This is a genomic window from Streptomyces sp. NPDC026575, from assembly GCF_055567415.1.
Genome location: NZ_JBVHQM010000045.1, coordinates 1 through 44,380 on the forward strand (window position 1 = coordinate 1; position 44,380 = coordinate 44,380).

The 44,380-nt window shown below is 70.5% G+C and carries 32 protein-coding genes; 26 read left to right on the forward strand and 6 right to left on the reverse strand.

The window, feature by feature from the left end; translation table 11 throughout:
• Nucleotides 1-626: 626 nt before the first annotated feature.
• Together ACZ4NB_RS36800 and ACZ4NB_RS36805 are read left to right on the forward strand one after the other, a co-directional pair.
• Entirely contained in the window at nt 627-929 is a 303-nt protein-coding gene (locus tag ACZ4NB_RS36800; protein ID WP_003982531.1) for a DUF4193 domain-containing protein, read from the forward strand.
• Between the two features lie 14 nt (nt 930-943).
• The gene (locus ACZ4NB_RS36805) at nt 944-1,750 is read left to right on the forward strand and encodes a hypothetical protein (RefSeq protein ID WP_467667406.1); all 807 of its coding nucleotides are present in this window, start codon (nt 944-946) and stop codon (nt 1,748-1,750) included.
• 21 nt (nt 1,751-1,771) lie between these two features.
• On the opposite strand, the gene ACZ4NB_RS36810 is transcribed toward ACZ4NB_RS36805, so the two are convergent.
• Entirely contained in the window at nt 1,772-2,215 is a 444-nt protein-coding gene (locus tag ACZ4NB_RS36810; RefSeq protein ID WP_467667407.1) for a DUF3093 domain-containing protein, read from the reverse strand.
• Nucleotides 2,216-2,273: 58 nt separating this feature from the next.
• On the opposite strand from ACZ4NB_RS36810, the gene ACZ4NB_RS36815 reads away from it, so the two are divergent.
• From ACZ4NB_RS36815 to ACZ4NB_RS36855, 9 genes are all read left to right on the forward strand, one after another.
• Complete coding sequence (locus ACZ4NB_RS36815; protein WP_467667408.1) at nt 2,274-2,876, forward strand: PaaI family thioesterase; 603 nt, start codon at nt 2,274-2,276, stop codon at nt 2,874-2,876.
• Nucleotides 2,873-3,394 (forward strand): dUTP diphosphatase, encoded by a 522-nt coding sequence (dut, locus tag ACZ4NB_RS36820; protein ID WP_451656751.1) that lies wholly within the window; start codon nt 2,873-2,875, stop codon nt 3,392-3,394. The genes ACZ4NB_RS36815 and dut overlap by 4 nt, the downstream gene beginning before the upstream one ends.
• 1 nt (nt 3,395) lies before the next feature.
• Complete coding sequence (locus ACZ4NB_RS36825) at nt 3,396-4,163, forward strand: DUF3710 domain-containing protein (RefSeq protein ID WP_467667409.1); 768 nt, start codon at nt 3,396-3,398, stop codon at nt 4,161-4,163.
• Between the two features lie 327 nt (nt 4,164-4,490).
• Nucleotides 4,491-4,580: a K(+)-transporting ATPase subunit F gene (kdpF, locus tag ACZ4NB_RS36830; protein ID WP_016575741.1), complete on the forward strand. Its 90-nt coding sequence runs from the start codon at nt 4,491-4,493 to the stop codon at nt 4,578-4,580.
• Between the two features lie 31 nt (nt 4,581-4,611).
• On the forward strand, nt 4,612-6,288 hold the full coding sequence (gene kdpA / locus ACZ4NB_RS36835; protein ID WP_467667430.1) for a potassium-transporting ATPase subunit KdpA: 1,677 nt from the start codon (nt 4,612-4,614) through the stop codon (nt 6,286-6,288).
• A 32-nt stretch (nt 6,289-6,320) separates the two neighbouring features.
• On the forward strand, nt 6,321-8,441 hold the full coding sequence (gene kdpB / locus ACZ4NB_RS36840) for a potassium-transporting ATPase subunit KdpB (protein WP_467667410.1): 2,121 nt from the start codon (nt 6,321-6,323) through the stop codon (nt 8,439-8,441).
• 19 nt (nt 8,442-8,460) lie between these two features.
• On the forward strand, nt 8,461-9,123 hold the full coding sequence (gene kdpC, locus ACZ4NB_RS36845; RefSeq protein WP_467667411.1) for a potassium-transporting ATPase subunit KdpC: 663 nt from the start codon (nt 8,461-8,463) through the stop codon (nt 9,121-9,123).
• Nucleotides 9,124-9,461: 338 nt separating this feature from the next.
• Entirely contained in the window at nt 9,462-10,640 is a 1,179-nt protein-coding gene (locus tag ACZ4NB_RS36850) for an alginate lyase family protein (RefSeq protein ID WP_467667412.1), read from the forward strand.
• Between the two features lie 211 nt (nt 10,641-10,851).
• Nucleotides 10,852-11,559, forward strand: a complete 708-nt coding sequence (locus tag ACZ4NB_RS36855; protein ID WP_467667413.1) for an ABC transporter ATP-binding protein — start codon at nt 10,852-10,854, stop codon at nt 11,557-11,559.
• Between the two features lie 471 nt (nt 11,560-12,030).
• Here the strand turns inward: ACZ4NB_RS36855 and ACZ4NB_RS36860 are convergent, their stop codons facing one another.
• Nucleotides 12,031-12,603, reverse strand: coding sequence for a GNAT family N-acetyltransferase (locus tag ACZ4NB_RS36860; protein WP_467667414.1), 573 nt, complete (start codon nt 12,601-12,603; stop codon nt 12,031-12,033).
• A 331-nt stretch (nt 12,604-12,934) separates the two neighbouring features.
• Between ACZ4NB_RS36860 and ACZ4NB_RS36865 the strand changes: the two genes are divergently transcribed.
• The 4 genes from ACZ4NB_RS36865 (at nt 12,935) to ACZ4NB_RS36880 (ending at nt 17,771) form a co-directional block, all read left to right on the forward strand.
• Nucleotides 12,935-15,487: a DUF4118 domain-containing protein gene (locus ACZ4NB_RS36865; protein ID WP_467667415.1), complete on the forward strand. Its 2,553-nt coding sequence runs from the start codon at nt 12,935-12,937 to the stop codon at nt 15,485-15,487.
• Between the two features lie 154 nt (nt 15,488-15,641).
• On the forward strand, nt 15,642-16,325 hold the full coding sequence (locus ACZ4NB_RS36870) for a response regulator (RefSeq protein WP_467667416.1): 684 nt from the start codon (nt 15,642-15,644) through the stop codon (nt 16,323-16,325).
• Between the two features lie 171 nt (nt 16,326-16,496).
• Complete coding sequence (locus ACZ4NB_RS36875; RefSeq protein ID WP_351274426.1) at nt 16,497-16,895, forward strand: OB-fold nucleic acid binding domain-containing protein; 399 nt, start codon at nt 16,497-16,499, stop codon at nt 16,893-16,895.
• Between the two features lie 3 nt (nt 16,896-16,898).
• Nucleotides 16,899-17,771, forward strand: a complete 873-nt coding sequence (locus ACZ4NB_RS36880) for a DUF3159 domain-containing protein (protein ID WP_467667417.1) — start codon at nt 16,899-16,901, stop codon at nt 17,769-17,771.
• A 125-nt stretch (nt 17,772-17,896) separates the two neighbouring features.
• Here ACZ4NB_RS36880 and ACZ4NB_RS36885 read toward each other — a convergent pair whose 3' ends face one another.
• Nucleotides 17,897-18,568: a potassium channel family protein gene (locus ACZ4NB_RS36885; protein WP_467667418.1), complete on the reverse strand. Its 672-nt coding sequence runs from the start codon at nt 18,566-18,568 to the stop codon at nt 17,897-17,899.
• Nucleotides 18,565-19,233 carry a potassium channel family protein gene (locus tag ACZ4NB_RS36890; RefSeq protein ID WP_467667419.1) on the reverse strand — a complete coding sequence of 223 codons (669 nt, stop codon included), beginning with the start codon at nt 19,231-19,233 and terminating at the stop codon, nt 18,565-18,567. Before ACZ4NB_RS36890 ends, ACZ4NB_RS36885 begins: the two co-directional genes overlap by 4 nt.
• A 328-nt stretch (nt 19,234-19,561) precedes the next feature.
• Here ACZ4NB_RS36890 and ACZ4NB_RS36895 point away from each other — a divergent pair, with 328 nt between their 5' ends.
• The 3 genes from ACZ4NB_RS36895 (at nt 19,562) to ACZ4NB_RS36905 (ending at nt 25,282) form a co-directional block, all read left to right on the forward strand.
• Entirely contained in the window at nt 19,562-21,562 is a 2,001-nt protein-coding gene (locus ACZ4NB_RS36895; RefSeq protein ID WP_467667431.1) for an NAD-binding protein, read from the forward strand.
• A 203-nt stretch (nt 21,563-21,765) separates the two neighbouring features.
• Nucleotides 21,766-23,817 (forward strand): APC family permease, encoded by a 2,052-nt coding sequence (locus tag ACZ4NB_RS36900; RefSeq protein WP_467667420.1) that lies wholly within the window; start codon nt 21,766-21,768, stop codon nt 23,815-23,817.
• A gap of 136 nt (nt 23,818-23,953) precedes the next feature.
• Nucleotides 23,954-25,282 (forward strand): class I SAM-dependent RNA methyltransferase, encoded by a 1,329-nt coding sequence (locus ACZ4NB_RS36905; protein WP_467667421.1) that lies wholly within the window; start codon nt 23,954-23,956, stop codon nt 25,280-25,282.
• A gap of 229 nt (nt 25,283-25,511) precedes the next feature.
• On the opposite strand, the gene ACZ4NB_RS36910 is transcribed toward ACZ4NB_RS36905, so the two are convergent.
• A complete protein-coding gene (locus ACZ4NB_RS36910; RefSeq protein ID WP_467667422.1) occupies nt 25,512-26,327 on the reverse strand; it encodes a hypothetical protein in 816 nt (271 codons plus the stop codon).
• 710 nt (nt 26,328-27,037) lie between these two features.
• On the opposite strand from ACZ4NB_RS36910, the gene ACZ4NB_RS36915 reads away from it, so the two are divergent.
• The 4 genes from ACZ4NB_RS36915 (at nt 27,038) to ACZ4NB_RS36930 (ending at nt 30,142) form a co-directional block, all read left to right on the forward strand.
• Nucleotides 27,038-27,574 carry an ATP-dependent nuclease gene (locus ACZ4NB_RS36915; protein WP_467667432.1) on the forward strand — a complete coding sequence of 179 codons (537 nt, stop codon included), beginning with the start codon at nt 27,038-27,040 and terminating at the stop codon, nt 27,572-27,574.
• A gap of 74 nt (nt 27,575-27,648) precedes the next feature.
• The gene (locus tag ACZ4NB_RS36920) at nt 27,649-28,917 is read left to right on the forward strand and encodes a sensor histidine kinase (protein WP_467667423.1); all 1,269 of its coding nucleotides are present in this window, start codon (nt 27,649-27,651) and stop codon (nt 28,915-28,917) included.
• A gap of 232 nt (nt 28,918-29,149) precedes the next feature.
• Entirely contained in the window at nt 29,150-29,566 is a 417-nt protein-coding gene (locus ACZ4NB_RS36925) for an SRPBCC family protein (RefSeq protein WP_467667424.1), read from the forward strand.
• A gap of 291 nt (nt 29,567-29,857) precedes the next feature.
• Nucleotides 29,858-30,142: a PqqD family protein gene (locus ACZ4NB_RS36930; protein WP_467667425.1), complete on the forward strand. Its 285-nt coding sequence runs from the start codon at nt 29,858-29,860 to the stop codon at nt 30,140-30,142.
• 47 nt (nt 30,143-30,189) lie between these two features.
• On the opposite strand, the gene ACZ4NB_RS36935 is transcribed toward ACZ4NB_RS36930, so the two are convergent.
• The gene (locus tag ACZ4NB_RS36935) at nt 30,190-32,910 is read right to left on the reverse strand and encodes a helix-turn-helix transcriptional regulator (RefSeq protein ID WP_467667426.1); all 2,721 of its coding nucleotides are present in this window, start codon (nt 32,908-32,910) and stop codon (nt 30,190-30,192) included.
• Between the two features lie 922 nt (nt 32,911-33,832).
• On the opposite strand from ACZ4NB_RS36935, the gene ACZ4NB_RS36940 reads away from it, so the two are divergent.
• From ACZ4NB_RS36940 to ACZ4NB_RS36955, 4 genes are all read left to right on the forward strand, one after another.
• Entirely contained in the window at nt 33,833-36,547 is a 2,715-nt protein-coding gene (locus ACZ4NB_RS36940; RefSeq protein ID WP_467667427.1) for an AAA family ATPase, read from the forward strand.
• 153 nt (nt 36,548-36,700) lie between these two features.
• Nucleotides 36,701-37,570, forward strand: a complete 870-nt coding sequence (locus ACZ4NB_RS36945) for a sugar phosphate isomerase/epimerase family protein (RefSeq protein ID WP_467667428.1) — start codon at nt 36,701-36,703, stop codon at nt 37,568-37,570.
• A gap of 102 nt (nt 37,571-37,672) precedes the next feature.
• On the forward strand, nt 37,673-42,550 hold the full coding sequence (locus ACZ4NB_RS36950; protein WP_467667433.1) for a type I polyketide synthase: 4,878 nt from the start codon (nt 37,673-37,675) through the stop codon (nt 42,548-42,550).
• Nucleotides 42,551-42,585: 35 nt separating this feature from the next.
• Nucleotides 42,586-44,380, forward strand: a 1,795-nt coding sequence (locus ACZ4NB_RS36955) for a type I polyketide synthase (protein WP_467667429.1), incomplete at its 3' end; no start/stop codon positions are given.

The following is a 44,380-nucleotide window of genomic DNA, read 5'->3' on the forward strand; positions in this document are numbered from 1 at the left end:
GTCCATCGTGCGCTCGGTGGTCCGCGCCCACGACGGCAGCATCACCGCCGAGCCCCGCGAGGGCGGCGGCCTGACCATGCGCGTCGTCCTGCCGCTCTGACGCAGGCCAGAGGGTGGTTGTACGGCCGCTGGAGCGGCGGGGCACCCCCGTGGGCGCCCGTCGGACATCAGTGCGTACGATCGCCCGTCTCGCGGCCGTACACCGTCTCGCCTCCCGGTTTGACGAAATGGGGGTCGGCCGGGGATCCTTCGCCAAGTTCGCTTTGCGCGGAATTGCACCGGTCCGACCGCCGGTCTACGCGTGTGTGATCGCTCACAGGCGCGAATTTCCAGCCATCTACGCTCCGTGATCGAAATGCACTGCGGAATGCCGGGGAAGTCCGGGTTTCCGGGGGGCTGGATTACGGGAAGTACAGGTGATGGGCTGCGCGAGGTGCGACATTCGGACCGTGTACGGTCCTGATCGCCATCCAAACCGATCACCTCTTCAGGGGTGCGGTTGGGTGTCGATTGAGTAACAGACCTTGATGTGAGGCAAAATCTCCGCCTCAGGTCGGGCACAAGTCCGGCCTCTCACGCGTTACGAGCGCTGAGACACCGCAGACACCCAGAGGGGGAGAGCGAAAATGGCTACGGATTACGACACTCCACGCAAGACCGATGACGACCTCAACGAGGACAGCATCGAGGAACTGAAGTCGCGGCGGAACGACAAGTCCGCCTCTGCCGTCGACGTCGACGAGTTCGAGCAGGCCGAGGGCCTGGAGCTGCCCGGCGCCGACCTGTCCAACGAAGAGCTCGCCGTGCGCGTGCTGCCCAAGCAGCAGGACGAGTTCACGTGCATGAGCTGCTTCCTGGTGCACCACCGCAGCCAGCTCGCCGCGGAGGACAAGAACGGGCAGCCGATCTGCCGCGACTGCGCGGCCTGAGACCGGCCTGCGCCGTGGCAGGCGTGAACCCGTTCCGTAAGGGTCCCAAGGGCGTCAGCGGCCCGGCGGCCGGCGCACGACCACGCGAGGAGACCGCGTCCGTGCCCGCCGATCCGACCGCCCTTCCCACGGAGCGGACGACCGGTGCACCGCGGGAGCGAGGCCGCAGGGCCTCGCTCGCGGCCCTGGCCGGCCCCGCGGGCCGAGCAGGCGGCCGGCTGCGGCTGGGGATCGCCGCGATCGCCGACCGCCTCATCGCCACCGCCCCGCGGATCCCGGTCCGCGACCTCGCCACGCTGCGCGCCCAGTTCCCCGGCCTGACCCCCGAGGAGCTGGCCGACAAGCTGGTCGCGGGCGCCTGCGCGGGCACCGCCGCCGTAGGAGCGGGCGTCGGCGCGGCGGCGATGCTGCCCGCTCCGCCCGCCATGCCGGCCGAGCTGGCCGCCGAGATCACCGGCGTGGCCTCGGTCGAGATCAAGCTGATCGCCGAGCTGCACGAGGTCTACGGCCTGCGCCCCGCGGGCAATTTCCGGCAGCGCGCGATGGCCTGCCTGACGTCCTGGTCCGAGGAACGGGGCATCGACATCGCCGCACCGGCCTCGCTGAACATCGCGCTCGGCGGGCAGATGAAGCGCGAACTGCGCCAGCAGATCATGAAGCGCACGCTGCGCAACCTGCCCAACCTCATGCCGTTCATGATCGGCGCCGCCGTCGGCGCGTTCATGAACCGCCGCGCCACCAGAAGGCTCGCCGACAAGATCCGCAAGGACCTGCGTGCGCACCAGGTCCCCTGGGACGCCCTCGCCACGCCCGAGGGCTGACGGGACGCCCCGCCGCGCCGGTCAGCCGCGTACGGCCGTCAGCGCCGCCACCAGGCGCTCCGGCTGCCGCGTGGAGAGGTACGCGTACGGCGTCGGGTCGTCCGGATCCGCGATCTCCACCCGCACCGCGGTGCGGACATAGCTGCGCAGCAGCATGAACGCGCGGGCGTCGGCCTTGTGCGTACGCCACGCCAGCGCCTCGTCCGCGTCCAGCGCCCTCGCCTCGCCCAGCGCCGCCGCCGGGATCTTCGCGTCGCCGGCGATCAGCGCGCCGCCCACCACCCGGATCCGCGCCGAGCCGTACGAGCTCACCGCCACCGCGGACAGCGCCGCACCGCCGATGAGCCCGCCGAGCATCGGGAGCGTCCCCAGGGGGAGGAGCATCAGGGCGCAGGCGACGCCGATCAGTGCGGCGATCACCCACCAGGACCGGGGCGCGGTGAGACGTTCTTCGTACGACTGCATGAACCCAGCTTGGCACGGCGGCGCGGGCCCCTTACGCGCGCGGGTAGGGTCTGCACTCGTGAGTGGAACTGACAGAACGAGCACGGAGTCGCCGCGGCTGACGCCACCGAAGGACGCCGTCGCGCCGGTCCGGCACCCCGACGGCCCGGCGCCCGGAGAACTCCTCGGCGCGCACTACGACCGGTGCTTCGGCTGCGGTACGGGCCAGTCGCACGGTCTGCACCTGGAGGCGCGGGCCGGGGACGGCGTGAGCGTGCAGGCCGAGTTCACCGTCAAGGAGGCCCACCAGGGCGCGCCCGGTCTGGCGCACGGCGGAGTGCTGGCCACCGCGCTGGACGAGACGCTCGGCTCGTTGAACTGGCTGCTGCGGGTGATCGCGGTGACCGGCCGGCTGGAGACCGACTTCCTGCGGCCGGTGCCGCTGGGCACGGTGCTGCATCTGGACGCCCGGGTCACCGCGGTGCACGGGCGGAAGATCTACTCGACGGCCGTGGGCCGGATAGGCGGCCCGGACGGCCCGGTCGCCGTGCGCGCCGAGGCCGTCTTCATCGAGGTGAAGGTCGACCACTTCATCGACAACGGAAGGACCGAGGAGATCCAGGCGGCGATGGCCGACCCGGACCAGGTCAAACGAGCACGTGCCTTTGAGGTGAACCCGTGAGTCAGGTACGGAATCCGGTGGATGTACTGCTGCGGCGGCTGGACCCGGAAGTGCCCGTTCCGTCGTACGGACATCCCGGCGACGCGGGCGTGGATCTGGTGACCACCGAGGCCGCCGAGCTGGCGCCGGGGGAGCGCGCCGTGCTGCCCACCGGGGTGTCGATCGCGCTGCCCGACGGGTACGCGGCGTTCGTGCACCCCCGGTCCGGGCTCGCAGCGCGCTGCGGACTGGCGCTGGTCAATGCCCCCGGGACGGTGGATGCCGGGTACCGTGGAGAGATCAAGGTGATCGTGGTCAATCTGGACCCGCGCGAGAGCGTGCGGTTCGAGAGGTTCGACCGGATCGCCCAACTGGTCGTCCAGCAGGTCGAGAAGGTGCGCTTCCACGAGGTGGCGGAACTTCCCGGCTCGGCGCGGGCCGAGGGGGGATTCGGTTCCACCGGCGGTCATGCGGCGGTGGGCGGCTCCACGGGCGGGAATGAATACGCATCGGTCGGTGCCGACCGGGAAGGACAGTGACGTGTTCGGACGTCGCAAGAAGAACGAGGCTTCTGAAGAGTCGGCCAAGGACACCACGCTCGCCGGCGAGCACGCGGTGACCGGTGCCGACGAGGGCGAGGCGGCGCCGGCGCGGCTCAACCTCCCGCCCGCGCCGCGCCCCGACGGTCCCTGGGACTCGTCGGAGGTCAAGGACCCCGGCGAGGGCCGGGTGGACCTCGGTGGCCTGTACGTGCCCGGTGTCGAGGGCATGGAGCTGCGGGTGGAGGTCGCCGGTGACGCGATCGTCGCCGCGACGGTGGTGCTGCAGGACAGCGCCGTACAGCTGCAGGCCTTCGCCGCTCCCAGGAACGAGGGCATCTGGGGCGAGGTGCGCGAGGAGATCGCCGCCGGCATCACCCAGCAGGGCGGGGTCATCGACGAGGTCGAGGGCCCGCTGGGCTGGGAGCTGCGTGCCCAGGTGCCCGTACAGCTGCCGGACGGCACCAACGGCGTGCAGGTCGTGCGCTTCGTCGGTGTCGACGGTCCCCGGTGGTTCCTGCGCGGGGTGATCTCCGGCCAGGGCGCGGTGCAGCCGCAGGCCGCGGGCGTGCTGGAGCACATCTTCCGGGACACCGTCATCGTCCGCGGTGACGGCCCGATGGCGCCGCGCGACCCGATCGTGCTGAAGCTGCCGGACGACGCCCAGATGGTGCCGGACGGCGTGCAGCAGGACGCGGCCGAGCAGTCCCGCTTCGGCGGTGGCGTGGAGCGTCTGGAACGCGGACCGGAGATCACCGAGATCCGCTGACCGGATCGCGCGGCCGAGCGGCGCGAAGACGTCCGCATCTCGGCCGGATCACGATGGTCGAAAGGGCCCGGACCCCCGTGAGGGGGCCCGGGCCCTTTCGCGTTTGCGCAGGTCACAAACGGGCGCGTATGGGTTCCGTCAACGGAGCGCTAATGGCCGTAAGGGAGGCGTCAACAGAGTTCGAGCCGCCCGGGAACGACGCTTTGCTGTGGAGGTCCTCATCTCCCCAGTCATCTAGGAGCACACGATGGCCGACGTGGCCTTCGTCGTCGTCACGATCGCGGTCTTCGCGCTGGTGGCCCTCGTCGCCAAGGGGGTGACGAAGCTGTGACCATCGAGAACATCGTCGGCTTGATCGTTGCCGTCGCCCTCCTCGGATACCTGGTCCTCGCGCTCGTCTTCCCGGAGAGGTTCTGACGTGTCCATAGCTGCTGCCGCAGCGGGCGACATGAGCCCCCTCCTCGCAGGCGTGCTCCAGCTGACAGCGCTCATCGCAGCGCTCGCCCTGGCGTACCGCCCCCTCGGCGACTACATGGCCGCCGTCTACAGCTCGCCCCGGCACCTCCGTATCGAGAAGGTCGTCTACCGCTGCATCGGCGCCAACGCGGACGCCGAGATGCGCTGGCCCGCCTATCTGCGCGGCGTCCTGGCGTTCTCCGCGGCCGGTGTGCTCCTGCTGTACCTGCTGCAGCGGGTACAGGGCGGTCTGCCGCTGTCCCTCGGGTTCGCGTCGATCAGCCCCGACCAGGCGTTCAACACCGCGGCGTCCTTCGTCGCCAACACCAACTGGCAGTCCTACAGCGGCGAGCAGGCCATGGGCCACGTCGTGCAGACCGCCGGCCTCGCGGTGCAGAACTTCGTCTCCGCCGCCACCGGCATGGCCGTCGCCGTCGCCCTGGTCCGCGGCTTCGCCCGGTCCCGCACCGGCGACCTCGGCAACTTCTGGGCCGACCTGGTCCGCGGCACCATCCGGGTGCTCGTCCCGATCGCCGTCGTCGGCGCCCTGGTCCTGGTCGCCTGCGGCGCCGTCCAGAACTTCTCCGGCATCCACGAGGTCGGCCAGTTCATGGGCGGCTCCCAGCAGACCAACGGCGGCGCGGTGGCCTCCCAGGAGGTCATCAAGGAACTGGGCACCAACGGGGGCGGCATCTTCAACGCCAACTCCGCCCACCCCTTCGAGAACCCCGACCCCTTCACCAACCTCTTCGAGATCTTCCTGATCCTCGTCATCCCGTTCGCGCTGACCCGCACCTTCGGCAGGCTCGTCGGGAACGTGAAGCAGGGCTACGCCGTCCTGGCCACGATGGGCGTCATCTGGCTCGGCTTCACCGCGCTGATGATGTGGACCGAGTTCGCCCACGGCGGCCCGGCCCTGCAGGCCGCGGGCGCCGCCATGGAAGGCAAGGAGACCCGCTTCGGCGTCGGCTCCTCGGCGATCTTCTCGGTGGCCACCACCCTGACCTCCACCGGAGCCGTGGACTCCTTCCACTCCTCCTTCACCGCGTTCGGCGGCGGCATCCAGCTGCTCGGCATGATGCTCGGCGAGATCGCACCCGGCGGAGTGGGCTCCGGCCTCTACGGCATGCTCGTGATGGCGATCATCGCGGTGTTCATCGCCGGCCTGATGGTGGGCCGCACGCCCGAGTACCTCGGCAAGAAGATCGGCACCCGCGAGATCAAGCTCGCCGCCTGCTACATCCTCATCACCCCGACGCTGGTCCTCGGCTTCACCGCCGCGTCGATGGTGCTGCCGGACGCGCTCGGCTCGATGCTCAACACCAAGGCGCTGGGCGCCGGTTCGCACGGCTTCTCCGAGGTGCTGTACGCGTTCACCTCCGGCGCCAACAACAACGGCTCCGCCTTCGGCGGCCTGAACGCCAACACGCCCTGGTACAACACCACGATCGGTCTGGCCATGCTGCTCGGCCGCTTCCTGCCGATGGTGTTCGTGCTCGCGCTGGCCGGCTCGCTCGCCGAGCAGAAGCCGGTCCCGGAGACCGCGGGCACTCTGCGTACCGAGAAGCCGCTCTTCGCCGGGCTGCTCGTCGGCACGATCCTGATCATCACCGGTCTGACCTACTTCCCGGCGCTGGCCCTCGGGCCGCTGGCGGAGGGCCTGTCATGACCGCCCCCGTGAAACCAGAGGAGCCGGGCTCCATGGCCTCCAGCTCGACAGCCACTCCGACCCGCGCTCCGCACCAGGACGTCCCCAGCGGGCACAAGCCCGGCGACGGCCGCGTGGGCGGCGGTCTCTTCGACCCCAAGCAGCTGGTCAAGTCCTTCCCGGACGCGATACGCAAACTCGACCCCCGGGTCATGGTCAAGTCCCCCGTGATGTTCGTGGTCGAGGTCGGCTCCGTCCTGACCACGGTCTTCGCTCTCAAATCGCCCTCGGACTGGTTCGGCTGGGCGATCGCCGCCTGGCTGTGGCTGACCGTCGTCTTCGCCAACCTGGCGGAGGCGGTCGCCGAGGGCCGCGGCAAGGCGCAGGCCGACACCCTGCGCAAGGCCAAGACCGACACCGTGGCGCGTCGCCTGAACGGCACGACCGAGGAACAGGTACCCGGCACCGAACTGCGCATCGGCGACCTCGTCGTCTGCGAGGCCGGCGACATCATTCCCGGTGACGGCGATGTCGTCGAAGGCGTCGCGTCGGTGGACGAGTCCGCCATCACCGGCGAGTCCGCCCCCGTCATCCGCGAATCCGGCGGCGACCGGTCGGCCGTGACCGGTGGCACGAAAGTGCTCTCCGACCGCATCGTCATCAAGATCACGACGAAGCCCGGCGAGACCTTCATCGACCGGATGATCAACCTCGTCGAGGGCGCCGCACGGCAGAAGACCCCCAACGAGATCGCGCTGAACATCCTGCTCGCGTCGCTCACCGTCGTCTTCCTGCTGGCGGTCGTCACCCTCCAGCCGTTCGCGATCTACGCGGGCGCCGAACAGCCCATGATCGTGCTGCTGGCGCTGCTGGTCTGCCTGATCCCGACGACGATCGGCGCGCTGCTCTCGGCCATCGGCATCGCCGGCATGGACCGGCTCGTCCAGCGCAACGTCCTGGCCATGTCCGGACGCGCCGTCGAAGCGGCAGGCGATGTATCGACATTGTTGCTCGACAAGACCGGCACCATCACCCTCGGCAACCGCCAGGCAGCCGAGTTCGTCCCCGTACGCGGCACCACCGAGGCCGAGGTCGCCGACGCGGCCCAGCTGTCCTCACTGGCTGACGAGACCCCCGAGGGCCGCTCCATCGTCGTCCTCGCCAAGGAGAGGTACGGACTGCGCGAGCGCCACCAGGGCGAGCTGACCGGCGCCGAGTGGGTACCGTTCACCGCCCAGACCCGGATGTCGGGTGTGGACGTCACCGAGGACGGCCAGCACCGCAAGATCCGCAAGGGCGCGACCGGTTCGGTCATCGCCTGGGTCCAGGAGCGCGGCGGCGAGGTCGCCGGCGACGCCCAGCAGCTCACCGACGCCATTTCGCAGGCCGGCGGCACCCCGCTGCTGGTCGCCCTGGAGGACGAGCGCGGCCCGCGCGTCCTGGGCGTCATCCACCTCAAGGACGTCGTCAAGGACGGCATGCGCGAACGCTTCGTCGAGCTGCGCAAGATGGGCATCAAGACCGTCATGATCACGGGTGACAACCCGCTGACGGCCAAGGCCATCGCCGACGAGGCGGGCGTGGACGACTTCCTCGCGGAGGCCACGCCCGAGGACAAGATGGCGCTCATCAAGCGCGAACAGGCCGGCGGCAAGCTGGTCGCCATGACCGGTGACGGCACCAACGACGCACCCGCGCTGGCCCAGGCGGACGTCGGTGTGGCCATGAACACCGGGACCTCGGCCGCCAAGGAGGCCGGGAACATGGTGGACCTGGACTCCAACCCGACCAAGCTCATCGAGATCGTCGAGATCGGCAAGCAGCTGCTGATCACGCGCGGTGCGCTGACGACCTTCTCGATCGCCAACGACGTCGCGAAGTACTTCGCGATCATCCCCGCGATGTTCGCGGTGGCCTACCCCGGCCTGGACACCCTCAACATCATGCGGCTGTCCAGCCCCAACTCCGCGATCCTCTCGGCCATCATCTTCAACGCGCTGATCATCGTCGCGCTGGTGCCGCTCGCCCTCAAGGGCGTGCAGTACCGCCCGGTCAGCGCCGACAAGATGCTGCGCCGCAACCTGGCCGTCTACGGACTCGGCGGCCTGATCGCCCCGTTCATCGGCATCAAACTCATCGACCTGCTCATCTCCCTCATCCCCGGGCTGCACTGACTTAGGAGCTGTGACCGACATGAACAACTCGGTACGCAACACCGCCCGGTTGCTGGGCGCGGGGCTGCGCGCGCTGCTCGTCCTGACCGTGGTCTGCGGGGTCGTCTACCCGCTGGTGGTCACCGGAGTGGCGCAGGCCGCCTTCCACGACAAGGCCAACGGGTCCGAGGTGCGCTCCCACGGCAAGGTCGTCGGCTCCGCGCTGCTCGGCCAGCGCTACGACAAGGGCAAGGACAAGGAAGGCAATCCGGTTCCGGACCTGGGGTTCTTCCAGCCGCGCCCCTCGGCGGGACTGGGCAGCAACAAGGCCAACGGCGTCAACACCCAGTACGACCTGCAGGTCTCCGGCGCCTCCAATCTGGGCGCCACCAACACCGACCTCGTCAAGGCGGTGCGGGAGCGCAAGAAGTGGGTCGCGGAGACCTACGGCGTCGCCGAGTCGAAGGTCCCGGCGGACGCCGTCACCTCCTCCGGCTCCGGTCTCGACCCGCACATCTCCCCGGAGTACGCCGAACTCCAGGCCGCCAGGGTCGCCAAGGAGAACCACCTGCCCGCGGACGAGGTGCGCCGGCTGGTCGAGGACCACGTCGACGGTCGGACTCTCGGCTTCATGGGTGAACCGCGGGTGAATGTTCTGGAGCTGAATATTGCCTTGAAGAACCTGGTGGAGGGGCGGGGGTAGAGGCGGGGCAGGTTCGAGGCCGGGCTGGAGCCCGGTTGGAGCCGGCCGGAGACAGGGGGGCGGCCCCGGGGAGAGGACTCTCCCCGGGGCCGCCCTTCGCTTGTCTTCCTGTTCCCTGTTTCCCCGTTTCCCTCTTTCCTTTTCCCTCTTCTTAGAAGGCTGAAGTGCCTGCTGGGAAAAGGTGGTTGATTCCGCATCGCTCCGGCGCCAGGTCTTGACGGCGCCATGGCTTCCCCTTACGTTCGCCAGCCATCAAAGGCGTTCATGTCAACGCTTGTCGTTCATGTACGAGAACAGCTCCCGTCCATCGAGCATCTCGACAGGAAGGCACACCCCCCATGCGCAGAAAGCTCACCCTCGTCGTCGGCGTCCTGCTCGGGGCCCTGACGGCGAGCCTCCTCATAGGTGCCCCGTCCACCGCGGCGCCGGCCGCCTTCACCCACCCCGGCGTCCTCGTCGGCACCGCCCAGCTCGACTTCACCCGAAGCAAGGTCAACTCCGGTGCCCAGCCCTGGAAGGACGCATTCGACGCGATGCTGGCGAGCAAATACGCCTCGCTGTCACGCACACCCAAGCCCCGTGCCATCGTCGAATGCGGCCCGTACTCCGACCCCAACTACGGTTGCACCGACGAACGCGAGGACGCCCTCGCCGCCTACGCCCTCTCGCTGGCCTGGTACATCACCCGCGACAGCAAGTACGCGGACAAGGCGATCCAGATCATGGACGCCTGGTCCGGCACCCTCAAGGACCACACCAACAGCAACGCGCCGCTGCAGACCGGCTGGGCCGGCTCCTCCTGGCCCCGCGCCGCCGAGATCATCCGCTACACCTACGACGCCTGGCCGAAGGGCCGCGTCGACCGCTTCGCCGGAATGCTGCGCGACGTCTACCTTCCCGAGGTCATCAACGGCTCCAACAGCAACGGGAACTGGGAGCTGAGCATGATGGAGGCGGCCGTCGGCATCTCCGTCTTCATCGAGGACAGGGCCTCCTACGACAAGGCCGTCGCCACGTTCCGCGCCCGGGTTCCCGCGTACATCTATCTGAAATCCGACGGTGATCTGCCCAAGACCACACCGGGCAGCGGCCTGAACACCCGCGACAAGATCATCAAGTACTGGCAGGGGCAGACCACCTTCGTCGACGGCCTCACCCAGGAAACCTGCCGCGACTTCACCCACACCGGATACGGCCTGTCGGCCATCTCGCACATCGCCGAGACCAGTCGCATCCAGGGCGACGACATCTACCCGGAGGTCGCCGACCGCCTGCGCCACGCACTCGGCTTCCACGCCACGTACGAGCTGGGTACGGCGCCGCCGTCATGGCTGTGCGGCGGCAGCCTCAAGCGCGGCCTGGGCCCCGTCACCGAGGTCGGCTACAACGCACTGCACAACCGGATGCACCACGAGATGGCCAACACCCGGAAGCTGACCGAGAAGCAGCGGCCGGCCGGCTCCAACAACCTCTTCGTCGGCTGGGAAACCCTGACCCATGCGGAGAACCCCAGCTAGGCGGACTCGGTCGGCGGTGACCGGGGCTGATCCAGAGTTATCCACAGGCGTTGCCTGCCGAACTGCGCGGTACGCATACTGACGCCATCGGCAGGCGACGCGAGGCTCCGGCGATCGCAGCGCTCAACGGGCCTGGATCGTACGGGAGTTGGGTGCGGGCGGTTGGCGAAGCGGGAGTGAAGTGGGGGAGTGGGGAAGTGGGGGAAGGGCCATGAACGACGGGGGGAGTGGGGCGGGTGCGATGGTTGTCGTCGAGGATCTGCACCGTAGTTACGGCAGCGGCGCCGGTGCTGTGCACGCCCTGCGCGGGGTGTCGTGCAGCGTGCCGCGCGGTGAACTGGTCGCCCTGCGCGGCCGCTCCGGGTCCGGCAAGACGACGCTGCTCAATCTCATAGGTGGTCTGGACACCCCGGACTCGGGACGGGTCACCGTCGACGGCACGCTGCTCGCCGATCTCGGTGAGAGCGGGTTGTTGGAGATGAGGCGCGACCATATCGGCTTCGTGTTCCAGTCCTTCGGGCTGATACCGATACTGAGCGCCGCCGAGAACGTCGGAGTGCCGCTGCGGCTGCGCAAGGTCCCGCCGCGGGAGCGTGACGAGCGTGTCGCACTGCTGCTGTCCTTGGTGGGCCTCGCCGACCATGCCGAGCAGCGGCCCGGCGAACTCTCCGGCGGCCAGCAGCAGCGCGTCGCCATAGCCCGGGCACTTGCCAACCGGCCCGCCCTGCTCATCGCCGACGAGCCGACCGGGCAACTGGACGCCGAGACCGGCATGGAGGTGATGGAACTGCTGCGCGCGGTGGTCCGCAGCGAAGGTGTCACGGCTCTGGTCGCCACCCACGATTCCAACCTTCTCGGTCTCGCCGACCGCGTCATGGGGCTGAACGACGGTCTGATCACCGAGCAGGGCGCGGACTGACTGGGCGCGGGGTTGCCGTTACCCCCCTGCTGCTTCCGCCTCGCCCGTCTGCAGCGGGGAGGAGGAGCTGATCCGTGGGGAACGGCCGTAGTGAGCGGCGGCAGGGGGAGTGAGCTGGGGTGAACTCCAGCTGTGGTGAGCAGTGGCTGAGTTGAGCAACAGCCTGAAGTGAGCAGCAGCCTGAAGTGAGCAACGGCTGGGGTGAGCAAGAGCTGACGTTGGCGAACGGCTGCGGTCAGTGAATGGCTGCGGTCGGCGAACGGCTGCGGTCGGCGAACGGCTGCGGTGAGTGAACGGCTGAGGGGGGCAAGACCTGAAGTGGGTGATGGCTGAAGGAGGGAAGGGCGAGGGGGAGGAGGGGTGGGGGAGGGGGGAGGCCCCCCGGCGGGGCCGGGGCCGGGGCCGGGGCCGGTGCTGGGGCTGAGGCTGAGGCTGCCGTGGCGTGCGGCAGTGGTCCGGTTCGGCCGTCTGTCACCAGAGGTCGCCGTCGCGCCAGTCGCAGGTGAGGTCGGTTTCGAGGTCGAGGGGTGTGGAGCCGGTGGGGAGGACGTAGATGCAGCCGTCCTCGTCGGCGGTGCGCTGGAGGCCGTTCGGGGTGAGGGCCCATGAGCGGCCGCGCCACAGTTGCCAGCCGCGGGACGCGTAGAAGTCCGCGGCCTCGTCGGAGGCGCCGAGCGCTCCGAGGTCGTAGCCGCCCCGGATGACGCGTTCCAGGGCCGCCATCATCGCCGCCCCGTGGCCACGGCCGCGCCGGTCCGCACGTACCCCGACGCCCTCCACGTATCCGCAGCGCAGCGCGCGGCCGCCGTGCAGCAGGCGGCGCTGGACCACGGAGGCATGGCCGATCAGTTCGCCGTCCTCGTGGGCCAGGGCGTGCAGGCCGCCGAGTGCGTGCTCCCAGTCCTCGGTGGTCATGTCGTCGAAGACGTCGTAGAGGAGGGTGCGGGCCGCCTTGAGGGTGGCGGTGTCCAGGTCCGAGGTGTGGGCGATGCGCACTTCGGTTCCGGCGGGCGTCGTCGACGTGTTCGGAGGTGCCTCGGTCATGTGAGGCATGGTCGCAGCCGGGGCGCGGCCGGGCGACGGCATTTTCACCCGCCTGCCTCCACCAGCTCTCCCCGCTCCACTCCCCATGCCCCATACGACCTATGCCCCATACGAGTGGTCTTCGCAGCTCACCCGCCCTCCGGCGGCTCCGAGCGAGAGGTCGTCCGCCGTCCGTACCCCCGCCGTTGCCGGGGTCGCGGGGGCCCGTATCAGAGTCGCGTCAAGACCGGGCTTGAAGTCGTTACCTGGGGCTTTTGTCCCCTTGGGGGGTCGGTAGGGTCGCAGCAGGTACGGCCCGGTGGGGGCAGCCTTCACGTAAGACAATGAGGCCATGGCACGCGGCAAGCTACGGATATATCTCGGCGCGGCACCGGGCGTCGGCAAGACGTACGCGATGCTCTCCGAGGCGCACCGGCGCGTGGAGCGGGGCACGGACGTGGTCGTGGGGTTCGTCGAGCACCACGGCAGGCCCCGTACCGAGGTCATGCTGCACGGCCTGGAGCAGATTCAGCGCCGGGAGCTGGACTACCGCGATGCGGTCTTCACCGAGATGGACGTGGACGCGGTCCTGGCACGCAAGCCGGCCGTGGCGCTGGTCGACGAGCTGGCGCACACCAACGTCCCCGGTTCGCGCAACGAGAAGCGCTGGCAGGACATCGAGGAGTTGCTGGACGCCGGGATCACGGTGATCTCGACGGTGAACATCCAGCATCTGGAGTCGCTCGGTGACGTCGTCGAGTCGATAACGGGTGTGCGGCAGCGCGAGACCGTACCGGACGAGGTGGTGCGGCGGGCCGATCAGATCGAGCTTGTCGATATGTCGCCACAGGCGATTCGCCGGCGCATGGCACACGGCAACATCTACAAGTCCGACAAGGTCGACGCCGCCCTCTCCAACTACTTCCGGCCGGGCAACCTCACGGCGCTGCGCGAGCTGGCGCTGCTGTGGGTCGCCGACCGGGTGGACGAGTATCTGCAGGAGTACCGGGCGGAGCACTCCATCAGCTCCACCTGGCAGGCGCGTGAGCGCATCGTCGTCGGCCTGACCGGCGGTCCGGAAGGGCGTACGCTCATCCGCCGCGCGGCCCGGATGGCGGCCAAGGGTTCGGGCAGCGAGGTGCTCGCCGTCTACATCGCCCGCAGCGACGGGCTGACCTCGGCCTCGCCCAAGGAGCTCGCCGTCCAGCGCACCCTGGTGGAGGACCTGGGCGGGACGTTCCACCACGTCATCGGCGACGACATACCGAGCGCGCTGCTGGAGTTCGCCCGCGGGGTGAACGCCACCCAGATCGTGCTGGGGTCGAGCCGGCGCAAGGCATGGCAGTACGTCTTCGGGCCGGGGGTGGGCGCGACCGTCGCCCGCGACTCCGGACCCGACCTCGACGTGCACATCGTCACCCACGACGAGGTCGCCAAGGGCCGGGGGCTGCCGGTGGCGCGCGGTGCGCGGCTGGGCCGGACCCGGATCCTGGCCGGCTGGCTCGTCGGCGTGGTCGGCCCGGTGCTGCTGTCGCTGCTGCTGACCGGCATCGAGAACGGTCCCGGGCTCGCCAACGACGTGCTGCTGTTCCTGTTCCTGACGGTGATGGCGGCGCTGCTCGGCGGGCAGCTGCCGGCGCTGGCGTCGGCCGCGGTCGGCTCGCTGCTGCTGAACTTCTACTTCACACCGCCCACCCACACCCTCACGGTGAGCGACCCCAAGAACATCGTCGCCATCGTGGTCTTCTTCGCGGTGGCGGTGTCCGTCGCCTCGGTGGTGGACCTCGCCGCGCGCCGTACGCATCAGGCCGCGAGGCTGCGCGCCGAGTCGGAGATCCTGTCCTTCCTGGCGGGCAGCGTGCTGCGCGGAGAGACCACCCTGGACGCCCTGCTGGAGCGGGTGCGGGAGACCTTCGGCATGGAGACGGTGGCGCTGCTGGAGCGCACCAGCGATGTCGACCCGTGGACCTGCGCGGGCCGGGCCGGCGGCGACGACGGCCGGCCGCTGCTGCGCCCCGAGGACGCGGATGTCGACATGCCTGTGGGCGACCATATGGCGCTGGCGCTGACCGGCCGGGTGCTGCCCGCCGAGGACCGCCGGGTGCTGGCGGCGTTCGCCGCCCAGGCCGCCGTGGTGCTGGACCGGCAGCGGCTGGTGGGCGAGGCGGCGCGGGCCCGGGAGCTGGCCGAGGGCAACCGCATCAGGACGGCGCTGCTGGCCGCGGTCAGCCATGACCTGCGGACCCCGCTGGCGAGCATCAAGGCATCCGTCACCTCCCTGCGCTCCGACGACGTGGCGTGGTCCCCGGAGGACGAGGCGGAGCTGCTGGCCGGTATCGAGGCCGGCGCGGACCGGCTGGACCACCTGGTGGGCAACCTCCTGGACATGTCGCGGCTGCAGACCGGCACGGTCACACCGCTGATCCGCGAGATCGACCTCGACGAGGTGGTGCCGATGGCGCTGGGCGGCGTCCCGGAGGGGAGCGTCACCCTGGACATCCCCGAGGAGCTGCCGATCGTCGCGGTCGATCCGGGGCTGCTGGAACGTTCGGTCGCCAACCTCGTCGAGAACGCCGTGAAGTACAGCCCGGACGGCGAGGCGGTGCTGGTCGCGGCCAGCGCGCTGGGCGAGCGGGTGGAGCTGCGGATCGTCGACCGCGGTCCGGGCGTTCCCGACAGCGCCAAGGACCGGATCTTCGAGCCGTTCCAGCGCTACGGAGACGCCCCGCGCGGCGCGGGCGTGGGCCTGGGCCTCGCCGTGGCGCGCGGCTTCGTGGAGGCGATGGGCGGCACGCTCGCCGCCGAGGACACCCCTGGAGGCGGGATGTCGATGGTCCTCACCCTCCGGGCCGCGCCCGGCCGGCCGCCGGTCAGACCCGACCTTCCCGCTCAGGCCACGACGTGAGCGAGCGGAGCGGGCGAAGCATCGAAAGCGCGCCCGGGCGCATGCGAGGCCGGGCGAAGCGAGGTCCCGGCGTGAGCCGGGCCGTACGGACCACACTCAGCACACACCTCGCGGGTACGGCCCGCGGGACGACGACACCACGAGGAGAACGCCAGTGAACCGGGTGCTTGTGGTCGATGACGAGCCGCAGATCGTCCGCGCCCTCGTGATCAACCTGAAGGCGCGCAAGTACGAGGTCGACGCCGCCCCCGACGGGGCGACCGCGCTGAAGCTCGCCGCCGCCCGCCACCCCGATGTCATCGTCCTCGACCTCGGGCTGCCCGATATGGACGGCGTCGAGGTGATCAAGGGGCTGCGGGGCTGGACGCGGGTGCCGATCCTGGTGCTCTCGGCGCGGCAGACCTCCGACGAGAAGGTGGAGGCGCTGGACGCGGGCGCGGACGACTACGTCACCAAGCCGTTCGGCATGGACGAGCTGCTGGCCCGGCTGCGGGCGGCGGTGCGCCGGGCCGAGCCGACCGGGCCGGCCGAGGACGAGGTGGTCGTGCAGACCGAGGGGTTCACCGTCGACCTCGCCGCCAAGAAGGTCAATCGCGGCGGCCGGGACATCCGGCTGACCCCCACCGAGTGGCATCTGCTGGAGGTCCTGGTCCGCAACGCCGGCCGGCTGGTCAGCCAGAAGCAGCTGCTCCAGGAGGTCTGGGGCCCCTCGTACGGCACCGAGACCAATTATCTGCGGGTCTACATGGCCCAGCTCCGCCGCAAGCTGGAGAGCGACCCTTCGCACCCGAAGCACTTCATCACGGAGCCGGGGATGGGGTACCGCTTCGAGCAGTAGGACCCGTGCGGTGTCCGAGCGGTTCCGCCCCGTGCGGTGGGGCGGGGCCCGGCTGGTCGCGTACGGGGTACGGAGATCTGCGCGCGGGGCGGGCGACGGGCCGGTGACGTGCGTGCGGAGTCCGTGTGCGGGCCGTGATTCCGGGGGCCGGCCACCGGTACGCTGGGTTTCATGAGTGCAGGTACCCGACCCGAGAAGCCGGCCGGTCGCTTTCGCCGGCTGCTCGACAGGCTGTCCTCCTCCGAGGAGGAGCTGCAGTCCGCCGAGCTGCAGCAGGATGCGCAGGACGCGGGGTGCACCCGTATCTGCGACTGCGACGACCGGCAGATAGTCAAGGTCACCGGCACCCTGCGGCATGTCACGCTGCGGCCGCGCGCCGGTGTGCCCGCGCTCGAAGCGGAGCTGTTCGACGGCTCCGCCGCGCTCGACGTGGTGTGGCTGGGCCGCCGCTCCATCGTCGGGATAGAGCCGGGCCGCAAGCTCATCGCCTCGGGCCGGGTCTCGCTGAGCCACGGACGCCGGGTGCTCTTCAACCCGAAGTACGAACTCCGACCGCTCGGACAGGAGTAGCCGGTGACGTCTTACGACCGACCGACCACTGACGCGGATGCCGACAGCCACCACGACGGCTCCGCACCACCCCCGACCCAGACCGGCGCCGACGGGGCGGCCGACGGCAGACAGGTGACCGAGGCGGCGCTGTTCGAGGCGTTCGGCGGGGTACGCGGCATGGTGGAGACCGTTCTCCCCGGCCTGCTGTTCGTCGCGATCTTCACGGTCAACAAGGACCTGCACGTCTCGGCGATCGCCGCGCTGGCGGTGTCGCTGGTGATGGCGGCCGTCCGCCTGATCCGCAGGGACACCGTCAAGCACGCCTTCAGCGGTGTCTTCGGGGTGGCCTTCGGCGTGGTCTTCGCGATGATGACCGGCAACGCCAAGGACTTCTATCTGCCGGGCATGCTGTACACCCTCGGGCTGGCGCTGGCGTACATCATCACCACGCTCGCCGGGGCCCCGCTCATCGGGCTGATCCTGGGCCCGGTGTTCAAGGAGAACCTCTCCTGGCGCACCCGCAACCCGGGGCGGAAGAAGGCGTACGCCAAGGCCAGCTGGGCCTGGGGCCTGATCCTGCTCGCCAAGTGCGCGGTCCTCTTCCCGCTGTACTGGTGGGCGGACACCACGCAGCTCGGCTGGGTGCTGATCGCGCTGAAGATCCCGCCGTTCCTGCTCGCGGTCTATCTGACCTGGGTCTTCCTGGCGAAGGCGCCGCCGCCGATCGATGTCTTCGCCGAGATGGAGGCGAAGGAGAAGGCCGAGCAGGAGGCCGAGGAGCGGCGCCGCACCGAGCGCGAGACCCTGGACCGGGTCGCCGACGACCTGTACAAGGACGCGGTGGCGGAGGCGGCCACCGAGCGCCCGCCGGGGGCGCCGCGGCACCGCCGCTGACGCACGGCCGGCGGGGCGCACGGCCGTCGGGCCACAGGGGCGACGCACCGGGGCCCGGGAACCGCAGATGGTTCCCGGGCCCCGCTGCGTGGCACTGCGCTGCTACGGGCGCGTCGACGCCGGCATCACGCCTCTTCGCGCCGCACCGACAGCAGGTCCTCCAGCTGCTCCTCACGCGACTGGGCCGCGACGAACAGCAGCTCGTCGCCCGCCTCCAGCGCGTCCTCCTTGTTCGGCGTGAGCACCCGCGTACCGCGGATGATCGTGACCAGGGAGGTGTCCTCGGGCCAGTCCACGTCGCCGACGCGGGTACCGGCCAGCGCGGCCTCGGGGGGCAGCGTCAGCTCGACGAGGTTGGCGTCGCCGTGGCTGAAGCGCAGCAGCCGTACGAGGTCGCCGACGCTCACCGCCTCCTCGACCAGGGCCGACATCAGGCGCGGCGTGGAGACCGCGACATCGACGCCCCAGGACTCGTTGAACAGCCACTCGTTCTTCGGGTTGTTCACCCGGGCGACCACCCGGGGCACGCCGTACTCGGTCTTGGCGAGCAGCGAGACGACGAGGTTGACCTTGTCGTCGCCGGTCGCGGCGATCACGACGTTGCAGCGCTGCAGCGCGGCCTCGTCGAGCGAGGTGATCTCGCAGGCGTCGGCCAGCAGCCACTCCGCCAGCGGCACCCGCTCGACCGAGATGGCGGTCGGCGCCTTGTCGATGAGCAGGATCTCGTGACCGTTCTCCAGGAGCTCACCGGCGATGGAACGGCCCACCGCGCCGGCACCCGCGATAGCGACCCTCATGCGTGCGCCCCCTCAGGACCCGTGGCGAATGCCGCCTCGACCTTCTCGACCTCGTCGCTGCGCATCATCACATGCACCAGGTCGCCCTCCTGCAGGACCGTCTGCGAGGTCGGCAGCATCGCCTCGCCCAGCCGGGTGAGGAAGGCCACGCGGACGCCGGTCTCCTCCTGAAGGGTGCTGATCTTGTGCCCGACCCAGGAGGCCGCGGTGTGCACCTCGGCGAGCTGGACGCCGCCGCTGGGGTCGCGCCACAGCGGCTCGGCGCCCGACGGGAGCAGCCGGCGCAGCATCTGGTCGGCCGTCCAGCGGACGGTGGCGACGGTGGGAATGCCCAGGCGCTGGTAGACCTCGGCGCGGCGGGGGTCGTAGATACGGGCCGCGACGTTCTCGACGCCGAACATCTCGCGGGCCACCCGGGCGGCGATGATGTTGGAGTTGTCGCCGCTGGAGACGGCCGCGAAGGCGCCGGCCTCCTCGATGCCCGCCTCACGCAGGGTGTCCTGGTCGAAGCCGACGCCGGTGACCCGGCGGCCGCCGAAGGACGAGCCCAGACGGCGGAACGCGGTGGGGTCCTGGTCGATCACCGCGATGGTGTGACCCTGGCCCTCCAGGGTCTGCGCGAGCGCGGAGCCGACGCGGCCGCACCCCATGATGACGATGTGCATGCTGATTACCCCGTGCCCTGTACTAGCGCGCTGTCCTGCACAAACACCCTGCTCACTACTTTCTTCTCCCAGTACCGGCGACACGAAGCCACGGCTCGCGTTACGGATCGGGTGCGGCAACGGGAGCGCCGGGCGCACCACGGTCCGGTACAACCGTAGCCGTAATGCCGCCCCTCGTAGGGGGCGCGGTGGGCCGCGGACGGATGCGGGACGGCCGGGCATGCGGCGGTGTGCCGCGCCGGGCTGCGCCGCGGCGCGCCGGTAAGGCACGCTACGAGGTGTGTCCAACCTGCCTCTGCCACCCCAACAGGCCCCCGCCACCGAGCACATGGTGGTCTGCGGCGACGATGCGCTCGCGCACCGGCTCGCCGCCGAGCTCCGGGACGTCTACGGCGAACGGGTGACGCTCGTCGTCCCCTCCGCCCGCGAGACGCACCGGCCGCGGATCCCGCCGCCGGCCCGCGCGCTCGACCGGGCGACCGCGCTGCTCGGCCGGATGTCGGCGGCGATGTCGCGGACGGCGCTGCTGCCGCCGGAGGAGCCCGGGGAGGGCGAGCCGGCGCCCGAGGCGACGTTACGGGTGCTGGAGTCGGCGCAGCCGGACGACGCGGCGCTGACCGCGGCGCGTATCGCCGAGGCGGAGGCGCTGGCGCTGGTCTACGACGACGATGAGCTCAACATCCACGCCGCGCTGCGCGCCCGCCGGCTCAACCCCCGGCTGCGGCTGGTCATCCGGCTCTACAACCGCAAACTCGGTCAGCATCTGGCGGAGTTGCTCGACCAGGCCGCAGCGGTCGCCGCCCAGGCCGCCGGGGACGTGGCGGGCGGCGGGGACGCGGGGGTCGATGCCTCCACGACCGTGCTGTCCGACGCCGACACGGTGGCGCCGGCGCTGGTGGCCACCGCGGTCGCCGGGACCAGCAAGGTCATCGAGGCGGACGGCCTGCTGCTGCGGGCCGTGGAGCGTGCGCCGGCGCCGCCCGGCCGGCCCGCCGATCCCGGGCTGTGCACTCTGGCGCTGCTCTCCGCGTCCGCCGGCGACCCCGCGTCCGTCGCGTCCGTCGCCGGTGGCTCCGCGGGCGTGCCGGGTGCGGCGGCCGGAGACGAGGGGCCCGTGCTGCTGCCGGACGAGGCCGCCGCGCAGGCCGCCTCCGGCTGCGGCACCGTCGTCCTGGAGACCGTCTCCTATACGGGGCGGCCGGTGCGCCGCCACTGGCTGCGCGGCCGGGGCGCGCCGGTCGCCTCGCTCTTCTCCCGGCGGCTGCGCTGGTCGCTGGCCGGCGTCGTCGGCGCGGTGGTGGCGCTGGCCGTCGCCTCGTGGCTGACCGTCGGCGAGAACCCGGTGCACGCCGCGTACCTCACGCTGCTGGACCTCTTCGCGATCAACGATCCGGCGGTCGACGCGCCGCTGCCCCGCAAGATCCTTCAGCTGCTGTCCGGGCTGACCGGTCTGCTGCTGCTTCCGGTGCTGGTCGCGGCGGCGTTCGAGGGGCTGGGCACCTTCCGCAGCGCCTCGGCGCTGCGGCGGCCGCCGCGCGGGCTGTCGGGGCATGTGGTGCTGCTGGGCCTCGGCAAGGTCGGCACCCGGGTCCTGGCCCGGCTGCACGAGATGGGCATCCCCGTGGTGTGCATCGAGGGGGACCCGGAGGCGCGCGGCATCGCGCTGGCCCGGCGGCTGCGGGTGCCGACGGTCCTGGGGGACGTCACTCAGGAGGGCGTCCTGGAGGCCGCGATGATCGACCGGGCGGCCACGCTGCTGGCGCTGACCAGCGAGGACACCACGAATCTGGAGGCGGCCCTCTACGCCCGCTCGGTCACGCCGCAGCTGCGGGTGACGCTGCGGCTGTTCGACGACCGGTTCGCCACCGCCGTCTACCGCACCCTGCGCGCCGCGCACCCCAGGGCGCTGACCCGCAGCCGCAGCACCTCCTTCCTGGCCGCGCCCGCCTTCGCCGGCGCGATGATGGGGCGGCAGATCCTGGGGGCCATCCCGGTCGAGCGCAGGGTGCTGCTGGTCGCCAGGGTCGAGGTCCGCGGCCATGCCGCGCTGGAGGGCCGTACGGTCGCCGAGGTGCTGCGGCCGGGGCGGCTGCGGCTGCTGGCGGTCGACACCTCCGCGCCGGACGACCCCGCGCCGGACGCCCCGGCCGCCGCACCGGCGGACGGCGCGGGCGGGGAGCGGGGGCGGGCGCACCTGGTGCACGAGCTGGGCGACGGCTACGTCCTGCGGCCCCAGGACCGGGTGCTGCTGGTCACCACCCGGCAGGGGCTGGGCGATCTGCACTCCCGGCGCTCGCGGGCGGCCGGGGCCGCCACGCGCCCGGGCTGACCCGACGCGCCGGGGCCGACGTGACGAACGCCACCGAGGCCGCCGGTGACGGGGGCGGCGTGCACACGACGTGCGGATCTTGTGGAGGCGGCGGTCCGGTACGGGCCCGCGAGCAGGGCAGGTGTGAACCGCCCCACGCCACGCTCCTCGCCCGTGCGGGTGGCGGGTGGGCATGGGGCTTGACGAAGCCTTAGCATCCTCGGGTGTCCAAACTGACCGACGTGCCCAAACGGATCTTGATCGGGCGCGCACTGCGCAGCGACAAGCTGGGGGAGACCCTGCTTCCCAAGCGCATCGCACTCCCCGTCTTCGCGTCCGACCCGCTCTCCTCCGTGGCCTACGCGCCGGGCGAGGTGCTGCTCGTCCTGTCCGTCGCGGGTGTCTCTGCGTACACCTTCAGCCCCTGGATCGCGGTCGCGGTCGTGGTGCTGATGTTCACCGTCGTCGCGTCGTACCGGCAGAACGTGCACGCCTACCCGAGCGGCGGTGGTGACTACGAGGTCGCCACCACCAACCTCGGCCCCAAGGCCGGTCTCACCGTCGCCAGCGCCCTGCTGGTCGACTATGTGCTGACCGTCGCGGTCTCGATCTCCTCCGGAATCGAGAACCTGGGCTCCGCGGTCCCGTTCGTCGTCGAGCACAAGACGCTCTGCGCGGTCGCCGTCATCGTCCTGCTGACGCTGATGAACCTGCGCGGCGTCAAGGAGTCCGGCAAGCTCTTCGCGATCCCGACGTATGTCTTCGTCGCCGGCGTCTTCATCATGATCGTCTGGGGCGTGATCCGCGCCGTGGTCCTGGGCGACACCATGAAGGCCCCCACCGCCGACTACACCATCCACGCCGAGCAGGGCGGCCTGGCCGGCTTCGCCCTGATCTTCCTCCTGCTGCGCGCCTTCTCCTCCGGCTGCGCCGCGCTGACCGGCGTCGAGGCGATCTCCAACGGCGTGCCCGCCTTCCGCAAGCCGAAGTCGAAGAACGCTGCGACCACCCTCGCCCTCATGGGCGGCCTGGCCGTCACGATGTTCTGCGGCATCATCGGCCTGGCCATGGCCACCAACGTGCGGATGGCGGAGAACCCCGCCAAGGACCTGCTCGACCACGGCACGCCGCTCGGCTCCGGCTACACCCAGAACCCGGTCATCTCGCAGGTCGCCGAGGCGGTCTTCGGCAAGGGCAGCTTCCTGTTCGTGATCCTCGCCGCCGCCACCGCCCTGGTCCTCTTCCTCGCCGCGAACACCGCCTACAACGGCTTCCCGCTGCTCGGCTCGATCCTCGCCCAGGACCGCTACCTGCCGCGCCAGCTGCACACCCGCGGCGACCGCCTGGCGTTCTCCAACGGCATCGTGCTGCTGGCCGGTGCCGCCGCGATACTCGTCTACCTCTACGGCGCCGACTCCACCCGGCTCATCCAGCTCTACATCGTGGGCGTCTTCGTCTCCTTCACGCTCAGCCAGACCGGCATGGTCCGCCACTGGAACCGCCATCTGCTCACCGAGAAGGACCCGGCCAAGCGCAACCGGATGCACCGCTCGCGCGCCATCAACGCCTTCGGTGCCTTCTTCACCGGCCTGGTCCTGGTCGTCGTCCTGCTGACCAAGTTCACCCACGGCGCCTGGGTGGCCCTCCTCGGCATGGTCATCTTCTTCGTGACGATGTCCGCGATCCGCCGCCACTACGACCGGGTCGCCGACGAGATCGCCGCCGAGGACACCCCCGACGACGATGTCGTACGGCCCTCCAGGGTCCACTCCATCGTCCTGGTCTCCAAGGTCCACAAGCCCACCCTGCGCGCCCTGAACTACGCCAAGCTGATGCGCACCGACACGCTCGAAGCGGTCAGCGTGGACGTGGACCAGGCCGACACCCGCGCCCTGCGGGAGGAGTGGGAGCGCCGCGGCATCGAGGTGCCGCTGAAGGTCCTGGCCTCCCCGTACCGCGAGATCACCCGGCCGATCATCGACTACGTCAAGTCGCTGCGCCGGGAGAGCCCGCGAGACGCCGTCTCCGTCTACATCCCCGAGTACGTCGTCGGCCACTGGTACGAGCATCTGCTGCACAACCAGTCCGCGCTGCGCCTCAAGGGCCGCCTCCTCTTCACCCCCGGCGTCATGGTCACCTCCGTGCCCTGGCAGCTGGACTCCTCCGAGGCCGCCAAGCTGCGGGCCCGCAAGCGCGCCGAGTGGAACGCTCCGGGCGCGGTGCGCCGCGGCCCGGTCGCCCAGCCGAAGAAGGAGAAGGCGGCCACGAAGAAGTAGCGGGCCGCGACGAAGGCTCGCGGGGCCGCCGCGGGCCGGGCCCTCACACGGCGGGACGTACAATGGACGGCTGGCGTCCCGCCGTTCCGTCCCGCCGCAATGCCCGGCACCATCCCACCCCAGGAGCCCTCCCGCCATGCAGGCAGAACCCAAGAAGTCGCTGGTCGGCGAGGAGTACGAGGTCGAGGTCGGCCCGGTCGCACACGGCGGCCACTGCATCGCCCGCACCGACGAGGGCCAGGTGCTGTTCGTCCGCCACGCGCTGCCCGGTGAGCGCGTCACGGCCCGCGTCACCGACGGCGAGGAGGGGGCCCGCTTCCTGCGCGCGGACGCGGTGGAGATCCTGACGGCGTCCAAGGACCGGGTCGAGGCCCCCTGCCCGTTCTCCGGCCCCGGCCGCTGCGGCGGCTGCGACTGGCAGCACGCCGCGCCCGGCGCCCAGCGCCGCCTGAAGTCCGCGGTCATCGCCGAGCAGCTCCAGCGCCTGGCCGGACTCTCCCCCGAGGACGCCGGCTGGGACGGCACCGTCGAGCCCGCCCCCGGCGACAAGGTCGCCAAGGGCGAGGTACCGGCCTGGCGCACCCGCGTCCAGTACGCCATCGACGCCGAAGGCCACGTCGGCCTGCGCAAGCACCGCTCCCACGACGTCGAGCCGATCACCCACTGCATGATCGCCGCCCCCGGCGTCTCGGAGCTCGGCGTCGAGCAGCGCGACTGGCCGCAGATCGCCACCGTCGAGGCGATCGCCGCCACCGGCTCCCACGACCGCCAGGTGATCCTCACCCCGCGCCCGGGCGGCCGCCTCCCGATCGTCGAACTCGACAAGCCGGTCTCGGTCATGCGGGTGGGCGAGAAGGACGGCGGCGTGCACCGCGTCCACGGCCGCCCGTTCGTCCGCGAACGCGCCGCCGGCCGCACCTGGCGAGTCGGCAGCGGCGGCTTCTGGCAGGTCCACCCGAAGGCAGCCGACCTCCTCGTCGAGGCCGTCATGCAGGGCCTGATGCCCAAGAAGGGCGATATGGCCCTCGACCTGTACTGCGGCGTCGGCCTCTTCGCCGGAGCCCTCGCCGAACGCGTCGGCGACAAGGGCGCGGTCCTCGGCATCGAATCCGGCAAGCGCGCCGTCGAGGACGCCCGCCACAACCTCGCCGACCTCGACCGCGTCCGCATCGAACACGGCAAGGTCGAGGCGATCCTCCCCCGCACCGGCATCACCGACGTCGACCTCGTCGTCCTCGACCCGCCCCGCGCCGGCGCCGGCAAGCAGACCGTCCACCACCTCGCCTCCCTCACCCCCCGCCGCATCGCCTACGTCGCCTGCGACCCGGCGGCCCTGGCCCGCGACCTGAAGTACTTCGCCGAGGCGGGGTACGCGCCGCGGCGGATGCGGGCCTTCGATCTGTTTCCGGTGACGCATCATGTGGAGTGCGTTGTCATCCTTGAGCGGGCAGCAAAGGGCGCCTGACCTGGGGTTTTGTCCGTGCGCACTATGTGCGGTGTGGGCGTTACGGGCGATATCTTGACGCTGAAATGACGCTCGTGACGCTCAAATGACGCTCGGTCTGACGGGGCGTCATCTGACTGATCGTGCAGGTCGTGCCAGGTGGAGGGCGCGTTCCGGCGGGCTGTCTTTGCAGAAACTTGAAGACATTAAGTCGAGTTCCTGCATGCCGTAGTTCGTCGGGCAGGGGCGCTCAATAGGTCGGTCCGTAAGGGCTCCAGTGCCCGAGGAAGGGCCTTAGGTCGTCGGCTTGCGGTTCGGGGACGTCGGGCAACCGGGGCGGTGAGCTCAGCGGGTCGAGGCGCTCGACGGTGGTCGCTGCCCAGCTGGTCCATGCTTCGGCGTCGGTTCTGGCCTGCCCCGGCGGCATGGCCTCGACTTGCGCGCGCACAGCGCTTACGTACTCGGTCAAACGGGTGGCGTGGCGCCAAGCCGCTTCCTGCGCTTCGAGGTGCTTGATGCGGTACGCCTCCGCGTACCGGATGCGGGCTTCGTCCATGGCGGCTTCCCAGCGGATGCGCTTCTGGCGTGCAGCTTCGATCTCTTCCTGGCGTCTGCGTTCAGCGGCCTCGCCGCGGAGAGTGATCTCTTGGGCGATCTCGGCGAGCTGCTCTTCAAGGGGGCGGCCGGGGGTGTCGGCCCATTCGCTCGCCCGGTGCGGCTGGCCACCGCTGAGCACGAAGCGGAGGCGTTCGGACGGGGTGTGGTCGAAGCGGGGGATCCTGACCCAGGAGTCCTTTTTGGCCGCGGCAAGTTCTCTCTCGGTGGCGACGTGCTCGGTCCGGTCTTGCTCCTGGAGGACAAGGAACCCCACGGTCTGGCCCCGTGCGGTGATGGTGAAGTGGGGAGGTGCGCTGCGGCGGCGATGAGACGGGGGAGCGAAGCCGGTCTGTCCAGCAGAAGTGGCATGTCCTGTGGCCTCGGCAGCGGTGATGAGCGCCTGGATGAGCCGGAGGGCACGTCCTTGGACGGGCTTCGTGAGGCCCAGCGGTTGGGTTTCGCTCTGCATGGCCTGTACCACCGTGTGCGGACGTACGAGCCGCGACGGTACGGAGATGGGTTTGAGGACGGCAAGGCGCCAGGCGGGGATGTCGACGAGCTTGATCTCGTACCCGCCACGGCACCAACCTCCGTACAGCTCCTTCGTCTCCGGGACCCTTGTGGACCTACGTGCCGCGGCGACGCGGGACGGCCACTTCTCCAAGTCCGGACCGCTGCCGCTCTTGACGATCCGGCCGCCGGCGTCCGCAAGCTCCTGCAGCAGCTGTTCCGTGAAGGTGACACGAGGCTGTGAAGGAGGACTTGGCGTCCGCCCGGTGGCCGGAGCTTCGTGCGCTCGGGGGGACCGAGGTCGTGGAGCGGTGGCCTGGGTCTTGGGCGGGCGTGACCCGCGAGGAGGGTAAGTGCCGTGCGCCAGGTAGTGCTGGCCTGCACCCGTCAGGGCGACGCTCCACTGCCCGCCCTGCCGGGAGACAGTGACGGTCGGTGAGAACGACAGCGGCAAGACGGCCATCATCGACGCCATACGTCTGTGCCTGCAGACGACGGCCGGGGACTATCACAGGGTCACCCCGGACGACTTCCAACAGGCTGCGAGGTGAGATCACCGTGCCCGGTGATGCGACGCTCGCCCGTGCCCTGGAACGCCTGGAGCTGATGCTGTTCGGGGACGCCGGCGAGTGGACCCGCCGCGGCCTGGGATACAGCAACGCCTTGTTCATGGCCGCCGAACTGCTCCTGCTCGGCAACAGCGACCTTGCCCCGCTGCTGCTGATCGAAGAGCCCGAGGCCCATCTGCACCCGCAGCTGCAGACCCGCATCATGGACCTGCTGCGCGAACGTGCCGACGACGCCGAGAATGCCATGCCCGCCAAGCCGGTACAGGTCATCTGCACCACTCACAGCCCCAACCTCGCCTCGGCCACCCCTGTCGAGCACCTGACCCTGATAGCCAGAGGCGCCGCCTTCAGCCTAGCCCCCCGGACCACACCTCCCTCAGCGCCGACGACTACGCCTTCCTGTCCCGCTTTCTCGACGTCACCAAGGCCAACCTCTTCTTCGCCCGCGCCGTCGTCATCGTGGAAGGGGACGCCGAGGTCAGTTTCTTGCCCGCCCCCGTCACCCCGTCGCCGCCGTCACTCTGCCGTCCCCGTCACCACCGCGTTCGCGGACTCCGGCGATGCCGCGAAGTCCGGCCGGTGGGCCGGCCGAGGTGGTGCTGGGTACACCCCGAGCCCGGGTGCCTCGGGCCAGTGACCTGCCGAGCAGCGCCCGGCAGACTGATGCCAGGCCCGAGGGACGGGACCGTGGTGACGCGAGGGAGTACCGGGATGCGACTGGGGAAGGCGGCACTGGCCGGCCTGCGGGGGCTGGCACTGTCAGTGGTTTCGTTGGCCGGCTCGCTCGTGTTGTTCATCGGGACGGCGCTCTCGATCGGTTTCATCGCCCTCGGCGTCGGCGCCTTCACCACGCCGTGGATGCTCCGGCTGGTGCGCTGGTTCGCCCACGTGCGGCGCGTCCTCGCCGCCGAGTGGTACGGCGTGCGCATTCCGCCCGCGTACCGGCCCTTCCCCGCCGACCTGCGCAAAGGAATCATCGGTCAGCTGGAGCAGTGCAGCCTGATGCTCAAGGACCCGGCGACGTGGCGGGACCTGCGCTGGCTGGTCGTCGACATGTCCGGTGGGTTCGTCACCGCGCTGATGCCGGCCGCGCTCATCGGCTACGCCATCGAGGGATACACGCTCGCCCTGGGCGTCTGGTTCTCGGTGGGCGACCAGATCGGTTACTGGTACGCCTTCGTGCCGGTCGGCGGCCCGGTGTCCGGCCTCGCCACGGCCGCCCTCGGTACGGTGTTCCTCGGTGCCGCGGCTCTTTTCAACCACCGTTTGCTGCGCGGTCACTTCGAGCTCACCCGAGCGGTGCTCGCGCCCCGGGAGGGCCTGGAGCAGCGGGTCGAGCAGTTGACCAAGACCCGTAGCGACGCGGTCGACACCTCCGCCGCCGAGCTGCGCCGCATCGAGCGTGACCTGCACGACGGGGCACAGGCGCGGCTCGTGGCCATGGGCATGAGCCTCGGCACCATCGAGGCACTCATCGAGAAGGACCCCGCGAAGGCCAAGGACCTCTTGGCGAAGGCTCGCAGTGATTCGGCGGACGCGCTCGATGAGTTGCGTGGCCTGGTCCGCGGCATTCACCCGCCGGTCCTCGCCGAGCGGGGCCTCGCGGCCGCTGGCGAGGCGCTCGCGCTGCGCATGCCGATTCCCGTCGAGGTCGACATCGAGGTGCCGGGGCGCATGCCCGAACCGGTGGAGTCGTGCGTGTACTTCGCCGTCAGTGAGCTGTTGACGAACGCGGTGAAGCACTCCGGTGCGGAGCGGATCTGGATGGACATGGAGTACCGGGACGGGATGCTGAAGGTGTCGGTGACCGACAACGGGCGCGGTGGCGCGGTGGCGGCCGCTGGTTCGGGGCTCAGCGGAGTGGAGCGGCGGCTGGGCACGTTCGACGGCGTGATGGCCGTCAGCAGCCCGGTGGGCGGCCCCACCATGGTGACGATCGAGGTCCCGTGCTCCCTGGCGGCAGCAAGGCCGGCCTACTGACCCTCCCTGTACCGGAGTGGTCCATAGCCCTTCTGAAATCCCCTGTGAAAGACCCGCGTTGACGCTCCTCCCGCCAACGCGTATAACGTACACTCAGAAGTGTAGGGCATACGCTTTACCCGCTCGGCGGTCCATGCCGTCCGGGGAGCCGGGTGCGGGAGCTCGGGCTCGACGGTGCCTGGGACCCGGGCGTGGGAAGCGGCCCCGGGTGCAGAATTTTTTGGGAGCGACCATGTGGAATCACGAAATAAGCATTGACGCCACCGCGAAGCCGAGCGCCGTGTGGGGGCAGTACGTGGATCTGAACAGCTGGCCGGCGTGGAACCCCGGTACCGAAAAGGTCGAGCTGGCGGGTGAGTTCACCACGGGCGGCGAGGGAGTGATCACTTCCGCGGCGTACGGCGGAGTGCCTTTCAAGCTGACCTCCGTGGTCGACGGAGAGCGGTTCGTCATGGAATCGCCCGTCAATGAATCGGTGGTCCTGCGCACTATCTGCCAGGTCGTGGCGCTGCCTGAAGGCGGCTCGCGGGTCACGCACAGAGTGGAGCTGGACGGCCCGGGCAGCGAAGACCTGGGAGGCGCGCTCAGCGAGAGCCTGTCGAAGAACCTGTCCGACGGAGCCCGTGCCCTGGTCGAGGCGGCCGGGTAACCACCCGTAGCCGCCCGCCCCTTTGACTGCCGGTCACGCGTGTCCCCCGTCGCGTGTGACCGGCTCCTTTTCTGTCCGCACCAAAGCGCTGCATTGTCCCGTTCTGGGTGGGTGAAAGCAATGTGCGTAAGGCTACTCTTCATGGTTCACCGAAGTGGCAGCCTCATCCGGTGTCGATGTCCATTGCCGAGTGATTCCCGCTCGGACACACTGGGGTAATGGTCGTTACGGGGGCTGTCGCGAGACCGTGACGGTAAATGCAGACATGCTTTTGTCGGCTATGGAGGACACGTGACGATCAGGCCCGCGAGGGACACGACGGTAACCGTTCTGGAAAACGGATGCCTGGAGCTGTATTCCGGGTGGGCCGGCGAATCTTATCGGTACGCACCGTCCAACGCGGCCATGTGGATCGCGCTGCAACAGCACGCCGGCCGCACCGACCTGGCGGTGCAGACCCTGGCCGCGCGGTGGGAGGTGGACCCGGTGTGGGTGCACCTGGAGCTCGACCTGTGGCTGGGGGAGATGCGGGCCGCCGGTCTCGTCTTCTGCGACGAGACCGACGGCGTGCGCTGACGCGGGCTGCCGCACTCACACCACGGAAGGGGGCGACGCTCCGGGAGTCACACGAGATGAGCCGCGTCGATGTGGAACTCGGTGGGGAGCTCCTCGCGGTTCCTGATGTGCATCTTGCGGTAGACACGGGTCAGATGCTGCTCGACGGTGCTCACCGTGACGTGGAGCTTGTCCGAGACCTCGCGATTGGTGAACCCCTGGGCGGCCAGAATCGCCACCCGGCGTTCGGAGTCACTGAGCTTGGCGAACTTGTCGCCGCCCATCCCTGCCGCGCTGGGCTCTTGCGGCTGCTGAACAGGCGGCACGTAGGCCGATATCAAGGTGCGGCAGAGCTTGTCCGCATGGCAGCTCTCCGCGATCCGGCGCGCCCGGCGCGCCGCCGTACGGGCCTTGGCCTTGCTACCCAGCGCCTGGTAGGTCTCGCTGAGGTCGGCCAGAGCCTGCGCTGTCTGGTAGCGGTCGCCACTCTGCTGCAGCGCCTGGAGTGCCCGTTCCAGTATCGGGGGCCGCTCCTGGATCTCGCGTGTGGCGGCGAGGCACCGCAGCCGGATGCCCTGGGAACGGACCAGGGGGAGGCCGGAAGGCGGACCGGGGGATTCGAGCAGTGCGGCGGCGCGCGGGCGCTCGCCGAGTGATAGCAGCGCCTCCGCCGCACCGGCCCGCCAGGGGGCGACCGCCGGGGTGTCGATGTTCCAGCGGACCATCAGCTCCCCGCACCTCAGGAAGTCGGCCAGGGCCGCACGGCCCTGGCCCACCGCCAATTGGTGCCGTCCACGGGCGTGCAGGTAGTGGAGGCCGGCCCGGGTCTCCAGGATCGAGTCGGGTGCCGGACGCGTGAACAGCTCCGCCGCGATCTCGTGCGAGCCGATGGCCGTGTGTGCTTCGGCCAGAGTCGCGAGTGTCAGTACGGAGCTCTCGTTCCACTCCGGGCCCAGGGTGTGTGCGAGGGCCTGCTCCGCCTCCTGTACGGCGACGTCCAGGTGTCCCTCGCGGAGGGAGATCAGTGCGCTGATCCCTCGGATCACCCCGTGCCACGCGGGCAGGTCATGGCTCCTCAAGCCGTTCAGGAAGCGGTCGCACCAGGTGGCCGCGGGGGAGAGGAGGTCCGCGTACACCAGCGAGAGCAGGGCGGGTTCGATGGCCTTCAGGGAGTCGTACGAGAAACCACCGTCCTGCAGGACCTGTTCCGCCCGCGCGATGGTGTGCTCGTCCGCCTGCTGGCCCAGTACCTGCACGAGCGCGTGGTGTGCGCGCACGGCCGGCGACCACGCTGCCTGGGCCGTCCTATCGGTCCCGCGCGGAAGCGCGGCGGCCGGCTCCCCGAAACGGTCACTGAGTCCCGGGTAGGTCGAGAGGGCCAGGAGTCGGACGTACACGTGGTCGGCGGCGTCCGGGCCGGTCGCCGCAGAACCGCCGCCCGGACGCGTGGTGATCTCCAGTGCGTCGTCGAAGCGGAGGTTCCAGAGCAGGAGGGCGGCAGCGCCCAGTTCGAGGCCGTCGGCCACTTCCCCGTCGAGCACCTGGTCCTTCAGGTCCAGCAGCCGGGGTACCGACTCGGACGGAGCGCGCAGCCAGTCGACCCCCGCCATGAGTGCCTTGACGTTGTTGCGCCGGTGCTTGTCGGAGCAGCACTGGCTGAGCAACTGCAGACATTGCATCGACAGCGCCGCCTGGTCGTTCGCCAAGGCATCGTTCGCGGCGTCCTCCAGGGTGGAGAGCGTCCAGTCCTCCGGCAGCGGGCCGGCCGCCAGCAGCTGCGCGGCGATGGCGGCCGACGGTCTTCCGTCCTGGTGCAACAGGCGTGCCGCTCGGTGACGCAGGCTTACCTCCTTCTCCCGAGGGATGTCGGCGAGAACGGCCGCGCCGGCCGGGGCGTGTCGGAAACGGAGTCCGTCGAGGATGCCGACCTCGGCCAGTCTGTGCACGATCCGCCGCGTCACCTGCGGGCTGGTGTCGCTCAGCCGGCTCAGGAGGTGGATGTCGGCCCACTCGCCCAGCACCGCTACGGCGCGGGCCGTCTCACACGTGAGGTCGCCGGCCTGGCGGAGGCACCCCAACACCGCACGGCGGAACCGGTCGCCGCCGTCCTCGTGCAGCAGGGCCTCCGCCAGCAGCGTGTTCCCACCCGACTGTGCGTGCACGGTCTCCCCGATACGTCCTGCCGCACGGTGTCCGTGCCGCTGGGCGGCCATACGCGCGACATCCGCGACGGGCAGCGGATCGAGCTGGATGCGGCGCACGGAGGGGTGGTACATGAGCTCCTCGACGGGCGCGGCCCTCTGGTCGTGCGGCCGGTCCCAGGTGCACACCAGGAGGACGGGTAATCGGGTCGCCCAGTGCGCCATGTACTGGAAGCAGCGGAGTGAGTGCGCGTCGGCGTACTGGACGTCGTCGACGCCGATGAGGAGGGTCCTCTTCCCGGCCCGGGCCGACACCGAGGCGAATGCCTTCTGTGCAGTGGCGAGTAGTTCGGTCCTGGCGCCGATGGTTTCGATGGGTGCGGACGGGACCGGGAGATCCATGGCATCGATACCGCTGATGAGTCGACGCACCGCGGAAAAGGGTTGGTCACGTTCCGCGGGTTCGCACCGGGCGCTCAGCGTCGCGAAACCTTCGGCCGTGGCCCAGTCCTTTAAAGCGGTCAGGGTCGATGTTTTCCCCATGCCCGTCGCGCCACTGATTACCGCGGCGGCCGGTGTTCCCCCGTCAACTTCCCGGGATAAATCATGGAGTTCGTCGGTCACATTTTTACGGCCTGTCAAAAACATGTAAACAGTCCCCCGAATTCGACACACATCAGCCTGTGGGAGGCGTGGTCCGCGCCGACCTTCTGCGCCGCGCCCGTCCTAGTCGAAAATCGTATGCTGTGGCAACGGTAAGGAGGGGTGGTGGTGGGGTCAAGTGGAGGCCGTCCACTCATGGTCAAGGGTTTGCAAAAAGGCGAGCCCGGCCGGGTATTCACCCCGCCGACCACTATGCCGGCTCGGTGGGACCGCACCCGCCTCTCCGTGCGGCGGTATCGAAGCTGTCGTGCGTCACGGCGGAGCCGGTGTGCGGCTGATGTATGCAGCTTTACCGCTCGATGAATCCCTGTGCTATGGCCCGCAATTCCGCTGGTGGGGTGGACAGGGGTGAGCGCCGTCACCGGTGATCACCGGCGTGCGGAGCCGATCGGCCGGCCGGTGGCCACGGGGCCCGACTCAGGGAGGGGCCCTCGCGGGCGGCGCATGGGGTGGCCGTGGGGTGTACCGCAGGCCGGTCCGCTCATGTCGATGCCGGTCAGCGGCGTGCCGTCGGTGCTGGGGTCACCGTACGACCACCGCCCGGAAAGGGCTGGACGAGCGCTGGGGTGACCGGGAAGCGGAAGTCCGCGTGCACGCCGTCACCTGCCGTGGCGGACCCGCCCCCGCTGCGCTCCGCCTCCGTAGGAAGCCCTCACCAGCCGCCTTCCCGGCGCCAGTTGCACCCCTAATCATTAGGGGGCGCGTCGCGGGGTGCGCGAGGGTATCGTCCGACCCAGAGGGGATGATCGATTACTCTACGCGCGTTCACCGCCTACGCGGTGTAGCCGTCGCCCGGGTGTCACACCCTCTCTGCACCTGTTCGGGGGTCGTAGCGGCCATGAGCGGCGGGCTCTGCCTTCCAAGGAAATGCAGAGTGGTTTTACGGGGGTAAGCGCGGGTGTTGTTGGTGGAGCGCGACCGGACGGTCAGGCAGTTGAATGACATGCTGTCGGAAACTGTCGCAGGGCGAAGCGTCGTCACGGTCATCAGTGGTGGCGCGACCATGGGGAAGACGGCACTCCTACGGTCCCTGGAGGGCAATGCGGCCGCCTTGGGCGTGACCGTTCTCAGCGCTGTGGCGGCCCCGGGTGAACAGGATCTCCCGTACGCCGTCCTCGGAAACATCCTGGACCTCCGGAACGTCGTGCGGCGGATTTCGAGCACGTCGGATCGACGGTCGGGCGGTGCCGCCGACGATGTCGTCGCCGTGGCCCGTGAGGCATACCGAGCGGTAGCGGAACTGACGGCCAACGGCACGGTGCTGATCTCCGTCGACGACATCCAGTACGCCGACCCGGAATCGGTCCACTGCCTGCACTATCTGGCCCAGGCGCTGCGTGACCGGCCCCTGGCGCTCGTCTTCACCTGGGACCCGCAGTGCAGCCCGGCGGCCCCCGCCGTCCTGCGCAGCCTCCTGGAAGGCGCGAACACCCGCCGCATCACGACCGGAGCGCTGTCCGCCGACGGCATCGCCCGGCTGCTGAGCGAGCACATGGGGGAGGCCGAGTCGGCTGCCCTCGCACCGCGGTACCACCGGCTCACCGGCGGCAATCCGCTGCTGGTCCACGTACTGCGGGCGGTTTCCTGGACAGGCGGACAGGTGCAAGGGGACGCGCTCCGCCGGGCCGTACTGCACTGCGTACACCGCATGGGGGCGCTCGCCGTCCGGGTGGCCCGCTGCATCGCCGCACTGGACGGGGCCGCGGACCTGCCGACGGTCAGCCGGCTCAGCGGTGCCGACATCGGCGTGACGCGTCGCGTGGTGCGGCAACTGTCCACCGCCGGCGTGCTGAGGAACATGCGTTTCCGGTACCCGCCGACCGGCGCTGCGGTTCTCGAAGCGATGTCCGCCGACGAACTCGGGGCCCTCCGCTACGAAGCGGCCCGCATCGTGTACGAGGCGGGCGGCCCGGTCACCGCCGTCGTCGACCGACTGCTCGCCGCCGGGCCGCTGCCGCAGCCGTGGGTACTGCCGGTCCTTGAGGAGGCGGCCGGCAACGCGGTGGCCGAGAGCGACACCGCACGCAGCATCGGCTACCTCGAATTCGCCGTGGACTGCTGCTCCGACGAGATGCGCCGCTACGCACTCAAGACCCGGATCGCCGAGATGTACGGGCTCGTGGACCCCCCGGCCTCCCACGCACGCCTCCTCGCCCTCAAGGCACCCATCCTGGCCGGGCGCGTAGCGGCGGACGACGCACTGCGGGTGGCCCGGGCCCGGCTGACGTCCCTCCACTTCGACGACGCGATCGACATCATCAGGCACCTCACCGACGGGTGCGACCTCGCGGCACTGGGCACGGAGGGACAGGTGACGCGCCTCGTCCTGGCGACCAGCTACCCCGGCCTGTCCGCCCGGCTCGGCATGACGCCGCACCCCGGGACACCACCCACCCGCTCCCCGCTCCACGACTCACCCGTACTCGGCGCCCCCCAAGCACTGGCCGACATCCTGCAACGCACCGCGGACGTCCGCTCGCTGCGCCCGGTAGAGCGGGCACTGGAGAAGGTCGGCACGGCTGACGGCAATGCCCTGTCCATGTTGTGCGCGATGCTCGCCCTCGTCTACTCGGACCAGCTCGCCGCCGCCTCCCGCTGGTGCGAGCACCTGCTGGTCAGGACGCGTGGCCGCGACGAACCCGCGTGGCAGGCGGCGATCCATTCGTTCCGCTCTCTCGTCGCCCTGCGCCAGGGGAAACTGGACGTGGCGGTGGAACTGGCGGAGCGGGCGCTGCCCCTGATGGAGCCGCACGGCTGGAACGACAGCGGCGGGCTGCTGTTGGCCACCCTGGTCGAAGCGCATACGGCTGCCGGTAACCTCCAAGCCGCGGCGGACTTCCTGAGCCGACCGATCAACCCCGCCCTCTTCGAGACACGCGCGGGCCTGCACTACCTGTACGCGCGCGGCCGGCACCACCTCGCCGCCGACCGGCCGCACGCGGCGCTGGCCGACTTCATGGCGTGCGGGGACCGGATGGTCCAGTGGCGGGTCGACACACCGTCGCTCGCCCCCTGGCGGGTGGGCGCGGCCGAAGCCTGGCTCCGCATGGGACGGCAAGGCCGGGCCGCCGCCTTGGCCGAGGAGGCCCTGGCTCAGTCCGGCGCGGCTGACCTGCCCCGCGCGTACGGCATCACGCTCCGCTGCCTCGCGGCGCTCCGGCCGGCCGACGAGCGCCCTGCCGTCCTGGAACGTGCGCTGGGCGCCTTGCAGCGCAGCGACGACCGGTACGAGACATCCCGGGTGCTCGCCGACCTCAGCGACGCGCACCGCGTCATGGGCAACTGGGCGCAGGCGAGGACGGTGGCGCGCAGAGGACGCCGAATCGGCAAGAACTGCTACGGCACACAGACCCGCCCGGCGGCGCTCGCCGACACCCCGCCACCCCAGCCCGGCCCGAAAGCCGCGCACAAACCCGGTACCAAGGACCACTTCGCGAAGCTCAGCAGTTCCGAGCGGCGCGTGGCACTCCTGGCGTCCGCCGGCTATTCCAACAGAGAGATAGCCGCCCGCATTTACGTCACCGTCAGTACCGTGGAACAACATCTGACCCGCGTATACCGGAAGCTGAATATCAGAAGGCGGGAAGAGCTGCCCATCGACTTCAGCGTCGATGCCGTGTGACGGGAACGCAGGCCGTCTCCCGGCAGCCCGTGGTCCTGATGATAGGGGGTGGTGGACCGGGTTAGGGGGCGGACCCGGTGGTGTGGCTCCGCACCCCTCGTTTGAATGGAGCCCGGTCCACGTTGCCTGTCGACACGGGAATCGGAGTCGCACATGAGCCTGCTCGACCGGCAGGGAGTATTCCTGCCCTATCTTCACCTGCTCGGTGTCCCCATGGGGGAGACGCCGCGTTACTCCTTCGACGAACGCGTGGCCGCGGCGTCAGGGGACGAGGTGACCGGAATCGGATTCGACGCCGACGAATTCGATGAGCTGCTCAAGACCCGTACAGCGGACGAACTGCGTGGCGTGCTGGACACGCATGGCGTCTCGATAGGCGAACTGCAAATCCTGTTCGCGTGGCACTTCGGTGACAAGTATCCCGAGTACCAGCAGATGGCGCGTGATCGCGAAGAGCGCATGTACGAGCTGGCCGGCACGTTCGGCATCGAGCGGATCAAGACGGTCATCATGACGCCGACCGATCTGCCGCCCCGTGACGAGGTCGTCGAACGCTTCGCCGCCGTGTGCGACCGGGCCGCGGAGCACGGCATCTCGGTGGCCATGGAGACGCAGTCCGTGAACCCCGGATTCGACTACGCGGACACGGCGGACCTGATCCTGGCGGCCGGCCGCCCCAACGGCGGGTTCGTCGTCGACACCTGGCACTTCTTCCGGGACCCCGACCCCTGGACCGCTCTCGACCGGCTGCCCGCCGAGTCCGTCTTCGGCGTGGAGCTGCGGGACGCCGCGGCGGAGCCGCAGGAATCCCGGATGGACGACTGTCTCCATCACAACAAGCTCCCCGGTGAGGGCGACTTTGACCTCGTCCGGCTCCTGCGCACCCTGGATGACAAGGGCGTCGACGTGCCCGTCTCCGCCGAGGTCCTGTCGGCCGAACTCAGGCCGCTGTCGGCCCAGGAGAACGTCGACCGCACGGTGGCGGCCGTCCGCAAGGTGATGGACGCCGCACGTACCCGGTGAGCTGAAGGAACCACAGCAGAGCAGAGCCCTACCCGGGGCGCGAGGGTCCGGGCAGGGTTCTTTCCGCGCGGCGCAGCCCGCAGGTCAGATTGGTTGGTGTTGTTGGTGAACGACGACAAGCTGCGCGACTACCTCAAGCGTGCCACCGCCGAGTTGAAACAGAGTCGTCGTCGGCTGCACGACGTCCAGGCGCGGGAGCACGAACCGATCGCCGTCGTCGCCATGAGCTGCCGCTACCCCGGCGGGGTGAACTCACCCGAAGACCTCTGGGAACTGGTGGCAGCCGGCGAGGACGCCACCTCCGAATTCCCCGCGAACCGCGGCTGGGACATCGCGGGGATCTACGACCCGGCCCCGGGGAAGCCCGGGAAGAGTTACACGCGGCGCGGTGGTTTCCTGCACGAAGCGGACCAGTTCGACGCCGAGTTCTTCAGGATCGGCCCGCGCGAGGCACGGGAGACGGACCCGCAGCAGCGCCTGCTCCTGGAGACCGCGTGGGAAGCCCTGGAACGGGGCCGCATCGACCCCACCACACTGACGGGCAGCCGTACCGGCGTGTTCGTCGGGATGGTCTACCACGACTACGCGTACAACCACAGCACCGGGGCCCTCGCCTCGGGCCGGGTGGCCTACAGCCTCGGCCTGGAAGGGCCGGCGGTCACCGTGGACACCGCCTGCTCGTCCTCGCTCGTCGCCCTGCACTGGGCCGTCCGGTCGCTCCGCTCCGGTGAGTGCACCCTGGCACTCGCGGGCGGCGTCAACGTGATGGCCACCCCGGACGCCTTCGTGGGCTTCAGCAGCCAGGGCGGGCTCTCGCCCGACGGACGGTGCAAGGCCTTCGCGGACACCGCCGACGGCACCGGCTGGGGCGAGGGCGTCGGCTGGCTGCTGGTGGAACGACTGTCGGACGCCCGGCGCAACGGCCACCCGGTCCTGGCGGTCGTACGCGGCTCGGCCGTCAACCAGGACGGCGCCAGCAACGGCCTGACCGCACCGAACGGCCCCGCCCAGCAACGCGTCATCCAACAGGCCCTCACCGACGCCGGCCTGACCGCCGCCGACGTCGACGCCGTCGAAGCACACGGCACCGGCACGAAGCTGGGCGACCCCATCGAGGCCCAGGCACTGCTCGCCACGTACGGACAGGAGCGGACCGGCGACCGCCCGCTGTGGCTCGGATCGCTGAAGTCCAACATCGGGCACGCCCAGGCCGCAGCCGGTGTCGGTGGCATCGTCAAGATGGTGATGGCGATGCGCCACGGCACCCTGCCACGCACGCTGCACGTCGACGAACCCACCGCACAGGTGGACTGGTCGGCGGGGAACGTCCGGCTGCTCACCGAGACCATGCCGTGGCCGCCCGTCGGCACCCGGCCGCGCCGCGCGGGCATCTCCTCCTTCGGCGTCAGCGGTACCAACGCCCACGTCGTCATCGAGGAGCCCCCGGCCGTCGACGAGGACACTGTCGCGGCGACCGGGGAGGAGACGCCGGCCCTGGTGCCTCGCGCCCCGCTGCCCACCGTGCCTTGGATCCTGTCCGGCACCTCTCCGAACGCCCTGCGCGAGCAGGCCGCACGCCTCCTGGACCATGTCGGGCCGCGCCCCGAACTGGACCCGGTGGACGTCGGCTACTCCCTGTCCGTCACCCGCGCGGCGCTCGAACACCGCGCAGTGGTGGTCGGCGACGACCAACAGGCGCTCCTGAGCGGGCTGCGGACGGTGGCCGAGGGGCGGCCCTCCCCGGCAGCCGCGTCCGCCGTGGCACGTCCGCACGGACAGACCGCCTTCCTCTTCACCGGCCAGGGGTCGCAGCGCCTGGGCATGGGCCGCCAGCTGTACGACGTCTTCCCGGCCTACGCGGCCGCCTTCGACGCCGTGTGCGCCGCATTCGCCCCCCACCTGGAACGTCCCCTGCGCGACGTGGTGTGGAACGACGACACCGACCTGGACCGGACCGCGTACACCCAGGCGGCACTGTTCGCGGTGGAGGTCGCACTCTTCCGGCTGATGGAGTCGTGGGGAGTGGTCCCCGACTACCTGGCGGGCCACTCGATCGGAGAGCTCGCCGCCGCCCACGTCACGGGCGTCCTGTCGCTGGAGGACGCCACCACCCTGGTGGCCGCACGCGGCCGGCTGATGCAGGCCCTGCCCGCCGGCGGCGTGATGGTCGCTGTACGCGCCACCGAGGAGAAAGTACTGCCGCTGCTGACCGGGCAGATGGGCATCGCGGCCGTCAACGGCCCGGACTCCGTGGTCCTCTCCGGAGCGGAGAGCGATGTCGCCGAGGTGGTGGCCACCCTCACCGCCGAAGGACACCGCAGCCAGCCCCTGACCGTCTCCCACGCCTTCCACTCACCACTGATGGAGCCGATGCTCGCGGAGTTCCGCCGGATCGCGGAGGGCCTCACCTACGGCTCACCGTCCATCCCGCTGCTGTCGGGCGTCACCGGCGAACCGACCGGCCCCCTCACCGCCGACCACTGGGTACGCCACGTACGCGAGACCGTCCGCTACCAGGACATGGTGCGTTGGCTGGAAGCCAAGGGTGTGAGCACCTTCATCGAACTCGGCCCCCGAGCGACACTCTCCGCGACCGGGCCCGAATGCCTGACCGGCGACTACGACACCGCCTTCGTCCCGGCCCTGCGCAAGGGCCGGGACGAGGTGGGGGAGCTCGTCATGGCCCTCGGCACGGCGCACACCCGAGGCGTGCACGTGGACTGGCGGACGTTCTTCCACGGTCAGGGAGCCCAGCCCGTCGACCTCCCCACCTATGCCTTCCAGCACCGGCGCTACTGGGAACACACGCCGGCCACCTCGGCACCCGCACCGGCCGGCAACCCGGCGGACACGGCCTTCTGGGACGCCGTGCAGCGGGCCGACGTCCCCGCGCTCGCCGACCGCCTGCGCACCGACCCCGTGGCACTGGAGCAGGTACTGCCCGCCATGACGCAGTGGCGGCAGGACGTGCTGGACCAGCAGACGCGCGACTCATGGCGCTACCGGCTGAGGTGGACCGCACTGGCCGACCTCGACGCACCCGCCCTGACGGGCACCTGGCTGGTCATGGTCCCCGGTGGCCACAACGGCGACGCACGGGTGGCCACGATCATCGACGGCCTCATCGAACACGGCGCGCACGTCGTACCGGTGGAGGTTCCCACCCACGGCACCGATCGCGCCGAACTCGCCGGCCGCCTCGGCGATCTCACGGCCGGGACCGGCGCCGGGCCGGTCGCCGGTGTGCTGTCGCTGCTGGCGCTCGACGACCGCCACCACCCCGAACACCCCACCGTGTCGCTCGGCACGGCAGCCACTGTCAGCCTCGTGCAGGCCGTGACGGACGCGCGCGTGGACACCCGGATCTGGTGCGTCACCTCCGGCGCCGTGGCCGTGGGCTCCTCCGAAGAGCTGACCGCCCCGTTCCAGGCATCGCTCTGGGGCGCCGCGGCGGCACTCACCCTCGACCACCCGGAGCTGTGGGGCGGCATGGTCGACATACCGCCGGACCCCGACCCCGCCGCGGTACGTCGCCTGTGCGCCGTGCTGGGCGACGGGCAGACGGAGGACCAGCTCGCGATCCGCACCGGCGGGCTGTACGCCAAGCGGCTGGTCCGCGCCGGACAGGACGGTGACGCCCCCGCGCACCGGCCGTGGAACCCCCACGGCACGGTACTGATCACCGGCGGCACCGGCGGTGTCGGCGCGCATGTGGCGCGCTGGCTCGCGCACAGCGGGGCCGAGCACCTGGTCCTCACCAGCCGCCGCGGCAGGACGACCGAGGGCATGACGGAGCTGGACAAGGAACTCGACTCCCTCGGCACGCGGGTGACGCTTGCCGCCTGTGACGTCACCGACCGGCACGCGATGGGCAAGCTGCTCGACTCCCTTCCCGCCGACGCGCCGCTGACGGCCGTCGTCCACGCCGCCGGGGTGTCCCAGCCGGACACCCCGCTGTCCCGGTCCACGCTCGCCGACTTCGCCGAGGTGGGCCGCGCGAAGATCGGTGGAGCGCTGGTACTCGACGAACTCCTCGCCGACCGCGACCTCGACGCCTTCGTGCTGTTCTCGTCCGGTGCCGCCGTCTGGGGAAGCGCCGGGCAGGCCGCCTACGGCGCCGCCAACGCCTACCTCGACGCCCTCGCGCACCGGCGCAGGGCCCGTGGACTCACCGCGACCTCCGTGGCCTGGGGCCCGCTGGACAGCGGCATGGTCGACGAGGAGATCGCCGAGTTCATGCGGCGCACCGGTGCGCCGGCGATGGACACGAGGACCGCAGTCGCCGCGCTGCGGCAGGCCGTCGAGGGCGCGGAGCCCAACCTGGTCGTCGCCGACTTCGACTGGGCACGCTTCGCCCCCACCTACAGCCTCGCCCGCCCCCGCCCGCTGCTCGACGAGCTGCCCGAAGCACGCACCGCACTGGATGCCGACGGCACGAGCACGGAACCGACTGCTGAGCCGGTGGTACGCGCACAGCTCGCCGCCCTGCCCGCGTCCGAGCACGGCCGAATACTGCTCGACCTGGTCCGCACCCACGTAGCAGCCGTGCTCGGACACGATTCCGCCACCGCCGTGGAACCGCGGCGGGCCTTCACTGACCTCGGCTTCGACTCGGTGTCCTCCGTCGAACTGCGGACCCGGCTGAACACCGCCACCGGCCTGCGCATGCCCGCCACCATCGTCTTCGACCACGGCAGCCCCGCCGCCCTCGCCGACCACCTGCGCACCGAACTCGGCACCGGCGAGGACGAAGGGGAACCGATCACGACAGAACTGGACCGCTTCGAGGCGGCCGTGGCGGCCCTCGCACCGGAAGAGGTCCGCGACCACCGCGTCGTGGACCGCTTGCAGTCCCTCGTCACCCGGCTCACCCGGAGCCGGAGCGACGCGCCCGACGGGGCGGACGTGAGCGACATGCTCCAAGCCGCGAGCGCTGACGACGTACTCGCGTTCATCGACAAGGAACTCGGCTCGGCCTGACAGGGCCGGCGGACTCGGACAGTGGTGAGGCACGAATGACGACGAACGCGAACGACGACAAGGTCCTCGACTACCTCAAGCGGGTCACGGCCGACCTGCACCAGAGCAAGCAGCGCTTGCAGGAGCTGGAGGCCAGGGACCAGGAGCCGATCGCGATCATCGGCATGAGCTGCCGCTACCCGGGTGAGGTGAACTCCCCCGAGGCACTGTGGCGGCTCGTGGCCGAGGGACGCGACGCGATCACCGAGTTCCCCGCCGACCGAGGCTGGAACCTCGACGCCCTGCGGGGCACCGACGCCGACCGCACCGGTACCAGCTACGTGCGCGAGGGCGGCTTCGTGCACGACGCCGCCGAGTTCGACCCTGCCTTCTTCGACATGTCCCCCCGCGAAGCACTCGCCACCGACCCCCAGCAGCGCCTCATGCTGGAGGTCTCCTGGGAGACCTTCGAGCGGGCCGGCATCGACCTGGCATCGGCACGCGACCGACAGATCGGCGTGTTCGCCGGCTCCGGCATCCAGGACTACGGTGACCTGCTCCTGCGCGCCCCGGAGGTCGCCGAGACCTACATGTCCACCGCGGCGGCAGCCGCCGTCATCTCCGGCCGGGTGGCGTACGCACTCGGGCTCGAAGGCCCCACGCTCACCGTCGACACCGCCTGCTCTTCGTCGCTCGTCGCCATCCATCTCGCGGCCCAGGCGCTCCGCAAGCGCGAGTGTGCCCTCGCCCTCGCGGGCGGCGTCATGGTGATGTCCACCCCCGCGCCGTTCGTCGCCTTCAGTCGGCAGCGTGGCCTGGCGCCCGACGGGCGGTGCAAGGCCTTCGCCGACGCCGCTGACGGCACCGGCTGGGGCGAGGGCGCCGGCATGCTCCTGCTGGAGCGACTTTCGGACGCCCGGCGCAACGGTCACGAAGCGCTGGCAGTGGTGCGTGGTTCGGCGGTCAACCAGGACGGTGCGTCCAACGGCCTGACGGCACCGAACGGGCTCGCGCAGCAGCGCGTCATCCGTCAGGCCCTCGCCGACGCGGGACTGGCGGCCGCCGAGGTCGACGCTGTCGAAGGACACGGCACGGGCACAACGCTGGGCGACCCGATCGAGGCGCAGGCACTCCTCGCCACGTACGGGCAGGACCGTCCCGAGGGCCGCCCGCTGTGGCTCGGTTCCGTCAAGTCGAACATTGGTCACGCCCAAGCGGCCGCCGGGGTCAGCGGCGTCATCAAGATGGTCGAGGCGATGCGTCATGGTGTGTTGCCGAAGTCGTTGCACGTAGACCAGCCGTCCCGCTACGTCGACTGGTCGGCGGGTGCGGTGGAGTTGCTGACCGAGGCGCGTGAGTGGCCGGTGCGTGAGGATGGCTCGCGCCGCGCGGGCATCTCGTCCTTCGGCGTCAGTGGTACCAATGCGCACGTCATCATTGAGCAGCCGGTGGATAGCTTGGTGTCGGAGCCGGTGGTGGAGCGGGTGTCGGGCGGGCCGGTGGTGTGGCCGCTGTCGGCGAGGAGTGGGCAGGAAGCCCTGCGCGATCAGGCGGCGCGGTTGCTGGAATACGTGCGGGGCGATGACGGCCTGGACCCGGTGGACATCGGATATTCGCTGGCGGTGACGCGTGCGGCGTTGGAGCACCGTGCGGTGGTGGTGGGCCAGGGCCGTGAGGAGTTGCTGACTGGTCTGGAGGGGCTGGTGCGCGGAACCGCACCGGCGGGCGTGGTCGAAGGCGTCGACTCCGGCGGCAGGACGGCGTTCTTGTTCTCGGGTCAGGGTGCGCAGTGGGTGGGGATGGGCCGTGAGTTGTATGCCTCCTTCCCGGTGTTCGCGGGGGCGTTTGATC

Bases quoted from the DNA above. Each gene is read 5' to 3' on its own strand.
- ACZ4NB_RS36800 (WP_003982531.1), top strand. From the start codon at position 627: ATGGCTACGGATTACGACACTCCACGCAAGACCGATGACGACCTCAAC.
- ACZ4NB_RS36810 (WP_467667407.1), bottom strand. From the start codon at position 2,215: ATGCAGTCGTACGAAGAACGTCTCACCGCGCCCCGGTCCTGGTGGGTG.
- kdpA (WP_467667430.1), top strand. From the start codon at position 4,612: ATGAGCCCCCTCCTCGCAGGCGTGCTCCAGCTGACAGCGCTCATCGCA.
- kdpB (WP_467667410.1), top strand. From the start codon at position 6,321: ATGGCCTCCAGCTCGACAGCCACTCCGACCCGCGCTCCGCACCAGGAC.
- kdpC (WP_467667411.1), top strand. From the start codon at position 8,461: ATGAACAACTCGGTACGCAACACCGCCCGGTTGCTGGGCGCGGGGCTG.
- ACZ4NB_RS36850 (WP_467667412.1), top strand. From the start codon at position 9,462: ATGCGCAGAAAGCTCACCCTCGTCGTCGGCGTCCTGCTCGGGGCCCTG.
- ACZ4NB_RS36855 (WP_467667413.1), top strand. From the start codon at position 10,852: ATGAACGACGGGGGGAGTGGGGCGGGTGCGATGGTTGTCGTCGAGGAT.
- ACZ4NB_RS36860 (WP_467667414.1), bottom strand. From the start codon at position 12,603: ATGACCGAGGCACCTCCGAACACGTCGACGACGCCCGCCGGAACCGAA.
- ACZ4NB_RS36865 (WP_467667415.1), top strand. From the start codon at position 12,935: ATGGCACGCGGCAAGCTACGGATATATCTCGGCGCGGCACCGGGCGTC.
- ACZ4NB_RS36875 (WP_351274426.1), top strand. From the start codon at position 16,497: ATGAGTGCAGGTACCCGACCCGAGAAGCCGGCCGGTCGCTTTCGCCGG.
- ACZ4NB_RS36885 (WP_467667418.1), bottom strand. From the start codon at position 18,568: ATGAGGGTCGCTATCGCGGGTGCCGGCGCGGTGGGCCGTTCCATCGCC.
- ACZ4NB_RS36890 (WP_467667419.1), bottom strand. From the start codon at position 19,233: ATGCACATCGTCATCATGGGGTGCGGCCGCGTCGGCTCCGCGCTCGCG.
- ACZ4NB_RS36895 (WP_467667431.1), top strand. From the start codon at position 19,562: ATGGTGGTCTGCGGCGACGATGCGCTCGCGCACCGGCTCGCCGCCGAG.
- ACZ4NB_RS36905 (WP_467667421.1), top strand. From the start codon at position 23,954: ATGCAGGCAGAACCCAAGAAGTCGCTGGTCGGCGAGGAGTACGAGGTC.
- ACZ4NB_RS36910 (WP_467667422.1), bottom strand. From the start codon at position 26,327: ATGCAGAGCGAAACCCAACCGCTGGGCCTCACGAAGCCCGTCCAAGGA.
- ACZ4NB_RS36915 (WP_467667432.1), top strand. From the start codon at position 27,038: ATGGCCGCCGAACTGCTCCTGCTCGGCAACAGCGACCTTGCCCCGCTG.
- ACZ4NB_RS36920 (WP_467667423.1), top strand. From the start codon at position 27,649: ATGCGACTGGGGAAGGCGGCACTGGCCGGCCTGCGGGGGCTGGCACTG.
- ACZ4NB_RS36925 (WP_467667424.1), top strand. From the start codon at position 29,150: ATGTGGAATCACGAAATAAGCATTGACGCCACCGCGAAGCCGAGCGCC.
- ACZ4NB_RS36935 (WP_467667426.1), bottom strand. From the start codon at position 32,910: ATGTTTTTGACAGGCCGTAAAAATGTGACCGACGAACTCCATGATTTA.
- ACZ4NB_RS36945 (WP_467667428.1), top strand. From the start codon at position 36,701: ATGAGCCTGCTCGACCGGCAGGGAGTATTCCTGCCCTATCTTCACCTG.